The organism is Ketobacter sp., from assembly GCF_003671495.1.
Taxonomy (GTDB): domain Bacteria; phylum Pseudomonadota; class Gammaproteobacteria; order Pseudomonadales; family Ketobacteraceae; genus Ketobacter.
The window spans coordinates 229,089-286,759 of the sequence record NZ_RCHN01000046.1; the positions used below are offsets into that span (position 1 = coordinate 229,089).

At 59.1% G+C, this 57,671-nt stretch carries 40 protein-coding genes (1 of these 40 only partly in view); 17 read left to right on the top strand and 23 right to left on the bottom strand.

What is annotated here, in order from left to right; translation table 11 throughout:
- Positions 1–4 precede the first annotated feature (4 nt).
- On the bottom strand, positions 5–652 hold the full coding sequence (locus tag D9N14_RS22385; RefSeq protein ID WP_290584050.1) for a methyltransferase family protein: 648 nt from the start codon (positions 650–652) through the stop codon (positions 5–7).
- Between the two features lie 17 nt (positions 653–669).
- Entirely contained in the window at positions 670–8,328 is a 7,659-nt protein-coding gene (locus D9N14_RS22390) for a type I polyketide synthase (RefSeq protein ID WP_290584052.1), read from the bottom strand.
- Between the two features lie 552 nt (positions 8,329–8,880).
- Here D9N14_RS22390 and D9N14_RS22395 point away from each other — a divergent pair.
- Both D9N14_RS22395 and D9N14_RS22400 read left to right on the top strand, forming a co-directional pair.
- The gene (locus tag D9N14_RS22395; protein WP_290584054.1) at positions 8,881–9,525 is read left to right on the top strand and encodes a TIGR02281 family clan AA aspartic protease; all 645 of its coding nucleotides are present in this window, start codon (positions 8,881–8,883) and stop codon (positions 9,523–9,525) included.
- Between the two features lie 38 nt (positions 9,526–9,563).
- Positions 9,564–12,863 (top strand): acetyl-CoA carboxylase family protein, encoded by a 3,300-nt coding sequence (locus D9N14_RS22400; RefSeq protein ID WP_290584056.1) that lies wholly within the window; start codon positions 9,564–9,566, stop codon positions 12,861–12,863.
- Between the two features lie 22 nt (positions 12,864–12,885).
- On the opposite strand, the gene D9N14_RS22405 is transcribed toward D9N14_RS22400, so the two are convergent.
- Positions 12,886–13,758 carry a DUF3014 domain-containing protein gene (locus D9N14_RS22405; RefSeq protein ID WP_290584058.1) on the bottom strand — a complete coding sequence of 291 codons (873 nt, stop codon included), beginning with the start codon at positions 13,756–13,758 and terminating at the stop codon, positions 12,886–12,888.
- A 185-nt stretch (positions 13,759–13,943) separates the two neighbouring features.
- Here D9N14_RS22405 and ahpC point away from each other — a divergent pair, with 185 nt between their 5' ends.
- The 4 genes from ahpC to D9N14_RS22425 all read left to right on the top strand — a co-directional run bounded on the left by ahpC (position 13,944) and on the right by D9N14_RS22425 (position 21,720).
- Positions 13,944–14,507 (top strand): alkyl hydroperoxide reductase subunit C, encoded by a 564-nt coding sequence (gene ahpC / locus D9N14_RS22410; protein ID WP_290584060.1) that lies wholly within the window; start codon positions 13,944–13,946, stop codon positions 14,505–14,507.
- A 121-nt stretch (positions 14,508–14,628) separates the two neighbouring features.
- Positions 14,629–16,203: an alkyl hydroperoxide reductase subunit F gene (gene ahpF, locus D9N14_RS22415; RefSeq protein ID WP_290584062.1), complete on the top strand. Its 1,575-nt coding sequence runs from the start codon at positions 14,629–14,631 to the stop codon at positions 16,201–16,203.
- 229 nt (positions 16,204–16,432) lie between these two features.
- Positions 16,433–17,389 (top strand): diguanylate cyclase domain-containing protein, encoded by a 957-nt coding sequence (locus D9N14_RS22420; protein ID WP_290584064.1) that lies wholly within the window; start codon positions 16,433–16,435, stop codon positions 17,387–17,389.
- A 56-nt stretch (positions 17,390–17,445) separates the two neighbouring features.
- Positions 17,446–21,720, top strand: coding sequence for a PAS domain S-box protein (locus D9N14_RS22425; RefSeq protein ID WP_290584066.1), 4,275 nt, complete (start codon positions 17,446–17,448; stop codon positions 21,718–21,720).
- A gap of 30 nt (positions 21,721–21,750) precedes the next feature.
- On the opposite strand, the gene dxs is transcribed toward D9N14_RS22425, so the two are convergent.
- The 3 genes from dxs to D9N14_RS22440 all read right to left on the bottom strand — a co-directional run bounded on the left by dxs (position 21,751) and on the right by D9N14_RS22440 (position 24,915).
- Positions 21,751–23,664 carry a 1-deoxy-D-xylulose-5-phosphate synthase gene (gene dxs, locus D9N14_RS22430; protein ID WP_290584068.1) on the bottom strand — a complete coding sequence of 638 codons (1,914 nt, stop codon included), beginning with the start codon at positions 23,662–23,664 and terminating at the stop codon, positions 21,751–21,753.
- Between the two features lie 99 nt (positions 23,665–23,763).
- The gene (gene ispA, locus D9N14_RS22435) at positions 23,764–24,660 is read right to left on the bottom strand and encodes a (2E,6E)-farnesyl diphosphate synthase (RefSeq protein WP_290584070.1); all 897 of its coding nucleotides are present in this window, start codon (positions 24,658–24,660) and stop codon (positions 23,764–23,766) included.
- Positions 24,661–24,915: an exodeoxyribonuclease VII small subunit gene (locus D9N14_RS22440; RefSeq protein WP_290584072.1), complete on the bottom strand. Its 255-nt coding sequence runs from the start codon at positions 24,913–24,915 to the stop codon at positions 24,661–24,663. It abuts the gene before it with no gap.
- 201 nt (positions 24,916–25,116) lie between these two features.
- Here D9N14_RS22440 and pomA point away from each other — a divergent pair, with 201 nt between their 5' ends.
- The 5 genes from pomA to D9N14_RS22465 all read left to right on the top strand — a co-directional run bounded on the left by pomA (position 25,117) and on the right by D9N14_RS22465 (position 30,326).
- Positions 25,117–25,878: a flagellar motor protein PomA gene (gene pomA, locus D9N14_RS22445; RefSeq protein ID WP_290584074.1), complete on the top strand. Its 762-nt coding sequence runs from the start codon at positions 25,117–25,119 to the stop codon at positions 25,876–25,878.
- A gap of 13 nt (positions 25,879–25,891) precedes the next feature.
- On the top strand, positions 25,892–27,073 hold the full coding sequence (locus tag D9N14_RS22450; RefSeq protein ID WP_290584076.1) for a flagellar motor protein MotB: 1,182 nt from the start codon (positions 25,892–25,894) through the stop codon (positions 27,071–27,073).
- Between the two features lie 92 nt (positions 27,074–27,165).
- Positions 27,166–28,248: an AraC family transcriptional regulator gene (locus tag D9N14_RS22455; protein ID WP_290584078.1), complete on the top strand. Its 1,083-nt coding sequence runs from the start codon at positions 27,166–27,168 to the stop codon at positions 28,246–28,248.
- Entirely contained in the window at positions 28,248–29,270 is a 1,023-nt protein-coding gene (locus D9N14_RS22460; protein WP_290584080.1) for a hypothetical protein, read from the top strand. The genes D9N14_RS22455 and D9N14_RS22460 overlap by 1 nt, the downstream gene beginning before the upstream one ends.
- A gap of 285 nt (positions 29,271–29,555) precedes the next feature.
- A complete protein-coding gene (locus D9N14_RS22465) occupies positions 29,556–30,326 on the top strand; it encodes a flagellar brake protein (protein ID WP_290584082.1) in 771 nt (256 codons plus the stop codon).
- A 93-nt stretch (positions 30,327–30,419) separates the two neighbouring features.
- Here D9N14_RS22465 and minE read toward each other — a convergent pair whose 3' ends face one another.
- From minE to coq7, 5 genes are all read right to left on the bottom strand, one after another.
- The gene (gene minE / locus D9N14_RS22470) at positions 30,420–30,683 is read right to left on the bottom strand and encodes a cell division topological specificity factor MinE (RefSeq protein ID WP_290584084.1); all 264 of its coding nucleotides are present in this window, start codon (positions 30,681–30,683) and stop codon (positions 30,420–30,422) included.
- Positions 30,683–31,495, bottom strand: a complete 813-nt coding sequence (minD, locus tag D9N14_RS22475) for a septum site-determining protein MinD (RefSeq protein ID WP_290584086.1) — start codon at positions 31,493–31,495, stop codon at positions 30,683–30,685. Before minD ends, minE begins: the two co-directional genes overlap by 1 nt.
- Before the next feature lie 32 nt (positions 31,496–31,527).
- On the bottom strand, positions 31,528–32,319 hold the full coding sequence (gene minC, locus D9N14_RS22480; protein WP_290584088.1) for a septum site-determining protein MinC: 792 nt from the start codon (positions 32,317–32,319) through the stop codon (positions 31,528–31,530).
- Between the two features lie 189 nt (positions 32,320–32,508).
- Entirely contained in the window at positions 32,509–35,313 is a 2,805-nt protein-coding gene (locus D9N14_RS22485; RefSeq protein WP_290584090.1) for a hybrid sensor histidine kinase/response regulator, read from the bottom strand.
- A gap of 40 nt (positions 35,314–35,353) precedes the next feature.
- Entirely contained in the window at positions 35,354–36,007 is a 654-nt protein-coding gene (gene coq7 / locus D9N14_RS22490) for a 2-polyprenyl-3-methyl-6-methoxy-1,4-benzoquinone monooxygenase (RefSeq protein WP_290584092.1), read from the bottom strand.
- A gap of 132 nt (positions 36,008–36,139) precedes the next feature.
- Between coq7 and D9N14_RS22495 the strand changes: the two genes are divergently transcribed.
- Together D9N14_RS22495 and D9N14_RS22500 are read left to right on the top strand one after the other, a co-directional pair.
- Positions 36,140–36,487 (top strand): hypothetical protein, encoded by a 348-nt coding sequence (locus D9N14_RS22495; protein ID WP_290584094.1) that lies wholly within the window; start codon positions 36,140–36,142, stop codon positions 36,485–36,487.
- A 19-nt stretch (positions 36,488–36,506) separates the two neighbouring features.
- Positions 36,507–37,985 (top strand): AAA family ATPase, encoded by a 1,479-nt coding sequence (locus tag D9N14_RS22500; RefSeq protein ID WP_290584096.1) that lies wholly within the window; start codon positions 36,507–36,509, stop codon positions 37,983–37,985.
- A 12-nt stretch (positions 37,986–37,997) separates the two neighbouring features.
- Here D9N14_RS22500 and D9N14_RS22505 read toward each other — a convergent pair whose 3' ends face one another.
- Together D9N14_RS22505 and D9N14_RS22510 are read right to left on the bottom strand one after the other, a co-directional pair.
- Positions 37,998–40,817 carry a hybrid sensor histidine kinase/response regulator gene (locus D9N14_RS22505; protein ID WP_290584098.1) on the bottom strand — a complete coding sequence of 940 codons (2,820 nt, stop codon included), beginning with the start codon at positions 40,815–40,817 and terminating at the stop codon, positions 37,998–38,000.
- Between the two features lie 132 nt (positions 40,818–40,949).
- Positions 40,950–41,987: a cyclic nucleotide-binding domain-containing protein gene (locus D9N14_RS22510; protein WP_290584100.1), complete on the bottom strand. Its 1,038-nt coding sequence runs from the start codon at positions 41,985–41,987 to the stop codon at positions 40,950–40,952.
- 233 nt (positions 41,988–42,220) lie between these two features.
- On the opposite strand from D9N14_RS22510, the gene rimK reads away from it, so the two are divergent.
- Complete coding sequence (gene rimK, locus D9N14_RS22515; RefSeq protein ID WP_290584102.1) at positions 42,221–43,132, top strand: 30S ribosomal protein S6--L-glutamate ligase; 912 nt, start codon at positions 42,221–42,223, stop codon at positions 43,130–43,132.
- A gap of 6 nt (positions 43,133–43,138) precedes the next feature.
- Complete coding sequence (locus D9N14_RS22520; RefSeq protein ID WP_290584104.1) at positions 43,139–44,161, top strand: succinylglutamate desuccinylase/aspartoacylase family protein; 1,023 nt, start codon at positions 43,139–43,141, stop codon at positions 44,159–44,161.
- Between the two features lie 68 nt (positions 44,162–44,229).
- Here D9N14_RS22520 and purD read toward each other — a convergent pair whose 3' ends face one another.
- The 10 genes from purD to dsbD all read right to left on the bottom strand — a co-directional run bounded on the left by purD (position 44,230) and on the right by dsbD (position 56,049).
- Positions 44,230–45,525 carry a phosphoribosylamine--glycine ligase gene (purD, locus tag D9N14_RS22525; RefSeq protein WP_290584106.1) on the bottom strand — a complete coding sequence of 432 codons (1,296 nt, stop codon included), beginning with the start codon at positions 45,523–45,525 and terminating at the stop codon, positions 44,230–44,232.
- A 173-nt stretch (positions 45,526–45,698) separates the two neighbouring features.
- Complete coding sequence (gene purH / locus D9N14_RS22530; protein WP_290584108.1) at positions 45,699–47,264, bottom strand: bifunctional phosphoribosylaminoimidazolecarboxamide formyltransferase/IMP cyclohydrolase; 1,566 nt, start codon at positions 47,262–47,264, stop codon at positions 45,699–45,701.
- A 220-nt stretch (positions 47,265–47,484) separates the two neighbouring features.
- Positions 47,485–47,817 (bottom strand): DNA-binding transcriptional regulator Fis, encoded by a 333-nt coding sequence (gene fis, locus D9N14_RS22535; protein ID WP_290584110.1) that lies wholly within the window; start codon positions 47,815–47,817, stop codon positions 47,485–47,487.
- Positions 47,814–48,806, bottom strand: coding sequence for a tRNA dihydrouridine synthase DusB (gene dusB / locus D9N14_RS22540; RefSeq protein WP_290584112.1), 993 nt, complete (start codon positions 48,804–48,806; stop codon positions 47,814–47,816). Before dusB ends, fis begins: the two co-directional genes overlap by 4 nt.
- Before the next feature lie 181 nt (positions 48,807–48,987).
- The gene (locus tag D9N14_RS22545; protein WP_290584114.1) at positions 48,988–50,589 is read right to left on the bottom strand and encodes a DUF3426 domain-containing protein; all 1,602 of its coding nucleotides are present in this window, start codon (positions 50,587–50,589) and stop codon (positions 48,988–48,990) included.
- A 97-nt stretch (positions 50,590–50,686) separates the two neighbouring features.
- Positions 50,687–51,562 carry a 50S ribosomal protein L11 methyltransferase gene (gene prmA / locus D9N14_RS22550; protein WP_290584116.1) on the bottom strand — a complete coding sequence of 292 codons (876 nt, stop codon included), beginning with the start codon at positions 51,560–51,562 and terminating at the stop codon, positions 50,687–50,689.
- Positions 51,563–51,692: 130 nt separating this feature from the next.
- Positions 51,693–53,039: an acetyl-CoA carboxylase biotin carboxylase subunit gene (accC, locus tag D9N14_RS22555; protein ID WP_290584118.1), complete on the bottom strand. Its 1,347-nt coding sequence runs from the start codon at positions 53,037–53,039 to the stop codon at positions 51,693–51,695.
- A 13-nt stretch (positions 53,040–53,052) separates the two neighbouring features.
- Positions 53,053–53,520 (bottom strand): acetyl-CoA carboxylase biotin carboxyl carrier protein, encoded by a 468-nt coding sequence (gene accB / locus D9N14_RS22560; protein WP_290584120.1) that lies wholly within the window; start codon positions 53,518–53,520, stop codon positions 53,053–53,055.
- 43 nt (positions 53,521–53,563) lie between these two features.
- Positions 53,564–54,007, bottom strand: coding sequence for a type II 3-dehydroquinate dehydratase (gene aroQ / locus D9N14_RS22565; RefSeq protein WP_290584122.1), 444 nt, complete (start codon positions 54,005–54,007; stop codon positions 53,564–53,566).
- Between the two features lie 164 nt (positions 54,008–54,171).
- On the bottom strand, positions 54,172–56,049 hold the full coding sequence (gene dsbD / locus D9N14_RS22570; protein ID WP_290584124.1) for a protein-disulfide reductase DsbD: 1,878 nt from the start codon (positions 56,047–56,049) through the stop codon (positions 54,172–54,174).
- 172 nt (positions 56,050–56,221) lie between these two features.
- Between dsbD and D9N14_RS22575 the strand changes: the two genes are divergently transcribed.
- Positions 56,222–56,863, top strand: a complete 642-nt coding sequence (locus tag D9N14_RS22575; protein ID WP_290584126.1) for a transglutaminase-like cysteine peptidase — start codon at positions 56,222–56,224, stop codon at positions 56,861–56,863.
- Between the two features lie 85 nt (positions 56,864–56,948).
- Positions 56,949–57,671, top strand: partial view of an EAL domain-containing protein gene (locus D9N14_RS22580; protein WP_290584128.1) — the beginning only. Its footprint extends 1,251 nt past the window's final position; the window shows 723 of its 1,974 coding nt (coding positions 1–723); its start codon is at positions 56,949–56,951; its stop codon lies off the right edge, out of view.

Sequence of the window (57,671 nt, forward strand, 5' to 3'; positions counted from 1 at the left end):
TTCATTACCAGACCCCGGGCAGCAGGCGTTTGTGACTTTCAGCGTAGTGGGGGTAACCAGGCAATTCATAGAGTGCGGTTTCCTCCACCCGGATGCGTTTAACGATCGCAGGCAACAGCACCAGGCACAGAGCCAGCAGCGCATAGAGATTGAAGAAGATCAGTACAAAACCCAGATGCGCCACCAGCATACCAGTGTAGGCGGGATGACGTACCCATTGATAAGGTCCGCTGTCCACTACGCTGTGCGCCTCCACCAGGCGCACCCGATGGGAATAGAAGTTGCCCAGGGTCTCGATGGCGTTGAGACGAAAGGCAATGCCGCCGGCCAACAACACCAAGCCCAGTATCATGCTGAGGTTGAGTGTCTGCCATTGGGTTTCCAGAATGATGGCACTGAACATCGTCAGGAAGCGGCCGAACACATACAGCTCGCAGGTGCCACGGTCTTTTTGGGTTTCCCCCTTGCCAGGTTCGGTAATGGACACATTGGCCTCGGCCATCAGCCACAGCAGGTAACCCAACGCTGCTACCACACCGAGCAACCACATCATGCCATTCCAATATTGTAGTTTGAGGGTGGCAAAGTGGGTAAACAGCACAATGGCGGCCAGCATGGTGTAGAGGGGAATTCGGTTGCGGATGTTGTTCATAGATGACGGCCTTCTGGTTAACGTGCACGTTGTTGGGAATAGGTTTCCAGGCGGGTGACCTGGGCGGTGATCTGGCTGCTGACGACGGTGCGCCCGTTCTGCTGCCAGAGTACGGTAATGGTTTGAAACGTATCCTGTTCCACGATGTCGGCCTGAGGTGTCAACACCATTTGCACATCGGCGTTGAAATCAATGGCATCCTTGAAGAGCAAAGAAATATCGATGAGGTTGACGTGGGTGCCCAGTGCCACACCGTATTGCTCGTGGGACAGGTACGTGAGGAATTGCCGGGTGGCTTCCAATACATAAATCGGATTGAGGCTGCCGTAGGCCAGGGTGGTGTGGCTCAGGTAATGGCCGGCTTCCGGCATCTGCGGTCGACACTGCCAGCGGGTATCGGATTGCTCCGGCTCACTGATCAGAACATTGGACTCCATCTGCTTGTGCAGTAGATCATGGCTGCCCCGCAGAATATCCCGTTGTGCGGGTAACATCAGGGCCGGTTTGCGCTGTCGGTACTGCAACGTCAGGTAAAGCGTACCGATGCGCTGCGCACTTTGGGTGACAATGCATTCCAGCTCGACGCTGTGGGCATCACCGCCTTTCGTGTCCACTTCAAAGTGCAGGGGAAGATGCTTCTCGGCAAAGCGGTTGAACTGCAGGGAGCATTGCCCCACCTGGCGTGACAGTAACGGATTCAGGGGATCGCATTCCAGGGTGGAGCGGCAGATCAGTTCCCAGGCCCCCGCCATGATCAGAATCCCGGGAATGTGATCCAGCGCGTGATCGAAAAAGTAGGGATGCTCCTCGTCCAGATGCAGCGTGCCACAGGGGTGGTTACGCTCGTTATGTGTGGGTGCGCCCAGCAACAGGGATTGCGTGAGGAGCGCACGGTCCAGGGTGGACTGCAGAAAACGGTTGCGGGTGCCACTGGTATTGCGCACCAGCTGGCGCAGGAACGACGCCAGGGTTTCCACGTTGCCGGATTTGAACAGGCTGAGATGATCACCGGGGATGGTCTTGGAGTGCAGCTTGCGGTTGGTCAACCGGCTCCACTCCGCAGTCGTGCTGTTGGCAACCAGATTGCCGTGGGTGGGGCCGGTCTGAAAATGCCGCAGTTCGTACCCCAGTTGGCCTGGCTTGGATTTCAGAGCCTGGGCGTACAGGTCAAACAATTCTGCTTTGTAACGCAGCAAACGCTCGGAGCACATGATGTTCTGGTGAACGCTGAGTTGCTCGATGCAGTATTGCAGTGATTGGGCGCTGATCCCCGAACCCAGGATGCAGGGCGCGTCGATCACGCTCACGAATTTGATTTCCTCACCGGCCTGGCTCAGTTGGTTTGCCACCAACAGGGCCAGGGTCGCCCCCAAAGACCAGCCCGCCAGCAGGTAGGGGCCGTGGGGCTGTTGCCTGCGGATGTCGCTGACCAGGTGCTCAACCACACTGCCCAGCGAACGGGGCTGATGCCCGTCTTTCATCTCCGGCAGCATGACGTAGAGGGGGACGTCCTCGCCGAACGCATTGGCCAGGTCCAGGTATTGCAGGGCACCCTCGTTACCCGGGTGGATGAATATCAGTGGCAGCACCCCGGGCAGACCTTGACGCATTACCGCGCAACTGCCTTGCAGGGTGGTACCGGTTTCCAGGGTGGCGGTGTTGGGCGTCAGCTTAGCCGCCAGGATGGTGATGAAGTCCTCGATGGAGCGCGCCCGATTGATTTCCCCGGCCTTGATGTCCAGATCCAGTTCCTGTTTCAGTCGCGACAGCGTGGTCAGCACAGCGATGGAATCCACACCCAGTTCTGCCAGTGACCGGCTCAGATCAATGTCCATGGCCTGCCCACCCAGGCTGGATGCCAGGCTGTCGGCGACCAGGGTGCCGATGATGCTCACGCGCTCATCCATGCTGACCTGGCGCACCCGCTCCGACAGGGTTTGTATCGAACGCAGACGGGAACGCATCAGCAGGCCTTCGATGCGCAGTGTGCAGTGACCGTCGTCATCGAAAACGGCCAGGTCCAGCTCCGTGTGTTCCGCATCTTCCGACCAGGAACCCACATGGGTGATCTCTACGCTGCCGATGGCAGGCAGGTGTTCGGTCCAGCTGACACTGCGAGCACTGTAGGGCGTGTATTCCACACCCGGTCGCACTGCGTCGTTGTGGCGCAGAGATTCGCAGAAGAAACCCACCACCTGATACAACCCCTGTGCCACTTCCGGTTTGATCCAGAGGCGGGCGCTGCTGTTGGCCATCAGCTCACTGAAATCCACAGCGCAGGAAAGTTGGTTCTCCTGCAACCGGGTAGAGCACACCACGTTTTTGTCATTGGTGCAGTAAACGGTGCGGGCTGATTTGTTGTCGGCAAAGAAGCTCGACATTTGGCTGGAAGCCGTCCCGGTTTCCGCGGTTGCGGTGGCCTCCTGTCGTGCGACCTGCGAACGGCCCTTGATGCTGGGGGTAAGGCTGGCAGAGCACAGTAGTACCCACTGGTTGCTGCTTTGACTGTCCTCTTCTTCCGCCGTGTAGAAATGCACCCGCAACTCGTTGTGGGCCCGCGCTTCCGCAATGGTATGAATGCTGCGCTGATCGCCGCGCTCGAGGTGCATGCGTTTGTGCAGCTCCAGATCCTGCACGGTCAGTTTACTGGTGCCAAAGGCCTCGTTGCCTACTTCGATGGCCATTTCCAGAAAGTGGCTGAGGTGGAAATGAATGGTCTCGGCTTGCTTGAACGTGCAGGCCCAGTGGGCCGCATCCAGCCCTGGATAGGCAATAAAGTGCAGCTCTCCATTTTTCAGGTAAGGGGAACGTTGGCGCTTACCCAGCAGCGGATGGAATGCCTGCGCGCTGCTGGCATCGGTTGTCGCGCCCGCGCCCGGCTGCGTGCCGCCAGCGTTCAACCAGAAATATTTGCGTTGGAACGGATACAGGGGCAGTGTCTGCGTGGTACGGGGATGCGGCGTCATCCATTGATCCCAGCAAATATCCAGGCCACTGGTGTAGCATTGGGCGATGCCGTCCAACAGACTGTCGTATTCCGCTGCAACAGGATGTGCGTTAATAAGTGGCACTTTTGTAAGAGGCGCTTTTATAAGTGGAACAATGCGCACGCTGTCCCGGTCAAGGCTGCGCTGGGCAATGGCGCTGAGGATGGGTTTGGGGCCCAACTCAATCAGAATGGCGTTGCCCGGATTACCCGCCGCGGTCCCGGTTGCGGTAGAGGCGATCTGTTGCAGTCCACCATGAAAGTCCACCGTGGCCGTCACATGGCGGCACCAGTATTCTGCCGTGGTCAGCTCTGCCCCTGCCTGCGCCGCGGTGACATTGGAGATCAGGCGGTAACGGGGGGGATGCATGGGAATGGTATGCAGGAAATCCCGGAACGGTGGCAGCATGGGCGCCATCAGTGGGGAGTGAAAACCGTGGGACACCTCCAGCATGCGGGTGTCGATGTCCTGTTCCCCAAGCAACTCACACAGGCGGTGCAAGCTGTCGACGCAGCCGGACAACACCACCTGGCCGGGGCCGTTGCGGGCGCCGATGGACACCCGCGGGAAAGCCTGCAGCAGGGGTTGTACATCTTCCGGGTGGGCAAACACGGCCATCATACCGCCGCTCACGTCCAGGGATTGCATCAGTCGTCCCCGTTCACTGGCCAGCCGGATGCCATCTTCCAGCGAGAACACACCGGCAACAGTTGCCGCCACGATTTCCCCCAGGCTGTGACCGATCAGGTTGTCCGGCTCGATGCCCAGGCTGAACAGTACCTGGGCCAAGGCATATTCATAACAGAACAGCACCGGCTGGGCGCAGTCCGTGTGCTGAATCCGCCGGCAACTGTCATCGGCTGACTGCGCCAGAATAAACCGGCGCAACTCGATGCTGGTGTGTTGCAACAGCAGGTCGTGGCAGTGGTCGATGGTCTGCCTGAAAACCGGGCTGTGGTGGTACAAATCACGTCCCATGCCGGCGGCTTGGGAACCCTGGCCGGTGAACATCCAGGTGACACTGGGGCGGGCTTGGCTGCGGCGTCGGCGGCTGGAAAAAACATTTTCCTCCAGGTTGGCCCAGTTCAAATTGCGCAGGCTGGAATGCAGTTGTTCAACGCTGTGGCATTTTACTGCCAGGCGTTCCTCGAAATGGGTACGGCCGGCATTCTGATTGGCACACAGTGCTTCAATGGGCTGCATGGTGTGGGGCAGGTGCTGCAGGTAATTTTGAATCTGGGCCTGCAGGGCGGTGCGGTCCCGGGCGGATAAACAAAACAGTTGGGCTGCGCGGGCCGCGGGCGCAACAGGCTGCGCCTGTTCAGCACTGACCTGGCCATCACCCTCTGGCAGCGGGGGGGCTTCTTCCAGAATCACATGAGCGTTGGTGCCGCCAAAACCGAACGAGCTGACGCCGGCCCGGCGCAGCGTGCCTACCTCCGCAAGCCAGGGCTGGTTCTGTTTGACTACCTGAATGGCACTGCGCTCCCAGTCAAAACGTCTATTGGGGGTTTGAAAGTGCAGGTTGGCCGGTAACAGTTGCCGCTGCAGGCTCAGCGCGGTCTTGATCACTCCGGCAATGCCGGCGGCGGATTCCAGATGGCCAATATTGGATTTCACCGAGCCCACCAGGAGGGCGCGACGTTGTTGCTGTTGACCATAGGCCTGTTGCAATGCCGTCAGCTCAATGGGGTCTCCCAGGGCAGTACCCGTGCCGTGGCTTTCCACATACTGCACCTCCGCGGCGGTCACACCGGCGTTGCGCAGAGCCCGTTCAATGGTGTTGACCTGGGCCGGGCCATTGGGCGCAGTAATGCCATTGGAGCGGCCATCCTGGGTAATGGCGGAACCTTTCACCACGGCGATGATGTGGTCGCCGTCGGCCTGGGCCTGATGCAGGGGTTTGAGAATAAGTACGCCGCAGCCTTCGGATCGAACATAGCCATCAGCCCGGTCGTCAAAGGATTTGCAGCGGCCGTCGGCGGCCATCATGCCGCTTTTGGAAAAGGTGATGCTTAAGTCCGGGGTGAGGATCAGGTTTACGCCCGCAGCGACGGCCAGGTCACACTCCTGATGTTGCAGGCTGCGACAGGCCTGGTGTAATGCCACCAGGGACGAGGAGCAGGCCGTATCCACGGTGACACTGGGTCCGCGCCAGTCGTAAAAAAACGATAGGCGGTTGGCAGCGATGGAGGCGGCGTTTCCGGTGCCCACATAGGGCTCGCTGCAGGCGCCCCGTTGACTGCAGTGGCGATCATAATCCACGTTGGACAGGCCCACGAAAACCCCGACGCTATGCCCGCTGGTCCGGTGGGCGGGAATGCCCGCGTGTTCCAGTGCATGCCAACTGGTTTCCAGCAAAATGCGTTGCTGTGGGTCCAGCAGGGTGGCTTCCTTTTCCTTGATACCAAAAAAAGCCGCATCGAAATCCCGCACCCGGTGCAGATAACCGCCCCATTTTGTCGTCATCTTGCCGGGGGCCAGTATATCGGGATCGTAATATTCCTGATTGCTCCAGCGGCAGTCCGGCGTCTCAGTGATGGCATCGCGGCCGGATTCCAGCAGTTGCCAGAACGCCTCCGGGGAATCCGCCTGTCCTGGGAAACGGCAGCCAATGCCAATGATGGCAATATCCTGCTGCAGTGGCGCAGCGCCCTGTGCGGTTGCGGCGGCGGGTTGTTGGCCATCCTGGCCCCTCAGGCTCAAGTACGAGGCCAGTTTATGAATGCTGGGATAGTCGAAAAACAATTGCGGCGCCAGCGTCTGCCCCAGGGCCTGTTCCAGGATGCCCGCCAGACCCACCAGGGTTTTGGAGTCCAGACCCAGGTCGGAGAAGCTGGTGTGAGGATTGAGGTGTTCGCTCGCCAAACCCAGTTCCCGGGACAGGGTTTGCAACAGGATCGCCTCATAATGGGGGCATGACAACGTGACGGCGTTGTCAGTTGCGTCGGGGTCGGCGCTGAAAAAATCCCGCGGTTGGAAGCGCGCCACTGCCTTCAGTTTTTCATCCTGGAACAACTGGGCCATGGTGGTACGGCGAATTTTACCGCTGGAGGTTTTCAGCAGGCTGCCCGCCTCGATCAGCACCAATTCCTGCAACGCCAGCTGATGTTGTTCGTTCACATTGCGCAGTGCCGTCCGCGCCAACGCGGCCAGGCGCTCCGGGCTGGCGTCGTAACGCTCAGACAGTTCCTGCACCGCCACCACAGATTCGTCTTCCAGGCTGAACACGGCGCCGCAACCCACGCGGAACAGTGGGTCCACCCCTTGAATGGTTTCCTCGATGTCCTGGGGATACAGATTGCGGCCATCCACAATCATCATTTCTTTGAGGCGCCCGGTGATGTACAGCCTACCGTCGCGCAAAAAACCAAGATCACCGGTGCGCAGGTAGGGGCCGTCCCCGGCGACTGTGGTGCAGGCCGCAAACGTCGCGGCAGTGGCGTCCGGGTTTTTCCAGTAACCTCGGGCCACGCTGTCCCCCTGCACCCAGACTTCCCCCACTTCCTGTTCGGCGCAGGGGGCCATCGACTCCGGGTTGACGATTTTCAGGGTCTGTCCGATTACCTGGCCGCTGGCCACCAGCGTTTTGCTCGGACCGGTATCGGTTGCCGCCCTGGGCTGGCCGCTGTGCAGACTGGGCGTGTCCACGGCAAACAGGTCCAGAGGTGCGCGCCGCGGGTGATGGGTGACCATCAACGTGGATTCCGCCAATCCGTACAGTGGCGTGAATGCGGCCGCATCAAAACCGCAGCGGCCAAAGGTGTTGGCGAAGCGTTCCAGGGTGCTGGCGCGAATGGGCTCGGCCCCGTTATAGGCCAGTTCCCAGCTACTCAGGTCCAGGGTGTCGAGTTGTGCCTCGGTAATGCGTTTCACGCACAGCTCGTAAGAAAAGTTGGGGCCGCCACTGTGCGTACCGCGAAATTCACTGATGGCCTGCAGCCAGCGGTACGGACTTTTCAGGAAGCTGAGGGGTGACATCAACACCACTGTCATGCCGTTGAACAGGCAGCCTAACAGATTGCCGATCAGGCCCATGTCATGATATTGCGGCAGCCAGCATACGACGACGCTGTCCTCATCACAGTGCAGTGCCTCCCGGATCAGGGACTCGTTGTGGTGCAGATTGCCATGGCTCAGCACGACGCCCTTGGGGTGGCCGGTGGAACCGGAGGTGTACTGCAGAAACGCAATCGCATTTTCATCAGCAATGCACTCCACATACGGGGCGCTGCTCCTGTTCAGGGTGTCCGTGGTGATCAGGTTCAGGTTGGCCAGCTGCGGGGTCATGGCGATACCCATGCGCGCCATCTGCGCCAGCGGCTCGGTGGTGCACACCGTGTTGGCGTCACAGTTCTCTACGATTTTGACGAAACGGGGCCAGTCTTTCGGTGAGCTGGGTGGGTATACGGGCACCGCGATCAGGCCGGCCTGTACGCAGCCCAGAAACGCGGTAATGAATTCCAAGCCCGGCGCATAGGTGAGGATGACCCGGTCACCCGGCACTGCCGTTTGCAGCAGGCAGGCGGCGATATTCTGGGCCTGCTCCTGCAGTTCTTTAAAGGTGATGGCGCTGCGCTCCTGGTCCGACTCCCCCAGAAAATGAAACGCGGTTTTGCCAGGATTATGGCCGGCCCAGTGCTCCAGCCAATGGCCGATGTTTCGAAAGTGAGCCAGGTGGGTCAGCATGGCAATGGCCCCAGATCATGGTGCGGGTTGCCGGCGCGGGCACGCATCTTGCGTACAAATCTGTACACAGCAGCGGAAGCTTCAGTGGTCGTGCCGACCTTAAGAAATGAAAGGTGGTGGCCAATGCACGGTATGCCGCTTGTACAGCACCCTGGGGTGTGAGCCATCTGCGGGACGCTCCTGTTCGTTGGGTTCAAATAAAAACACGATCAGGTGCAACAGAGCCGCGTGGCCATCAGCCTGCGGTTGGCGCTGGAATGATTGTTTTGATTATTATTTTGGGGTGTTGTTGTGGGTGTAGACAGACTTCGTCCACCGGATCGATTTGCAAATTATATTCGAATGGCGCGTCTTAGAAAGTAAAAAATTGTATATTTAGGCCAAACGAAAATTAACGAAAACATTTGGTAATTTTTGACTTCTCAGTCATCAGTATCAAGCTTTATACGGAAGGTTACAGAACCTGCCGTGTTTCACCATTACAATGAGGGCGGGGTCAGGCTGACCGCCTGAGACAATGATGGATCACGACATTGGGGTTTGGGATTGGATATGCGGAAACGGATGATGGGCGCTGCACTGGCGTGGTGCCTGACGGGCCAGTTGGTGGCGGCGCCAGAGGTGCGGGTGGAGGGCCTGTTCAAGGGTGCGGCCGTGCTGCAAATTGATGGTCAGCAGGTGATGCTGAAGAACGGGCGTGCCCATGCAAGCGGCGTCACACTGGTGGATGCCAACGCCCGGCGGGCCATTGTGGAAATCGACGGTCAGCAGCACGAGCTGGCCCTGCACACCGCCATCGGTGGCACTTACCAGCAGACCGACATCACCCAGGTGGTGATTCGTAAGAACGACATGAACCAGTATCGGGTGAGCGGCAGCATCAATGGTCAAACGGTTCAGTTTCTGGTGGACACCGGCGCCAACACCGTGGCCATGAATGAAATCCAGGCCCGCAACCTGGGGTTGCTGTACAAGGTTAACGGCCGCGAATCCCAGGCGGTCACCGCCAGCGGTGTGGTGGCCACCTGGGTGGTGACGCTGGATTCCGTCAAGGTGGGGGAAATCAGTGTGCCGAACGTCAGGGCCATTGTCATTGAAGGGGCCTATCCCCAGGATGTGCTACTTGGAATGTCCTATTTGGAGTATGTTCGGATCCAGGAGCACAACAGCGTTTTGATGTTGGAGAAGAAATTCTGATTTAATAGCGGCTTCCTGAATTGACCTGGGAGTCGCCAATGAGCCACACCGCCAAGACCATCCTGATCGCCAACCGGGGTGAAATAGCCGTCCGCATTATTCGAACACTGGCGGATCTGGGGTGGCGTTCCGTGGCGGTGTATGCACAAGACGACGCCCACTCCCTCCATGTATTGAAAGCCGATGTGGCCGTGCCCTTGACCGGACAGGGGGCGGCAGCGTATCTCGATCAGCAGCAACTGTTGACCATTGCCCGCGAGCAGCGCTGCGATGGTATCCACCCCGGTTATGGCTTCCTCAGTGAGAACAGTACCTTCGCCCGCGCCTGTGACGAGGCCGGACTGGTTTTTGTCGGGCCAGGAGCGAGCACCCTGGAACAGTTTGGGGACAAGGCCCGCGCCCGGGCCCTGGCGGCCGAGTGCAATGTGCCGGTGTTGAGTGGGTTGGACCAGGCCGTCAGTCTTGCCGAAGCCGAAACGTTCTTCGATCGCTTGCCGGAGGGGGCCGCCATGGTGATCAAGGCGGTGTCCGGTGGGGGAGGCCGGGGCCTGCGGGTGGTGCGCAAACGGGATGAAATCGCCGACGCCTATGCCCGCTGCGGCTCTGAAGCACAATCGGCGTTCGGGGACGGTGCTGTCTATGTGGAGCAGTGGGCGCCCGCTGCCCGTCACATTGAAGTCCAGATCCTGGGGGATGGGGAAAACTGCGTCCACCTCTACGAACGGGAATGCACCCTGCAACGCCGCCACCAGAAAGTCATCGAGATGGCGCCCAGTCCCGGACTCGAACCAACCCTCAAACAACAGCTCTTTGCCGCGGCGCTGGCCATGGCCAGGCAATCTGCGTATTGCGGTCTGGGCACCTTTGAGTTCTTGGTCTTCGAACAGCAGGGTGCCACCGGTTTCGCGTTCATCGAGGCCAACCCCCGCATCCAGGTGGAACACACCGTGACGGAAACGGTTCTGGGTCTGGATCTGGTGGCGCTGCAATTGGCCGTGGTGTTTGGCACCCGCATCTCCGACCTCAACCTGCACGGGTTGGCGCCGGTGGGATTTGCCCTGCAGGCGCGCATCAACCTGGAATCCCTCACCGAAGACGGCCAGGTCAAGCCCGCGTCTGGGCGCATAACCAGCTGGGATGTGCCCGGCGGCCAGGGCGTACGCATCGACAGCTATGTTTACAGCGGGTATCAAACCAGCCCCCGCTACGATTCCATGGTGGCCAAGCTCATTGTCCACAGCCTTTGGGGCGATTTCCCGGCGGCGTTGCGCAAGCTGGGGCAAGCCTTGAAGGAATTCCGCATAGAAGGCGTGGCGTCCAACTTGTCATTGTTGCGGCGTTTGGTGGCGCATCCGGCCGTGCGGGAGGACCGTGTGCACACCGGCTTCATTGACGCCCATCTGGTGGAACTGAGCGCTGCGGACGCCAGTCTGTTGCCGTCCAGCGCGATGGTGGACACTCTCTCAGCGGATGATACCCCAGGCACCAGTCCGGGCCAGTGGGTGGTTACCGAACACAGCCTGCTGGCGCCCATGCAGGGCTCGGTGGTGGAGTTGGCGGTGGCACCGGGGCAGCCTGTGGCGAAGGGCGCGACCCTGATGATCCTGGATGCCATGAAAATGGAACATGTGATTCAGGCCCCGGCCTCCGGGGTGGTGGAGGCGTTGCTGGTGGACCCAGGGGAGGCGGTAATGGAAGGCCAACCCCTGCTGAGCTTTGTGGCTGGCACTGAAGAAGATGCCGAAGCAATCCAAAGCGTTGTCGTGGACCCGGATGCCATCCGTGCGGATCTGCAGGAAAGCATCACACGCCACGGCTACGGCCTGGATCAAAATCGTCCCGAGGCGGTGGCCAAACGACGCCGCAACGGGCAGCGCACCGCGCGTGAAAACATTGCGGATCTGTGCGATGACGGCAGCTTCGTGGAGTACGGCCCCCTGGTGATTGCCGCGCAACGCCGCCGCCGAGCGCTGCAGGATCTGATGGAGAATACGCCGGGGGACGGCATGGTCACCGGTCTGGGGCGGGTCAACGGCGAGCTGTTCGGTGATGAGGCCTCCCGCTGTGTGGTGATGACCTACGATTACACCGTGTTGGCCGGCACCCAGGGTATTCAGAACCATCATAAAAAGGATCGCATGTTTGAGCTGGCCGAGCGGCTGCGGGTGCCGGTGGTCCTGTTCAGTGAAGGCGGCGGCGGACGCCCCGGCGATACGGATGGCCTGGGCTCTTCTGCCAGTCTGGATTGCCTGGCGTTTCTGTATTTCGCCCGCCTGTCTGCCCTGGTGCCCCTGGTGGGTATTGCATCGGGCCGCAACTTTGCCGGGAATGCGGCTCTGTTAGGTTGCTGTGATGTGGTGATCGCCACCCGCAATGCCAACATCGGCATGGGGGGGCCGGCCATGATCGAAGGTGGTGGACTGGGTGTGTATCGGCCGGAGCAGGTGGGGCCGGTGTCCGTGCAGGCCAACAACGGCGTTATTGATATTCTGGTGGAGGACGAAGCGGAAGCCACCCGGGTGGCGAAGCAATACCTGTCCTATTTTCAGGGTTCGGTCACCCATTGGACGATGCCGGATCAGCGCCTGTTGCGCGCTGTGATCCCGGAAAACCGCTTGCGGGTGTACGACGTGCGCGCCGTGCTGCAGGGATTGTTCGATGTGGATTCCGTGCTGGAACTGCGCAGTGGCTTTGGCAAGGGCATGATCACCGCGCTGGCGCGCATAGAGGGGCGGCCGGTGGGGGTGATTGCCAATAATCCCCAGCATCTGGCGGGAGCGGTGGACGGCGATGGTGCCGACAAGGCCACCCGCTTCATGCAGCTGTGCGATGCGTTCGACCTGCCCCTGGTGTTCCTCTGCGATACGCCGGGGATTATGGTGGGGCCGGAAGTGGAAAAAACCGCCCTGGTGCGTCACGCCGCACGGATGTTCGTCAACGCCGCCAGCCTCACCGTACCGTTTTTCACCATCGTGTTGCGCAAGGCTTACGGGCTGGGGGCTATGACCATGGCGGGTGGTTCCCTCAAGGCGCCTCTGTTTACGGTGTCCTGGCCCACCGGCGAATTCGGTGCCATGGGCCTGGAAGGGGCAGTGAAGCTGGGCTTTCGAAAAGAACTGGCTGCCATCACCGATCCTGAGCAGCAAAAAGCCCGCTTTGAAGCCATGGTGGCGGAGATGTATGAGCGCGGCAAAGCGGTCAACACCGCCACCTTCTTCGAGTTTGACGATGTCATCGACCCCGCGGATACCCGGCGCTGGATTCTGGCCGGGCTGCAGTCAGCCCCGGCCCCCGCGCCCCGTTGCGGTAAAAAGCGGCCCTGCGTCGATACCTGGTAATCGCGTTGCTTCAGATCACCGTTTACTGTAATTGCGTCAGGGCCAGGCGCACGTCGCGTAAATGACTTTGAATGCGCACACAGTTGCGGGGCCCCATGCGCCACAGCAGTTTTTCCAGGTCACTGGCGGCTTCCCGTTCCGGATCAGCAAAACGGTAGTACACGGAAGGGCGCTGCAACGCAATGGACGAGGCTTCCAGCGGTTTTACCTCCAACACCCGGTCAATGGCTTCCAGCAGTCGATCCCGGAAAGCACCCGGTTGCCCCAGTTCGCTGAAAGCCTCCTGCAGCAAGGGTGACCACGCTCTGTAATAGCGGGCCAGTACCTCCGGGTCCAGCGACACGAACGCATCCACCAGTGGGTTCAAACGATTGAAATTGGATTCCGCCAGGACCGGTTGTTGTTCTGTGCCGGCTACGGCGAATGCGGCGATGGAAAATTCCAGTGGCCGGTTCTTCAGTGGCACTTTGCCCATGGCCACGTTGTCCACCAGCAATACCCACTTGCGAATCTGCTCTTTGGGTGTCAGCCATTGCAATAAATCCTGTGCAGCGGGCTTTGCCTCAGCCGTGCCCATGCTGAGTTGGGACAGATCCTTCACCGCGGCGCGGGTTTGTTCATCGCTTTGACCAAGGTCAGTAGGCGCAGCCACCAATTGCGGTAATCTGGTGGCAGTCGGGGGCGCGGGCTGGTCAGCGGTGGGCTTGGGTGTGGCCCCGGTGGGTGGCAGCTCTCTTAATATAGGGTGCAGTTGCTTGTCGGGGGCAGGATCTGCTGTCTGGTTTGCGACAACCGGGGCCGCAGCAGGCTCAAGGGGTTGTTGCGAATACCACAGCCAGCCCAGTCCGGCGCAGACCAGCAATGTCATCAAGATGCCAAAAACAACCGGTTTCATGTGCAAACACTCCCAAATTGGTATACTCAGGCCACCACTATACCTGATTGTTTTGATTATTATTCAGTCAGAAATGGTGATTTGGAAATTTTATCAATCATATAGTAACAATCAATTTTGTATATGATCGATGAAACTTTATTATACCACCACATGATCGACAACAGACCTAACTAGGAGCAAACATGGCCCAGATCAATACTGAAATTAAACCGTTCACCACTATGGCTTTCAAAGACGGCGAGTTCGTTCAGGTTTCCGATACCGACGTGAAAGGCAAGTGGGCTATCTTCTTCTTCTATCCTGCCGACTTCACCTTTGTTTGCCCCACCGAGCTGGGTGACGTTGCAGACAAATACGAAGAACTGCAGAAGCTGGGTGTGGAAGTTTACTCTGTGTCTACTGACACTCACTTCGTACACAAAGCCTGGCACGATGCTTCTGAAACCATCGCCAAGATCAAGTACTACATGCTGGGCGACCAGAGCGGCACCATCACCAACAACTTTGGTGTAATGCGCGAAGGTCAGGGCCTGGCAGACCGAGCCACTTTCCTGGTGGATCCGGAAGGCATCATCCAGGCCATGGAAATCACCGCAGAAGGTATCGGCCGTGACGCCGACGACCTGATGCGTAAAGTGAAAGCAGCTCAGTATGTTGCTTCTCACCCCGGCGAAGTTTGCCCCGCCAAGTGGAAAGAAGGTGAAGCAACTCTGGCACCTTCCCTGGACCTGGTTGGCAAAATCTAAGCTGTCCCTGGTCAGACCTGCCGGAAGGGAGTTCGCTCCCTCCGGCAAGTACCACGGTAACTACTTTTCAAGTAAAACCGTTATACCCGTTCAATAGCAAGACGCGCAGTCAGGTGGACCCATGTTAGACGCAAACCTCAAAGAGCAACTCAAAACGTATCTCACCAATCTGAAAAAAGATATCGAGCTGGTGGCATCGCTGGACGACTCGGACAAGTCCATCGAGATGCAGGGATTGCTGAACGACGTGGCCGCCCTGAGCGACAAGATTACCCTGAAGGAAGTGCGCAACGATGCAGAGCGCAAGCCTTCGTTTCGAGTGAACCGTCCGGGAGAAGACATCTCCGTCCGGTTTGCCGGATTGCCCATGGGGCATGAATTTACTTCGCTGGTGCTGGCCCTTTTGCACGTGGGCGGTCACCCGCCTAAAGAAGATGTGAAACTGCTGGAGCAGGCTGCGCAGCTGGAAGGTGAGTTCGAGTTTGAAACCTTTATCTCCTTGTCCTGCCATAACTGCCCGGTGGTGGTTCAGGCACTGAACCTGATGGCGGCATTGAACCCCAACGTCAAGCACACCATGATCGATGGCGGCCTGTTCCAGGATGAAGTGGAAAGTCGCGGTGTGATGGCAGTGCCCACGGTGTTCCTCAACGGTGAGGAATTCGGTGCCGGCCGCATGACGCTGGAAGAGATTCTGAACAAGGCGGACACCGGTGCCGCCAAGCGCCAGGCCGCGGAACTGAGCAAGAAAGACATGTTCGACTTGCTGGTGGTGGGTGGCGGCCCGTCCGGTGCGTCTGCCGCCATCTATGCAGCCCGCAAAGGTATCCGTACTGGCATCGTCGCCGATCGTTTCGGCGGTCAGGTGATGGATACACTGGCCATCGAGAACTTCATCTCGGTGAAAGAGACCCAGGGTCCACAGTTGGTGGCGCAGTTGGAAGAACACGTGCGCAGCTACGAAGTGGACATCATGACCAATCAGCGGGCGGTGGGCCTGAGTGCTGACGGCATCGCGGAAGTAACGCTGGAAAACGGGGCCAAGCTTAAGAGTAAGGCGCTGTTGATTGCCACCGGTGCCAGCTGGCGGGAAATGAACGTGCCTGGCGAGAAAGAATACCGGGGCAAAGGTGTGGCGTACTGCCCCCACTGTGACGGCCCCCTGTTCAAAGGTAAGCGGGTGGCGGTCATCGGCGGTGGCAACTCCGGTGTGGAAGCCGCTATCGACCTGGCCGGTATTGTGTCCCATGTCACCCTGATCGAGTTCGACAGCAAGTTGCGCGCTGATGCTGTACTGCAGAAAAAGCTCAACAGTCTGCCCAACGTAACCGTGATTGTGTCGGCGCTGACCAAAGAAGTGCATGGCGACGGCAGCAAGGTGGTGGGCCTGGATTACGAAGACCGCACCACTGGCGAAATGCACAAGGTGGAGCTGGAAGGTATCTTTGTCCAGATCGGTCTGGTGCCCAATAGTGCCTGGGCCAAAGGCGCCATCGAATTGTCACCTCGCGGTGAAGTGGTGGTGGACGAGCGGGGCCAGACATCCGCACCCTGCGTGTTTGCCGCCGGTGATGTGACCACCGTGCCCTACAAGCAGATTATCATTGCCATGGGCGAAGGTGCCAAGGCGTCTCTGGGCGCATTTGATTACCTGATTCGCTCCTCCGTAGCAGACGAGCAGACCAGCGCTGCTTAACCCGGGTTGGATCCCCGGTGCATGGGTCATTTTGAGCGGGGTGACCCATGCACCGGTGCGATTCCTCATATTTTTCATTCAAATCAGCAAAAGCCTGTCAGCACTGGGTGATCGATCACCTCGGCTGATTACCTTAAAGGGTTCGGTGTTTTTTGATTCATTTGCTATCCTTAATCGGGTACAGCGGACGCAAAACACCATCACCCACTGAGGGAACAGGGCGAACCCCATGCAAGCCGACAGCCTTCCATCCTATTCCAAGCCGTCGCTTGCCCCTGCCGCCAGTGTCATTCTGATCATTGACGATAATCCCAAAAGTATCAAAGCGTTGAGCTTGCTGGTGCGTGACTTCGGAGAGGTGCTCTTTGCCACCTCCGGCGCAGCCGGCATTGCCATGGCCATGAAAAGCAAACCCGACCTGATCTTGCTGGACGTGGAGATGCCCGGAATGAACGGATACGAGGTGTGCCGTCAACTGAAGGCGGATCTGTCCACCCGGGGCAGTGGCATCATCATCGTGACGTCCCACAGCTCAGTGGAGCATGAGGTGGAAGCACTGGAGGCCGGTGCCGCAGACTTCATCACCAAACCCCTCAACGCGCCCCTGGTGCGGGCACGGGTCAAAACCCAACTCCTGGTTAAAAAACAAGCTGACGCGCTTCAGCGCCTGGCGGAGCAGGATGGGCTGACGGGTATCTATAACCGCCGTTATTTTGATGAGCAGGTGGCCCAGGAGTGGCGGCGTCACCAACGTCAGCGCAGCCCGTTGGGGCTGGCCCTGGTAGACGTCGATTATTTTAAGGCTTATAACGACGAGTATGGTCATCAGGACGGTGATGAATGCCTGCGCTCGGTGGCCCAGTGCCTGACCCTGGCCCTGCGTCGGCCCGGCGAGCAGGTGGCCCGTTACGGGGGGGAGGAGTTTGTCATCATCCTGCCTTACACCGATAATGTTGAGTTGCTGAAAATCGGCCCCTGGCTCTGTGAACAGGTGCGGAACCTGAAGATTCCGCATGCCAAATCCGCGGTCGCGCAGTGGGTCACCATCAGTGCCGGGCTCGCCAGTGGTATCCCCAGTATTCAATCCGGTCCTGATCATCTGCTGGGTCTGGCAGACAAGGCGCTCTACCAGGCCAAGGCCAACGGACGAAACCAGTTTGTGGTGGCCGAAAAAAATCTGGAATAAGGAGCCTGCCCTGTGGTTGGTGGTGTGACGGATCGACTCGTAAGGTTGTTGTCCGAGTGAATCAGATCAAAACCAGTGGATTTCTGAATGCAATCGCGTTGGCCGCTATCTACGCGTTGCTGGCGGCGTTTTGTTATGGTGTGGCCAGCACCAGCGACTGTGTGGCCATCGTCTGGCTGCCGGCCAGTGTGGCGATCGCCTGGGTGTTGCGGGCGCCCCTCACGGAGCGCCGTTCCCTTTATTTCGCGATCTTCCTCGCCAACAGTGCGGTGGCCTGGCTTTATGGTGGCACCTGGTGGTGCATGCTGGGGTGCTCCCTGGCCCGGGTGATCGGCGTGATGGTGGCGGTGAGGTTGGTGCAGACCCTGGTGCGGGATCATCTTACCGTGCGCGATGCGGCCTTTATTCTGGGCGGCTATGTGTTTGTCGCTGCGCCGGTTTCGGCGTTGCTGGGGGCTGCCGTGGTGTGGCTTGCCCAGGGCGTGCAATGGAGCCCTGTGCTGTGGGACTGGTGGTTGGGTGAGGTCATCGGCGCCGCCCTCTTACTACTGCCTTCATTGCGCCTGGCCGAGGATGGCTTTGGTCGTATCGTCAAACCCCGGTTGCTGATTGCGCTGGGTCTGCAGTTACTGGGGTTGTTCGCCCTGAGCTTTTTTGTGCTGGAATTCATGGCGCATCCCTATGCGTATCTTGCGCTTCCCCTGATGGCCATCGCCCTGGTCTACGGCATGCTGCGGGTGGCGGTGTTCGCCAACCTGGTCTTCCTCGCCCTGGGGGCCGGCATCGCCTGGGGCTGGTGGTCGTTTCCGGTGTTGCTGGCGGATGGCAACGCCAACTCCCTGTGGGCGGCCAGTGCCGCGGTGGTGTTCGGTCCCATGATACTGGGTCTGGCCATTGATGAAATCCGACGCCGGCAGACTGAACTCACCACGTTGGGGGAGCGCCTGGAACTGGCTTCCAAATCCGTGGACCTGGCGCTGTGGGACTGGAACGTCAGCAGTGGGGAGATCTATTGGGATGCCCGCATGCGCCAGCTGTATGAAATTGGCGATCAGGATCCACCGCTGCCGGTGGAGGAGTGGCGCCAGCGTTTGCACCCTGACGATGTGGCGCATGCGGAAGGCGCCCTGCAGAATGCGTTGGCGGGCACGGCGGATTACAAAACAGAATACCGCCTGGTACGCAGTGATGGCACGTATCGCTCGCTGCAGGCAGCCGGGATTGTCATTCGCAATGAGCTGGGTGAGCCGGTTCGGATGGTGGGTCTGAATTGGGATGTGAGCGAGCTGGTCAGCGCTCAGCGGGCGGTCAAGACCGCAGAAGCGAAACTGGATTCGGTGATAGAAGCGGCCAGTGAGTTCTCTATCATCGCCACCGACACCGAAGGCCTGATCGAGGTATTCAGTGCCGGTGCCGAACGCCTGCTGGGCTACAGCCGGGAAGAAATGGTAGGCAAACACTCGCCGGCGGTTTTCCACGTCGAGGACGAGGTGGTGCAAGAAGGCCTGTTGCTGACAGACAAGCTGGGCTATACCGTGGCAGGCTTTGAAGTGTTTATTGCCCAGGCCCGGGCCGGCAAGGCGGTGTCCAAAGAATGGACTTATGTGCGTAAGGATGGAAAGCAGGTGCCGGTCAACCTGACGGTGACCATCATGCACAACGATAAAGGGGAAGTGACAGGATACCTGGGGGTGGCGCGGAACATTACGCAGCAGAAAGTTGCCGAGCGGGAGATCCGGGCAGCCCATGATGTACTGGAACAGCAGATCAAGCTGGCGCAACAGATGCGCGATGAGTTTGAATCCCTGTTTGAATTGGCCCCCGGGGCGATGCTGGTGCTGGATGGGGTGGGCTCCGTAGTGAATGCCAACAGCCGGGCGCACCAGATGTTTGCCTGCGATCAAACCATGTTGGGGCGCAGTGTCACCCGTTACCTCCCCGGTTTCACCCATTATCAACCCAGCGATCATGGGGCCCGAGGCCACAACGAACAGGATTGGCTGGCGGTGCGCGTGGATGGCTCCCGCTTTGAAGCCCTGTTGGAATACAGCCCTCTGTTGCTGAACGGCATTGTGCACACCATCGTCAACGTCTACGACATATCCGAGCAGAAAGAAGCAGAGCGTTCCCTGCAGCGCTCCAAAGATGTGGCGGAGAGTGCCAACCGCGCCAAAACCGAATTCCTGGCCAACATGAGCCATGAGATCCGCACGCCCCTGAACGCGGTACTGGGGGCCGCCCAGTTGTTGAGCCTCACCCAGTTGGACAAGAACCAAAGCAATCACGTGGGCATGATCTCGGCTGCTGGTAAGGCACTGCTGGCGTTGCTCAATGACGTGCTGGATGTGTCCAAGATCGAAGCCGGAAAAATGGAGCTGAGCCACGCGCCTTTCAGCCTGGGGGATGTGGTGGAACCCCTGGCCACCATCATGTCCGGCACCTCCGCCAAGAAAGACCTGGAGCTGGTGATCGATGTGGACCCGGCCATTCCCGCCAACTTGATGGGCGATGCCCTGCGCCTGCAGCAGGTGCTGGTGAATCTCACCGGCAACGCCATCAAGTTCACGGAGCAGGGTGAAGTGGTGGTGCGTTTTCGCTTGTTGGAACGCCATGAGGACAGCGTGGCGATTCTGGTGTCGGTGAAAGACACCGGCATCGGAATGGATCAGGAGCAACAGGCGCGCCTGTTCAATGCGTTTTCCCAGGCGGATACCTCCATTACCCGTCGTTTCGGCGGTACCGGCCTGGGGCTCACCATCTGCAAAAAACTGGTGGAGTTGATGCACGGGCAGATCAGTGTGCACAGTGCACCAGAGTCAGGGTCGGAGTTCCGATGCCAGTTGCTGCTGGAGCTTGACCCCAATGCCACAGCAGCGGCAGCGCCGTTGGCGGGCAAGCGTATCCTGCTGGCGGACAGCAATGCCGCCTCGGTGGCGGCGCTGACTTCCTGGTGTGAACACTGGGGTTGGCCGTGCGACAGTGTCGGGTCGCTGGTGGAGTTGGAAACCAGGCTCGCCGAACGGGCCGGGGATTATGATGTGCTGGTTTCGAACCAGAATCTGGCCGGTGCAGATGGTACGGAGCGGCTGCAGGTGGCGCTGCCCCATGTGAAATTGGTGGGCAACCTGAGCCGCGAAGAGTTACGCAGAATCAGTATGCGCAGCAATAAAGTGGTGGCGTTGTCCAAACCGGTGACCACCGCCACCTTTCTGGATGCGGTGGATGAAGCCTGTCAGCGCTATACCGATCAGGCCGACCAACGCAAACCCGTGGCGAGCAAGGCGCTGACCCGGCTGGATGGCGCCCGCCTGTTGCTGGTGGAGGATACTCCCTCAAACCAGACCATCATCGTCGGCGTGCTGGAGCAGGTGGGTGCCATTGTGGAGGTGGTGAACAACGGCGCGGAGGCGGTGGAGCGCCTGCAGACCTGCGGTGATCCCGCACTCTATGATGCGGTGTTGATGGATGTGCAAATGCCGGTGATGGACGGCTTTACCGCCACCCAGAAAATTCGCGGTGATCTGCAGTTATCGGTCCCGATTATCGCCATGACGGCAGGTGTGCTGGCGTTCGAACGCAAACAGTGCATCGACAGTGGCATGAACGATTTCGTCGACAAGCCACTGGATATTCCCCGCATGCTGGAGACCATCGCCCGTTATGTGCCGCAACGCGCCGCTATGCCGCTGTTGCAGGAGAAACCGCCGACCGCCGCTGCGGAAGATTCACCTGCCACCATTGCGGGGGTGTTTAATCCGGAACGCATCATGTCGTTTGTGCGAGGCAAGCCGGCCCGGGAGCAGGAAATCCTGGCCATGATCGAGCGCATTGTGACGGAAGGGCTGCAGCCTCTTGAGGAGGGGCGGCATATGCTGGAGGAAGAGGATTTCGAAGGGGCGACCCGCCACTTCCATACCCTGAAAGGCACCATGGGCAACTTCGGTGCCGATCGGGTGATGAACGCTGCCCAGGCTCTGGAGCAGGCCATCAAGCAACAGCAGATGGACCGTTGGGGGACGTTGTTATCCGAGTTTCAGAAGGCCCTGGCGGAAATGGTCCAGGTGGCTGCCCACTGGTTGGTATCGTATCGTGCCGAAAAGCCCGCCCCTGCGCCTGCGGCGCTGGATCAGCATGCCTTTGGTGTGGCCCTGGAGAAATTAAGGGATAAACTCAATCACTCCAATATCGAAGCGGTGGAACTGTTCGCGGACCTGAACACCGAGCTGGCGCAGCGGCTGGGGGCTGAGCGGGTGGCGGTGTTGGCGGATGCGGTGGAAGACCTGAGGTTTGCCGATGCGGTGGCGGTGCTGGACGAGCTGCAGGCGGGGTAGTCGTGACCGCCTGCGGTAAACGGCGGCGGACTAGACCGCATCCTGTTTGATCTTGCGGGCGGCCAGTTGCTGCAGGCGTGTGCGCACTGCGCGTTCGATGCCCTCCGCATCCAGTCCGCACTCAGCGATCATTTCTGCCGGTTTGGCCTGTTCGATGTAATAGTCCGGAATGCCCAGGTTCAATACCGGAACAGTAATGCCCTGTCTGGCCAGTACCTCATGTACGGCAGAACCGGCTCCCCCCTGCACCGCGTTTTCCTCCACGGTCACCAGCAGTTCATGGCGCTCCGCCAGTTCCAGGATCAGGGCCTCGTCCAGCGGTTTTACAAAGCGCATGTCCGCCAGGGAAGCCGCCAGGTTGTCGGCCACGGTGCGGCAGGCGGTGAGCACGCTGCCGAAAGACAGAATCGCCACCTTGCTGCCGTCCCGAATCATGCGACCCTTGCCCAGGGGCAGGCAGGCCATGGTGGTTTCGATGGCCGCGCCGGGTCCAGTGCCCCGAGGGTAGCGAACGGCTGCCGGGCCCGGGTGCTGGTAGCCGGTGTAGAGCATCTGGCGACACTCGTTTTCATCGGCGGGGGCCATGATCACCATGTTGGGTACGCAGCGCATGTAGCTAAGGTCGTAGGCACCGGCGTGGGTGGGGCCGTCTTCGCCCACCAGGCCGGCGCGGTCGATGCCGAAGGTCACGTCCAGATTCTGCAGCGCCACGTCGTGAATCAGCTGGTCGTAGGCCCGTTGCAGGAAGGTGGAGTAGATGGCCACCACCGGCTTTTGTCCTTCGCAGGCCAGGCCCGCTGCCAGGGTCACCGCGTGTTGCTCGGCGATGGCCACATCCTCATACTGGTCCGGAAAACGGCGGGAAAACTCCACCATGCCGGAACCTTCCCGCATGGCGGGGGTGATGCCCACCAGGCGTTTATCCTGCTCTGCCATATCGCACAGCCACTGGCCGAACACGTCGCTGTACTTGGGCAGCTTGGGTTTGGGGTCCGCGGTTTTCACCGCCGGTTTCGGCTCAATCTTGGACAGGGCGTGATAGCCGATGGGGTCCTGCTCTGCCGCCTGGAAACCGCGCCCCTTGCGGGTGAACACGTGCAGCAGGTGAGGGCCGGGAATCTCCTTGAGTTTCCCCAGGTAGGTCACCAGTTTGTCCAGGTTATGACCGTCGATGGGGCCAATGTAGTTGAACCCCAATTCTTCGAACAAGGTGCCGGGGGACACCAGGCCTTTCATGTGCTCCTCGGTGCGGCGCACGAATTCCATGGCGCTGGGCATGTTCTCCAGGACTTTTTTGCCGCCTTCCCGTAACGCGTTGTAGGTACGGCTGGCCCAGACCCGGGACAGATAGTTGGAGAGCCCGCCCACGTTCTCCGAGATCGACATTTCGTTGTCATTAAGAATGACAATCATGTTGGCTTTGGTGTGGCTGGCGTGGTTCAAGGCCTCGAAGGCCATGCCGGCGGTGAGGGCGCCGTCGCCGATGATGGCGATATTGTGGTTGCTGCGCCCCTGGGCCCGACTGGCCAGGGCCATCCCCAATGCGGCGCTGATGGAGGTGCTGGAATGGCCAACGCCGAAGGTGTCGTATTCGCTCTCACTGCGCTTGGGGAATCCGGAGATACCGTCCCGTTGCCGCAGGCTCAGCATGGCGTCGCGGCGTCCGGTGAGGATTTTATGGGGATAGGTCTGGTGGCCCACGTCCCACACCAGTTTGTCCTCAGGGGTGTTGAAGACGAAGTGCAGGGCGATGGTCAGCTCCACCACCCCCAGGCCTGCGCCGAAGTGCCCACCGGTTTTGCCCACGGCGTACATCATGTAATGACGCAGCTCTTCCGCCAACTGAGGCAGCAGGTCCGGGTCCAGTTGTCGCAGCTGGGCCGGGCTGTCAATCAGATCCAGCAATGGCGTACTGGGGCGTTTGAGCGGTATTTCGGTAAACATCAATAGCTTGCCTGTGTGCCAATCCGGTGGGAATTGGGTTAATCCGACATTATACGGTCCCGGGCGTCAAAAATAACGTCCAGGGGTAAATTCTTGGGCTCAATGGCTGCGGGAGACGATGTAGTGGGCCAGTTGTCGCAGCGGCTCGGCCCGCTGATCAAAGTCCGCCAGGGCCGCCACGGCATTGTTGCACAGGTCCCGGGCTTTTTGCCGAGCCGGCTCCAATCCCAGCAGGCTGGGGTAGGTGACTTTCTCCAGGGCCTGGTCTGCGCCTTGCTGTTTACCCAGTTGTTGGGTGTCCCCCACCACGTCCAGGATGTCGTCCTGCACCTGAAATGCCAGTCCTATGGCCTGGGCGTAATGATCCAGGGCGCTCAATTGGGCTTCACTCACCTGGGGCCAGGTCAGGGCACCCATGGCCACACTGGCCCGAATCAGGCAGCCGGTCTTGTGGCGATGGATGGTTTCCAGGGCTTCCAGGGTCAGCGTCTGCCCTTCGGCCGCCAAATCCAGGGCCTGCCCCCCGGCCATGCCGCGGGTGCCACTGTTGGTGGCCAGTAAGCGGATCAACCGCAGCCGCACCTCCGCACCGAGCTCCACCGGAGAGCACGCCAGCACTTCAAAGGCCAGACATTGCAGGGCATCCCCGGCCAGGATGGCGGTGGCTTCGTCAAAGGCGATGTGGCAGGTGGGCTTGCCGCGGCGCAGGTCATCGTTGTCCATGGAGGGCAGATCATCGTGAACCAGGGAATAGGAATGCACCATTTCCAGTGCAGCCGCCACATCGTCCGCTTGCAGGGGATCTCCCCCCACCGCGGCCGCCGCGGCGTAGGCCAGTACCGGCCGCACCCGTTTGCCGCCATTGAAGGTGGCGTAGTTCATGGCCTCCACCAACCGGGGCGCCAGGCCGTTCTGCTGCTCCAGCCAGAAGGCCAGACGTGTATTGACCTGGCGTTGGCACTGTTCCAGATAGCGGTTTAGGTCGAACGCGCTCATTTACTCGGCGTCATCCCCGGGCTGTTCCTCCGCAAACGGCGCCAGTTGTTCCTCACCGTTCTGGTTGAGCAGGATCTCTACTTTCTGCTCCGCCTCCCGCAGGGCCTGCTGGCACTCCTTGGTGAGTTTGATGCCCTGCTCAAACGCTTCCAGAGACTTCTCCAGGGTCAGGTCGCCCCCTTCCATGGATTCCACCAGCTGCTCCAGGGTCTGCAAGGATTGCTCAAAGTCGATAGCGGATTTTTTCTTCGCCATGGGGTCTCCTGGTTGCGGAAAACGGTGGTTGCCGGGTGAGGGCGCAAGTTTCGGCGATCATGCAGTGGAGGTCAATGCGATGCCACAATTAATCACAATCTGCCTGGATTGCGGAATTTCTCCAATTCCTGTCTAGACTTACTCATGTAGGCCGCTCTCAGTCAAATTTTTGGATAACTTTTAGTCAGGTGGAGTAGGGGTGTGGATCTAGCGACCCTCATAGGATTAATCGGAGCGTTGGTGATCGTGGTGATGGCCATGGTAACTGGCGGCGATGTCATGATCTTCGTGAACATACCGTCGATCCTGATCGTGGTGGGGGGAACGGTGTTCGCCGTGATGGCGAAGTACTCCCTCGGCCAGTTCCTGGGTGCCATGAAAATCATGGGTAAATCCTTCAAGTTCAAGCTGTCGTCGCCGGAAGAAATCATCGTGGAAGTGGTGGAGCTGGCGGACGTGGCCCGCAAAGGGGGACTGTTGTCCCTGGAAGGCAAGGAAGTCTCCAACGATTTCCTGCAGAAGGGCATCCAGCTGCTGGTGGACGGCCATGACCCGGAGGTGGTGAAGAGCATCCTCAGCAAAGACATGCGTGAGGGGGTTGCCCGCCACGCGATCGGCAAAGCGATTTTCGTGAACATTGGCGACACCGCCCCCGCCATGGGCATGATCGGGACCCTGATCGGCCTGGTGCAGATGCTGTCCGCCATGGATGACCCCAAAGCCATCGGCCCGGCCATGGCGGTGGCCCTGCTCACCACCCTCTACGGTGCCATGATCGCCAACATGTGGGCCCTGCCGGTGGCGGATAAGGTGGCCCTGCGTTCCGACGATGAAGCCCGCATCCAGGCCATGATCATCGACGCCCTGTTGGCCATCCAGGCCGGCCAGAACCCCCGTGTGATCCAGGGGCTGCTGAAAACCTACCTGCCTGCCTCCAAGCGCGCCAGTGAAGGCGAGGAGTAGTTAGGAGAGAGCCATGGCTGACGAAGACGAATGCGAATGCCCTGAATGCCCGAAAGGGCTCCCCGCGTACCTGGCCACCTTTGCCGACCTGATGTCGCTGCTGATGTGTTTCTTCGTGCTGTTGTTGGCGTTCTCCGAAATGGACGTGCAGAAATACAAGCAGGTGGCGGGCTCCATGAAGGATGCCTTCGGGGTGCAGGACAAAATCAAAATGAAAGAGATTCCCAAGGGCACCTCTATCATCGCCCAGGAGTTTTCCCCCGGTCGACCTCAGCCCACGCCCCTGAATGAGGTGCGCCAATCCACCACCGAGACCATGAACAATACCCTGGAGGTGCTCTGTTCCCCCGGCCGCAGTGAGCAACGGGAGGATGCCCAGGAGCAGTCCACCGACCATTCCGCGGAAATCCTGGAACGGCTCATCGCCATGACCCAGGCGGATGCGGTGGAGGTGGCCTCCATGATGAAGGAAGACATTCAGAACGGCGCCGTGGAGGTGGAAACCCGCAACCGCCGCATCGTCATCCGGGTGAAGGAGCAGGGCTCTTTCCCCAGTGGCTCCGCCACCCTGCGGCCGGATTTCGTTCCCATCATGGACAAGATCCGCACCGCCATTAAAGACATCGACGGCATTTACTCGGTGGAAGGCCATACCGACGACCTGCCCATTTCCACCGCCCGTTTCCGCTCCAACTGGGAGCTGTCCTCGGCCCGGGCGGTGTCGGTGGCCCATGAATTGATGAAGGACGGCGATATGGACCCCACTAATTTCACCGTCAAGGGTTTCGCCGACACCAAACCCATGGCGCCCAACGACAGCGACGACAACCGTTCCCGCAACCGGCGGGTGGAGATCGTTATTGAACAGGGGGCGGAAGACGAAAAGTACCTGTCCGGGGAAGAAGAGCTGCCGGAAGACCCGGAATTCAACACCGCACTGCTGAAAGAGGCGGGCATCGAGGACCTGGAAGGGTTTGAGTTGCTGTCGGGGGATGAAGCCGATCAACAGACCGATCAGGCCCAGGGCGTCATCAGTGTGCTGGATAATGAACAACCGGTGGAGGCCAGCCCGGATCAGGCCCCGGTGGACGGCCAGCCTCAATCCGGAGCCAAACCCAGCCCATCACCCTTCGATTTGTCGGTGGACCCTTTCGCTCCCGCCCCCGACGACAAACCGGAGGACGAGTTCTTCTGACACCCGTGATTTCATCCAGTGACCCGCTGCGCTTGCCATGCCCGGTCGGTGCGGGTATGGTTTGGTCATTTGAGGCCAGCCGCGGGTAAACTATGGAGCGTCCCCTGCACAAGGAACCGGGACAGGATCTGGATCGGGAATTGGATAAACTCAGCGCCAACGCGGTGTATGCTGCCCTGTTGGTGGAAATGCTGGTGGGGCAGAAGATTCCCCTGGCGGAAGTGCTGGCCGGCACCGGAATCGAACTGAAAACCCTGAAATCCCTGGATGCGCGTCTGAGTGGTCGTCAATACAAGGCCCTCATCGACAATGCCGTGCGCCTGTCCGATGATCCGGCCCTGGGCTTCAAATTCGGCTTCCAGCTGAAACTGTCCACCCACGGCTTCCTGGGGTTCGCCGCCATGAGTGCCGCCACCCTGGGGGAGGCATTGGAGCTGGCGGTGAAATATTGTCGCACCCGCTTTGATTTCTTTGCCTTGGATCTGTTCGAGCGCGGCGGAGACGTGGTGCTGCAGGTGGATGAACTGCTTAACCTGGGGCGCGCTGGCGCCTTCCTGCTGGAATCGGTGATGGCCAGTTTCGGCACCATGAGCATCAACCTGCTGGGGGAGATTCCAAAAGGGGTGCGCATTCGCCGCACCTGCGACAAGCCGGCTTATTTTGAAGCCATGGAGGAATGGTTTCCCCAGCGCCCGCCGGTGGAATTCAATCAGTCCGCCAACCAGATGATATTCCGTCAGGGGGTGTTGCAACGCCGCCTCAACCTGTCTGACCCCATGGCCCGCCAGTTGGCCGAAGCGCAATGCCAGCGGGAACTGCAGACCATTCAAGTGGAGGATGACCTGCTGTACCGTGTGCATCGCCTGCTGAAAGAGGCGGAGCCCAATTATCCCAAGCTGGATGAGGTGGCCACCCGGCTGCATCTGTCGCCGCGGACGTTCAAGCGCCGGCTGCAGGCAGAGGGCACCACCTTCCAGGCCATTCTCGATAAAGTCCGTATGCACCAGGCCCGGCAGTTGTTGGCGGGGTCCCGCCAGTCGGTGGATGCCATCGCCTCGGCCCTGGGCTACAGTGATGCGTCCAATTTCAGCCGGGCCTTCCGGCGTTGCGAGGGTATGACCCCCGCCCGCTACCGGCGCGCCAGCGCCAACAATAACAATGTTGAGGGAAAATGATGACTGACCAAACTGAATTGACCGGCAAACTGCAGGAAGCCCACGTCCAGTTTTTACTGGGCCGGCTGCGGGGGGAAGGGCTCGACGCCAGCATCGAGCGTGAACTGGCGGCCCTCTGGGCATGGGGTGCCGGCGTGAGCCTGAATGACATCCTGGACCGTGAACTGTTGATCAACACCATCGTCCGCCTGGTGGCGAATGCGCCGTTCAACCAGGAGCTGCGGACCATTGTGGTGAAGAGCGTGATCACCGGCATCCAATCGGAATTTAACGACGGCACCACCATTCAGAATCTGGTACCGAAGCAAGAGTACGACAAGGCGGTTGCCCACTTCGCCCAGTTTGAAAAGTTGCGCATGGATGTGATCCGCATGGTGCTGGAAAGTCCCATTTACAGCGAGCTGATCACCGACGTGTTGTACCACGGCATCAAGGATTACATTACCACCGAGAACGTGGTGGTAAAGAAAGTGCCCGGAGTGGGGGCGCTGATGAAGGCCGGGGCCAAGAGCCTGAACAAGGCCATGCCCAGCCTGGAAAGTGCGGCAGAAGGCACCATCAAAAAATTCATCGCCGGCAACCTGCGCAGCTCCGTGGAACTGAGTGAGAAAATCCTCAACAACGCCTTGTCGGAAGGCAATATCCGAACCATTGCCGACCACTTCTGGAAAACCGTCAGCGAGAAGGATTTCGCCAAGTTCAAGCATTACGTGACCGAGGAAGACATTGATGCCTCGGTGGTGATCGGTGATGACCTGTGGAATGAAGTGCGCAAGGCTGAGTACTTGCACAATATGATCCGTGGCATCGTCAATCATATTCTGGATGAGAATGGGGACAAAACGCTGGCGGATCTGGTGAACGAAATCGGCTATACCCAGGCCTATGTCACCGATGAGCTGAAGCAGATTCTGCCCGGCGCCCTGGGGCGGGAGGCGCTTTGGCAGTTGCTGGAGGCCAGGGTGCGCGCCAACCTGGCGGAATTCTACGCCAGTGAGGCCTGTGCTGAGGCCCTGGCGTGATCCCATGTTGATCCGTTTGGCGGCAAGCGGCGGCCTGGCCCCTGCCGCCAAACGGGCAAGGTTTCGCCACGTTGGACCCTCGTCCCGGGTTGGTTACAGGGATGGGGACAGGAGTGGCATGCCGCAAAGGATGCGGCGATAATCAGAAAACGTTCCAGTCAGTTTGCTTTTTCGGCAATGGAGCACTTGGCAGAAGCTTTGCACCGAAAACCGAATACGGCGTCCAGGCCCGCCCATTAAGCGGGACTGCGTTGTCGGTCAACCAAGGCAAACAGGGAGCGAATCATGGCACGCGTTGCAGCCAAACTGAAAAGCTGGTGGCAGCAGAAAAGCAACACCGACCCTCTTGAACAACGCATTGAACGGCGCAGCGTACCGGAAGAGGTGATGCACCTGTTCCGGTTGCGGCGAGAGCACAGCCTGCTGCAGGCCCGTTTCTCCGGTGTGGACGACGTATTCCAGAGTCTGCTGCTGGAGGTGGATCTGGAACAGAACCGCCTGATCCTGGATGAACCCTTCCCCCATCGTTTTCCCACCCAGTACTGGATCGGTCGCCGCATCAAGGTTGCCACCAGTGAGAATGGCTTGGCCACCCGCTTCGACAGCCGGGTCAGCGGTGCCCTGGCGCTGGAGCAAGGCAACGCCCTGATCGTGGAGCTGCCGCGGGACATCATGGCGGCGCAGCGGCGCAGCAGTTTTCGCCTGGCGGTCAATGCCCGAATGCCGGTGGATGCGGTGGTGCGACTGCCGGAGCAGGGTAATCTGGCGGCCCGAGTGCTGGACCTGTCCGCAGCCGGCATTCGCCTGGCCATACCGGGGGAGTTTGCGGAACTGGGGGAGGAAACCCGGCTGGCACTGCGGTTGGGGGGCGAAGCCCCCATGGTGAGCCAGTTGGCGGTGCGTCACCTGCAAACGGCGGCTGAAGCGGAATCCTGTACCTTGCTGGGCGCGCGCCTCACCGGGCTGAACAACAGCCAGTCGAAAGTCATCGAGCGCTTTCTGGTGCGAATGCAGAGGGTGCAGCGTCAGCGTGAACTGGAAGCCGGGATGGCGTAGCAACTTACGGCTAACAGGTTCGCAACATGGCCGCGCAGGAAGGGTGGAGCGGGAGCCCGACAGGGCTCCCCAAAGACGCCTGAAGCCAGCGGGTCAGGGTACGGTTTCCGGCTCCGGCAGGGTGATGTTCAACTCCAGTACGGCACAGTCGTCATTCTGGTCCAGGGCCACCGACACCATGTCATCGGTGATCGGCACGTATTTGCTGATCACCGCCACCAGATCCCGCTGCAGGGCGGGCAGGTAGTCAGGCTGATCCCGGGCTGAACGCTCATGGGCCACAATGATCTGCAGGCGTTCCTTGGCCACACTGGCCGTGCTTTTCTTTTTGGTTTTGAAGAATTCCAGTAAGCTCATTACCGCCCTCCGAACATTCTCGACAACAGGCCTTTCTTGGCAATATTCAGGAAGCGGTGCTCAACCTGCTCGCCCATCAGTCGGCGTACCGCATCCATATAGGCCTGGCCGGCATCACTCTCTTCGTCCATGATCACCGGCTGACCCTGGTTGGAGGCGGACAGCACCGCTTTGGATTCCGGGATGACCCCCAACAAGGGAATGGACAGAATCTCTTCCACATCTTTCACACTCAGCATTTCTCCCCGTTCCACGCGGTCCGGGCTGTAGCGGGTCAGCAACAGGTGTTCCTCAATGGGGGCTTCGCCTTTTTCCGCCCGCAGGGTTTTGCTTTGCAGGATGCCGAGGATGCGGTCAGAGTCCCGCACCGAGGATACTTCCGGGTTGGTCACCACCACCGCGCGATCGGCGAAGTACATGGCCATGTGGGCGCCCTTCTCGATGCCGGCGGGGGAATCGCAGATGATGTAATCGTAGGTTTTCTTCAGCTCATCCAGAACCTTCTGCACCCCTTCCTGGGTGAGGGCATCTTTGTCGCGGGTCTGTGAGGCCGGCAGGATGCTCAGGTTCTCCACCCGCTTGTCTTTGATCAGGGCCTGGTTGAGGTTGGCTTCGCCGTTGATGACGTTGACGAAGTCGTACACCACGCGCCGCTCACAGCCCATGATCAGGTCCAGGTTACGCAGACCCACGTCAAAATCGATGATAGCGGTTTTGTGGCCTTTCAAGGCCAGTCCTGTGCCGATGGCCGCGCTGGTGGTGGTTTTGCCAACGCCGCCTTTGCCTGAGGTCACCACGATAATCTCTGCCAATGTCGTATCCTCTTAACGTTATACTTGTTGCGTTACAATGGGCTGATGATGAGTTGATCGCCTTCCAGCTCCGCTTTCACCGCTTGTTTCCAGAGTGAGCCTTGCAGGTCTTCGTTCACTTTATAGTTCCCGGAAATGGAAATCAGTTCCGCCTCCAGGCTCTGACAGAAAATGCGGGCGCTGTCATCGCCCTTGACGCCCGCCAACGCGCGACCGCGCAGCGGAGCGTACACATGAATATTACCGTCCGCCAGAATTTCGGCTCCGGCACTTACCGGGGCCAGTACCACCAGGTCGCCGCCGGGGGCATAGATCTGCTGGCCGGAGCGTACCGGTGTGGTGATGACTTTGTTGGCGCTGATGGGCACTTCCACCTCCACTTCGCGGATTTCCACGGTGGTGCCGGCTTTGGCTTCGGTGGGCTCAGGGCCGCGGGCACTGATGCTGGCCGGCGGCAGACTGGGCAGGCCCGCCACATTGGCAGACAGGATCTGTTCTTCACTGCCGCCACGCACGGCAACGGGAATCATGCCGTATTCCCGACACAGCTCACCCAACTCGATGAAGTCGATAAAGTTATCGCCAGGGCATTTCTCCAGGCTCAAAATCACCGGCGTTTGCTGGAAAAAATCCGGAGCGCTGCTGACAGTGGAGGAGAGGGTGGCGTTGAAGCTCTTGTAGTCATAACGGTAGAGCTCCAGAATGGTCATGGTGACCCGGCTGCCTTTCAATTTGAAACAGGCTTCCGAGTCCAGTGCGGCTTCTGTGTCCTGCATAGGTCCCAGTGTTTTTCGTTTTTTTCTGAACAACTCCAATTGGCTCATGGTTTGAGGGCATCCTGTCCAGTGGATTTTTGCGGTGAAGCAGCCATTGCCCTTGTGCTGTGCATGCCTTCTTTGAAAGCCTGCATCAGGGCTAGCATTACTGCTCACTTTTTCAAACCATGACTTGCCCCAATTGTATCAGAACTGGAAAAGATTGAAGGGAAAAGTTTGCGATTTCGTGATCGAAATTTATTTAGGCTGTTCTTTCTGTTGACGGGTGAGTGCCAACTCGGTGGCCAGGGTTTCCACCGCCACCGGTTTGGTGAGAAACGCAACCATGCCGGCAGCGATGGCAGCGTCCCGGTGCTCCTGCATGGCGTGGGCGCTGAGGCCGACGATGCGGGTGTGATGGCATTGCGGCATCTGGGATAAGCGGCGGGTGGCCTGGTAACCGTCCAGGTTGGGCATTTCGCAATCCATCAGAATCAGGTCATAGGGTTTGCTGGTGGATTGAACACACTGAATGGCTTCCATGCCGTCGTTGGCCAGGTCCGGTTCGATGTTGAATTTCTTCAACAGGCCTTTCACCACCAATTGATTCACGTTGTTGTCTTCCGCCACCAGCACATTGAGGGCGCTGAAATCCTGCACCTGATCCTGGTCGTGGCGGGGCTCCCGTTGACCGGTGACCAGTTGCTGCAGGGTCTGCAACAACTGTGAATGGGTGAAAGGGTCCTGAATGTGCAGGGCTTGCTGGTGGTGGGCATCGGCTAACGGCTGCAGCACAATGGTGGGGCAGTGCTGACCGAGCAGGTGTGCCGGCTCCGGCTGGCTGGCGTGGCGAATGACCAGGTCCACCGCGTCTGCGGGGGATTGCTCCACCGCCTCGACGACCTCCATATGGTGCAGCGACAGCAGGGATTTCAGGCCACTCACGGCTTCCGGCAACGGGTCCAGCACCAGTACCCGCTTGCCCGCCAGTTCCGCAATCGGTTCCGGAAACCGCAATGGGCGGCAGGGCAGTTCCAACCAGAACTCACTGCCGATGCCTTCGCGGCTTTTTACGCTGATGCGACCACCCATCATGTGGGTCAGGGATTTGGAAATGGCCAGGCCCAGGCCGGTGCCGCCGAAACGGCGGGTGGTGGAGGAGTCCGCCTGGGAAAATGACTGGAACAGCTTGCGCTGTTGTTGCTCGGTGATGCCGATGCCGGTGTCCTGCACGGTGATGCGCAATTCAGAGGTGGTGTGGTCATAGTCGCTGCACAGTGCCACGTATCCCTGGTCCGTGAACTTGATGGCGTTGCCCAGCAGGTTGATGACGATCTGCTGCAGGCGGGTGGGGTCGCCCTGGATGCTGGCGGGCGTGGTGGGGGAGACGATCAACACCAGGCGGATGTGCTTCTGCGTAATGGCGGTGGAAAACAGTTCGATACATTCGTCCAGCAGGGTGCGCAGATCCACTTCAATGCTTTCCACAGTGAGCTTGCCGGCTTCGATTTTGGAATAGTCCAGAATGTCATTGATGATGGACACCAGGGTGTCGCCGGAATGCTTGATGGTGGTGATCAGGTGACGCTGGTGGTTGTTGAGGGGGGTATCCATCAGCATCTGGGTGATGCCCAGGACGCCATTCATGGGGGTACGAATCTCGTGGCTCATGGTGGCCAGAAACTGGCTTTTGGTTGCCAGCGCCTGCTCCGCCATGGAGCGGGCCCGCTCCGCTTCGTGCTTCTGCGCTTCCAGCTCCTGGGTGCGTTCCTTCACCGCATGGTCCAGTTGCTGATTGAGCTTTTCCTGCTGGCGGATGATGCGTTCCTTGCTGCGTTCGCTCAGGCGCTGCACTTCCCGGAACTGATCGGTGAGGCCCATGTTGAGAATCACCAGGGTGAACAATGAACCGATTTGCGAGCCATAGGTGGAAAGGAAGCTGACGTCGATGATGTCGAAGGCCCGCAGCACGTTCATCACCCCGCCGATGATGAAACCGAGCCAGCCGATAAGGTAATAGATTGCGGCGTTCTTGCCCTGAAAAAGTTGGTAGAACGCCGCCGTCAGCACATAGGGTGTCACCACCACCATGGCCAGCAGCGAGATCTGAATGGCCCAAGTAAATGACAGGGTGAGGGTGGAGACGATGGCCATAACCCCCACACTCAGCACCAGGGGTTCAAGGTTGAGACGGCCGAAGCGGATATGACTCAGGCCGAAATAACTCTTGGTCATCTTCACTGTGAGTATGCTGAGAATGCCGATGGTGATGGGGCGAATCAGTTTGCTGAACTCCGGGTAGTCCTGCCACAGGAACACATTGCCGGTGCCGTTGAGGGACAACTCCACCACCGCGTAGTTGGCCAGCAGGGCCACGTAATAGATCTGGGCCCGCTGGCGCAGAAAAAAGAACAGGAAGGAGTTGATCAGCAGAATGACCACGATGGCCCCGTAATACATGCCGAACAACATCATCGCCGTGCGCTGATTGGATTCCCAGGCCTCCTGGGTGGATACCGTCAGTGGCGCGATCAGGGTGTCCTGGCTGCTCACCCGCCAATAGAGGGTTTTACGCTCCCCGGCCTTCAAGGTGACCGGAAACGAGAAAAAGCGATCCTTGCGCAGGCGGCTGCTGAAGGGCAGCTGGTCGCCGGTGCTGTGTTGTGAGTACTGGCCGTCGGCATCCGGATAGAAGAAATCCACCCGGTCCAGCAGTGGGTATTCCAGACTCAGAATGAAGGTTTGGTCGGGACCACTGTTGTGCAGGCTCAGCCGGAGCCAGAGGTCATCGGTGGTGAAGCCGAAATTGGCGAAACGCTGCTCCATGGGGGACCAGCGACTGGCCTGCCGTGCCTGAGCCAGGGTCAGGCGTTGCTCCGGGTCCAGCAGGTAGTGGGCGTACTGGGCGGCGCTGCCGTAACGGAAATCCGCCCCCAGGGTGAGGGTGTCGGATTTGAGCGTGTGGGCAAGCACCGGCTGGCTGCAAACCAGCAGCAGGGCACAGATCAGCGGAGCGACGCGGGTGCGCAACAGGTGCATACAAGTGAACAAGGCATCAGGCATATACTCAGTATACTCGAGTAGCGCCGGTTGAATATGTGGCTTAGACGCGATATGCGGTCTCGGTCATCACTTTTGCCACTGCCTGCATCAGTTTCTTTACCGGAAAGGGCAGGTCCATGGCGCCGGCCTTGTGAGCGGTGGTGGCGTGCTGGGCTTCATCCGTATGCATCTGCTCCAGGATGCGCAGAGAGCGCTGGTCCTGGGGAGGAAGCTGTGCCATGTGGCTCTCCAGGTGGCGGCAGACCTGTTTCTCTGTCTCTTCCACAAAGCCCAGGCTCCAGCGGTCGCCGATGGCGCCGGCCACAGCACCGATGCCAAAGGACAGGGAATACCAGACCGGGTTCAGCAGGCTGGTGTGGCTGCCCAGCTCCTGCAGGCGCTGCTCGCACCAGTGCAGGTGATCCTCTTCCTCCTGGGCGGATACCTCCATCTGGCGGCGGATGCGGGGCAGTCGTGCCGTCACCGCCTGGCCCTGGTACAGGGCCTGGGCGCAGACTTCACCGGTGTGGTTTACCCGCATCAACCCGGCCACATGGCGCCGTTCCGCCGGGGCCAGCGGCGGGATCTCGGTGCCCGCGGTGGGGTTGGGGCGCTGGGTGCCGGGATGGCCCCCGGCCACGGTGCGCAGGGCGTTGTCCGCCTGGCCGATGAGGCGGTCAAACAGGCTGTAGCGACGTTGGGGGTGAGTGCCCATGACGTTTCCTTTTGTAAAACATTGCGTGGTAAAACATTGTGCGCCAAGTCGGGGTATTATACGGCTTTCGATCCAGCCCTGAATACCGGGTCCATGATTCACAAGCAAACTGCACACATAAGGATGACAGGCATGAACAAGGCAACCACACTGGCGGCACTGATACTGGTCGGGGGGCTGAGCACTGGCTGCACCCAGGAAACCCAGAACTCCATCGGGCGCGCCATTCAGAACTGGACCGGCACCAACGGGGTGCTGGACGTTTACGCCGGTGACAAACTGGTGAAGCGCTTCATCGGCATCGACAAGCTGTCCACCGCGGCGGCCACCAGTGGCGAAGGGGCTCGCCCCTACCGGTTCGGCTATGGGGTGCTGGATATGAACCAGAATTACCAGAAAGACCCGGGCGAGAAGAAGGTGTATTTCGAAGTCAGTGACTATTCTACTAATTATGTGTTTTACGAAAATCCCTACGAATAATCATTAGAAGGAGATTTCCATGCCGGATCTGGTCGACCTGGAAATCATGATGTTGTCGCGGGTGCCCATCATCGTCATCGAAACGTTTGAAGAGCCCCGCGCATTGGAGTTGATCAACAAAGCCGGCGTGAAACAGCAAAAGCCGGTATTCACCTGGTCGGTGACCGAAGGCATTCAGCGCATTGATCTGGCCCACAGCGTGACGGAGCACCTCACGAACGAACCGGATTCTGCCCTGGCTCACATCAAGCAGAGCGGTCGCGCCGGTATCTATGTGTTTTGTGATTTTCATCCGTTTCTGGTGGACGCCCCGAAAAACGTGCGCCTGCTGAAGGAAATCGCCATGGCCCACGAACAGCATCACCACACGTTGATTCTGCTCAGTCATGCCCTGGAGATTCCCCCGGAGCTCAGACGCTATTGCGCGCGGATGGACCTGTCGTTACCCAACGATGAGCAGTTGATGCACCTGGTGAAGGAGGAGGCCAGCCACTGGTCCAGCCAGAATCGGGGCGCCAAGGTGAAGACCGATACCCCCACCCTCACCAAACTGGTGGCCAACCTGCGCGGGCTCACCTATTCCGATGCCCGCCGCCTGGCGCGGGGGGCCATTTTTGATGACGGCGCCATCACCGCCTCGGATCTGCCGGAGCTGAACCGGGCCAAATTCGAATTGCTGGGCATGGATGGGGTCATGAGCTTTGAATACGACACTTCCAGCTTCGCCGATGTGGGCGGGCTCAATGCCTTGAAGGAATGGTTATCCAAGCGCCGGGATCATTTTCTCCATCCGCAGGAGGGGGTGGACAGCCCGAAAGGCGTGCTGCTCCTGGGGGTACAGGGCGGTGGCAAGAGTCTGGCGGCCAAGGCGGTGGCCGGTATGTGGGGGGTGCCCCTGTTGCGGTTGGATTTCTCCGCGCTCTATAACAAATACATCGGGGAAACGGAAAAGAACCTGCGGGAATCCCTGGCCATGGCAGACACCCTGTCCCCCTGCGTGCTGTGGCTGGACGAGATTGAGAAAGCGCTGTCGGTGGACGCCAGTGACAACGGCACCTCCAAGCGTTTGCTGGGGGTCTTGCTCACCTGGATGGCGGAGCGCAAGCGTCCGGTGTTTGTGGTGGCCACCTCCAACGACATTTCCCGGATGCCCCCTGAGCTGGTGCGCAAAGGGCGGCTGGACGAAATCTTCTTTGTGGACCTGCCGCAGGAATCGGTGCGGCGGGATATATTCAGCATTCATCTGCGCAAGCGTTTCCAGAACCCGGAGCATCTGGACCTGGATACCCTGGCCCGGGCCAGCGAGGGGTTTTCCGGTGCGGAAATCGAGCAGGCGGTGGTGTCCGGTCTGTATCGCTGTCAGGCGGAATCCACGGAGCTGGATACGCAGCACGTGCTGGAGGAAATCGCCAGCACCCGGCCACTTTCGGTTGTGATGGGGGAGCAGCTGGCGCAACTGCGGGCCTGGGCTGAGGGCCGTACGGTGGCGGCAGACTGACGGCGGCCCAACTCAGAGCAGGCTTTTCAAGCGTTCCTGGTCAGAATCGGCGTGATCCCGGGCATCCTGCCACTGGATCAGCACATCACGCAGTTCACTCAGTTCAATGGGCTTGGCCAGGTAGGCATTCATGCCGCATTCCAGGCTGCGTTCCTTGTGTTCGTCCATGATGTGGGCGGTCAGGGCAATGATGGGAATCGGGCTGCGCCCGGTCTCCTGCTCCCATTCACGGATGGCGCGGGTGGCATCGAAGCCGTTCAGCTGGGGCATTTCACAGTCCATCAGGATGATGTCGAAATCCTGCTCTTTGGCCAGCTTCACCGCGTCCACCCCATTGTCCACCGTCACTGCCTGCATGCCCAGGCGGGACAGCATACCGCGCACCACCTTCTGTGACAGGTGATGATCCTCCGCCACCAGAATGCGCATGGGGGAAAGGGTTTCCAGCTTCTGGTCATCCTGGGGGTGGTCGGCATGAATGCGGCGGATGTGGGCCAGCTCTTCCAGCAGCGTTACCTTCAGGGTGCGCCCGGTGACCGGCTTGCTGATGACCCGGCGTATGCCGGCGTTGCGGGCGGCGGTGGCACTGGGGGCCATGCCCAGGCCGGTGAGCATCAAAACCAGGGGGTCGTTGTTGATCAGAGTGTCTTCCTTGATGCGGGCGGCCAGTTCCATGCCGGTCATGCCGGGCATCTCATGGTCCAGAATCACCACATCAAAGGGCTCGTGAATGGTGGCCTGGTTGTGCAGCATCGCCAGGGCCTGGCGTCCGTTGATGGCGGTGGACACTTTCATGCCCCAGCTGGTGGCCTGTTGTTGCAACACCAGGCGGCAGGACGCATTGTCGTCCACCACCAGCAGTTGCAGGCCCTGCAGCTGGTCGGCAAACAGCGGCACGTCCTGTCCGTCCGGGTCCGGCTCCAGGGGAATGCTGAACCAGAAGGTGCTGCCCCGGCTGGCCTGACTCTCTGCTCCCATCTCCCCCAGCATGATGTACACCAGCTGCTGGGAAATCGGCAGCCCGAGTCCGTGGTGGCTCAGGTTTTCCAGGTGGTCCTTGCGCTGGCTGAACAGCTCCTGCAGCTGGTCCCGCCCCATGCCTATGCCGGTGTCGGTGATGGCGAAACGGATGTGGTGCTGGCCTTTTTCCCGGTCCGGACTCACCTCGATGATGACTTCCCCGTGATCGGTGAATTTGATGGCGTTGGACAACAGGTTGGCAATCACCTGGCGGATGCGGGTGGGGTCGCCTTTCACCTGGAACGGGATGTCGTTATGAATGTGGGTGATCAGCTCGATGCCTTTTTCCTCTGCCCGTTGGCGATACACGTCGATGCATTCCGCCAGCATGATGCCGATGTCAAAGGAGGTGATATCCAGGGTCATTTTGCCGGTTTCAATCTTGGAGTAATCCAGAATGTCGTCCAGGATTTTCAACAGATTGTTGCCGGAGGCGCTGATGGTGCGTACGTAGTCCTCCTGGGAAGGGGAGAGGGGGGAATCCTCCAGCAGCTCCGCCATGCCCAGGATGCCGTTCATGGGGGTGCGGATTTCGTGGCTGAGCTGGGCCAGGAATTCGGTCTTGGCCCGCCGTTCTGCCTCCAGCACCGCCACATGCTGGCGTTGCTGTTCTTCCAGCAGTCTGACTTTGCGTTGGCGTACGTTCAGGGCCACCACCGCGGCGAAGCAGTCGACGAACAGGCTGGTCACCAGAATGTGCAGGGTTTCCATGCCCACCGCCAGCATGCCGAATACGGTCTGTGCCGTCATCAGGCCGATGAACAGGATGATCAGCCGCGGGGCCACCATGATGCGGGCCGGATTGAACCCGTCCAGGGCCCGGATCGCCGCATTGAAAAAGTTCAAGGGTACCGCCAGCAACGCCAGGATCACCGAAATGCGCGAACCGGTCTGGATGTCCATGAAAAACACCGCCACCAGCGCGATCAGCATCACCAGAATCAGCAGCCGGTTGACCCGGTCCAGGTGGCGGCGGCTGCGGTGCAACTCGAACAACTTGCGGCTGAATTGCAGGGAGGCGGCAAACATCAGGATCAGGGCTGAGGTTTCCAGCTGGCTGTGAAGGTTGGTGTAGGGGAACCAGTAGTAGCCCACGTAACCGAAGGCGCAGGCACAGTAATAGATGATCGCCAGGGCATAGAGGGCAAAGTAGCCGTAACTGCTGTCCCGGGTTTTGATCACGCCAAAACCGCCGTACAGGCTGAGCATCAGCAGTGAGCCCAGGGCCAGGCCCATCACCAGTTGCTGTTTGAACTGGCTCTGGTAAAAGGTGGCGGGGTCGGACACGCTCAGCACCATGGACATGTACTGGCGGGAACGCACCTCGATCAGATAGTCCGAACGTTGTCCCGGCATCATGAACAGGCGCAGTACCGGTGCCCGGTGTTTGACGAAGCCGTGGATGTTGTCGGTCATGCTGCCCACCCGTTCCACTTCCTGGGTGCCGTCCCGGGTCAGTTCATGGACCGCGAGAAACCCGATGTTGGGTTGGCTCACATACACCAGGGCATTGACGGGGTGAGTGAGGTGGCTCTCAATCTGTACTTTCAGCCACAGGGTGGAATCGGTGTAACCCAGTCGCAGTACCGGTGTGCGGGCGGGGGTGAACTGTTGCAGCAGGCGTTCGTCGGTGAAGTCTTCGGGGCGATACTGGTTTTCGGTGTCTTCGAAGTAGCTGATATTCTGGGTGATGAGGAAATGAAAATTGGGTGATTCCAATACCACCGCCGCCCGACCGAGGGATACGGTCAGCAGCAGGCAGAGCAACAGGGCGCTCCGACTGGCCAGGCTAAGGCGGTGGTTCGGCTTCATGGGGTGGTGGCATCCTGCTCAACTGGTTAATTTTGTTTCAAGTATATTCAGTGTGACTGCCAAATCCCACCGTTGCAGGTGGAAATAACCCATATTTCTGGCGTTAAACCTCAGAAAAATAAGGGTAAGTGCTCACCCTGCATCGGTCTCGGACTGCAACAGATACGCCTGCAGCCCCGCCTTGATCAACAGGTATACGCCCAGTTCTGCCCGCGGACCGGCGTTGTCCACCACCACATAACAGGCATCCGGCTTCAAGGACTGGCTGCGCTGGCGTAATTTGTTGAGGGGAATGTTGACGGAGTTCTTCCGGTGAAAATGCTTGAACTCGCCACTCAGCCGCACATCCAGCAGCACCAGCTCCGTGCTGTCCGCCTGCATGGCCTCCACGTCCTGTTCGGTCACCTGATTCAGAACCGGGCGTTCCAGCAGGCTCTTGAACTCTTCCTTTTCCAGGTACATGAGCGCGCCGTCGGTTTCCATGGTCACCGTGGCATTGCGGGTGGTTTCGCCGATCAGCGCCTCTTCACCGAAGAACTGGCCAGGCCCCAGCCTGGCCACCTGTTCCATACCGTGTTCCGCCCGTTTGCTGATCAGGACACTGCCGTGTTCGATGACGTAAAAGCGCTCCCCCTGGTCGCCCTCTGCCACAATCACATCCCCCAGGCTGCGTTCTTCATTCTTGAACGAGGCAAACAGGCGCTGGATGTTGGCCGGGGGCACTTTGGCGAACACTTCGGATTCCAGCAGGGCGGACATCCAGTCCACCTCGTTTTCATCGTCAGAGTCCTCCACCCCGTATTCACCGGCCTGCTCCCAGGTGATGGCCAGGTCCAGGCGTGCCTTGTCCACCTTCAGAATCTGGCAGTCACCGGTGGTGATGGCGGAAAACCGGTGTGGGGGTCTATTATCCAAAGCACGGCGGCATTCCGGGTCTTCGGCGCTGAAACTGGTGATGTTGAATTCCTCGTCCAGCAGGTCCACCGAGCCGTCCAGCAGGTAGTACCAGAAAGCATCCTGTTCCCCGCGTTTGAATAGCTTTTTGCGGGGTGGTAACGTGAGCAACTCACAGCATTTGAGGGCTTCCTGGAATTGATGACGCAGCAATTCGTTGAACGGCACCAGTTGTTTGATGGCGGCTTCGTCCAGAGAGGGGGCAGGCTGAGACATGGCGATTCCTTTGCGGTCAGATGAGTAGGAAAAGTATAGTTCAGACTGGAGGGATGATCAGGTGGATGCTGTGTTCGAAAAGTGTTCTTGTGCCGCCGGCTCATGGACTGATCAGGCCGCGAATTTACGAAAAATAATCAGGTGAAGGGGGGCAGGATCTGGTATAAACGCCACCTGACCGGGCTGGCGCCAGCCGATCCCCGCTTCTCCGCTCAATGTGAAATGGATCTAAGATGAAAGTAGCAATTCTGTCACGGAACTCAAAGTTGTACTCCACTCAACGCCTGGTGCAGGCGGGTGAGGCCCGTGGCCACGAGGTGCAGGTGATCGATACTCTGCGTTGTTATATGAACATGGCCACTCACAAACCCACCATCCACTATAAAGGCAAAGCCCTGGAAGGGTTCGACGCGGTGATTCCCCGCATCGGTGCCTCCATTACTTTTTATGGCACCGCTGTGGTCCGTCAGTTCGAAATGATGGGGGTGTTCGCGGTCAACGAGTCCGTTGCCATTTCCCGATCCCGGGACAAATTGCGCTCCCTGCAACTGTTGTCCCGTAAGGGCGTGGGTATGCCGGTCACCGGTTTTGCCCATTCCCCGGATGAGATTCCCGATTTGATCGATATGGTGGGCGGTGCGCCCCTGGTGATCAAGCTGCTGGAAGGCACCCAGGGCATCGGCGTGGTGTTGGCGGACACCCGTAAAGTGGCTGAAAGCGTGATTGAAGCTTTTCTGGGATTGAAAGCCAATATTCTGATTCAGGAATACATTGCGGAATCCTCCGGCGCGGACATCCGCTGTCTGGTTATTGGCGACAAAGTGGTGGCGGCCATGAAACGCCAGGCCAAACCCGGCGAGTTCCGCTCCAACCTGCATCGGGGCGGCAGTGCCACCCTGATTAAAATCACTCCGGAAGAACGGGCCACCGCTGTGCGGGCTGCCCGCATCATGGGGCTGAATATCGCCGGGGTGGACCTGATCCGCTCCAACCACGGGCCACTGGTGATGGAGGTGAATTCCTCGCCGGGCCTGGAAGGCATTGAAAGCGCCACCGGCAAGGATGTGGCGGGGATGATCTACAGCTTTATGGAAAAACGCATCATGGAAGGTAAGGCCAGCAACCGAACCGTCGGCAAAGGGTAATCTTTTATGGCGCGCCGTTCCCAGGCAATCGAAATATTCGGGCAGTCCATTGCGCCATCGTCGCAGCAAACGTTCAATATTCCCATTGGCCAGCTGTATACCCACACCGACATCCATATCCCGGTGCAGGTGGTCAACGGCAAGACGTCCGGACCGGTATTGATGATCTGCGCGGCCATCCACGGGGATGAACTGAACGGCATCGAAGTGGTGCGGCGGGTGTTGAAAGCACCCTGGCTCAAGAACCTGCGGGGCACGTTGATCGCCGTGCCCATGGTGAATGTGCTGGGCATTATTCACCGCTCCCGTTACCTGCCGGATCGCCGTGACCTGAACCGGTGTTTTCCCGGCTCGGAAAAAGGCTCCCTCGGCGGACGCATCGCTAACCTGTTTGTGCAGGAAATCCTCAGCAAGTGCCAATATGCCATCGACCTGCACACCGGCGCGGCCCACCGCTCCAACATGCCGCAAATACGGGTGCACCTGGAGAATCAACAAGCCGCCGATCTGGCGCAGGCCTTTGGCGTGCCCTTGGTGATTGATGCTCCCATTCGGGACGGTTCACTGCGTGGGGCGGGGGACGACCTGGGTATTCCCATCATCACCTACGAAGCCGGTGAGGCGTTGCGCTTCGATGAGCCGGCGATTCGTGCCGGCGTGAAAGGTGTGCGCAACGTGATGATGCACCTGAAAATGCTGCCGCCCCGCAAAGCGTCAGTGCCCACGGCGCCCAGCTTTATTGCCAAATCCTCCTCCTGGGTGCGTGCTCCCGCCGATGGTCTGTTCCGCAGCAAGTTGCAGCTGGGTGACCGGGTGGCGCGCGGGGAAGTGATGGGCATCATCGACGGCCCGCTGGGGGGCAGTGAAACCCCGGTGTTGGCGCCTTTTGCCGGCATTGTCATTGGCAACACCAATTTGCCGCTGGTGAACGAAGGGGAAGCGCTGCTCCATCTGGGGCGCTTTGACGATATTGATGATGTGGAGTCGGTGGTGGAAGAGTTCCGTCAGGAGTTTGATGGGGGGCTGTAATCCGCTTTCAGTGGTCATTCAGCTCTGAGGCCTGTCCGAGCAACAGAGCTGAATGATCCAGCGGCGCGTTAACCCTGGTTTTCCCGCTCCCGAGCTACGGCCCGATAACCGATGTCATCCCGGTAATACACATTATTCCAATTGATCTGCTTCACCAGGTCGTAGGCTTTGGCCTGGGCTTCGGCCACGGTTGCACCCAACGCAGCGGCACACAGCACCCGGCCTCCGTTGGTTCTGACCCGCTCCCCATCGAGGCTGGTTCCGGCGTGGAAGACTTTGCTGTCATCCTGCTCGACTTCCGGCAGGCCGAAAATCTGGTCCCCTTTCTGGTAGCTTTCCGGATAACCGCCGGCGGCCAATACCACGCCCAGCGACGCCCGCTCATCCCATTGCGCCTCCACCTGGTCCAGCTTGCCTTCCAGCGCCATGTCGCAGAGGAACACCAGATCTGATTTCAGGCGCATCATGATGGGCTGGGTTTCCGGATCACCGAAGCGGCAATTGTATTCCAGCACTTTGGGGGTGCCATCCGGTCCGATCATCAGGCCGGCATAGAGGAAACCGGTGTATACATTGCCTTCAGCGGCCATGCCGTTCACCGTGGGATAAATCACTTCCTGCATCACCCGCTCCTGGATTTCAGGAGTCACCACCGGGGCGGGGGAATAGGCGCCCATGCCACCGGTGTTGGGGCCCAGGTCGCCGTTGTCCCGGGCTTTGTGATCCTGGGAGGTGGCCATGGGCAGCACGTTTTTACCGTCCACCATGCAGATGAAACTGGCTTCCTCGCCCACCAGGAATTCTTCGATCACCACACGGCTGCCGGCGTCACCGAATTTGTTGCCCGCCAACATATCTTCGATGGCGGCGATGGCTTCTTCTTCCGTTTGCGCCAGGATCACGCCTTTGCCGGCGGCCAGGCCGTCGGCTTTCACCACGATGGGGGCGCCTTGCTGTTTGACATAGGCCACTGCTTTATCAATTTCGGTGAAGTTGCCATAGGCGGCGGTGGGGATGTTATGGCGGGCCAGGAAATCTTTGGTGAAGGCCTTGGAGCCTTCCAGTTGTGCGGCACCCTGGGTGGGGCCGAAACATTTCAGGCCCTGGGCGCGGAAGGCATCCACCACGCCGGCCACCAGGGGCGCTTCGGGGCCCACGATGGTGAGGAAAATATCATTGCGCTTGGCAAACTGCACCAGCGCGTCCGTGGCCAGGACATCGATATCAACGTTTTCGACCTTGGACTCCAGCGCGGTGCCGGCGTTACCCGGAGCCACGAAGACTTTGCTCACGGTGGGGGATTGGGCGGCTTTCCAGGCCAGTGCGTGCTCGCGACCACCATTTCCAATAATCAAAACGTTCATTGTCTACCCTCAGAATGTAATTACTGCTTAAAGTCTATCGGGGGGATGACGGGGCTGACAAGACAGGAATCGCTACAAGCACATCCCTGTGCGTTTGGCAGCGGCCGTCCCTGGCCGCTGACGTTCCTGTCTTGTCAGCCCCGTCATCTCAGCAAAGTGTGCTTCGTCGCAGATCAATGACGGAAGTGACGCATCCCCGTAAAGACCATGGCGATATCCGCTTCATCAGCAGCGGCGATCACTTCTTCGTCGCGAATGGAGCCGCCGGGTTGAATCACTGCACGAATGCCTGCAGCTGCCGCGGCGTCAATGCCGTCCCGGAAGGGGAAGAACGCGTCGGAAGCCATGACCGAGCCGGGTACGGTCAGGCCTTCATCGGCGGCTTTGATGCCGGCAATTTTGGCGCTGTACACCCGGCTCATCTGACCGGCACCGATGCCGATGGTCTGCAGACCCTTGGCATACACAATGGCATTGGACTTCACAAACTTGGCCACCTGCCAGCAGAACATCAGATCCTGCATTTCATCTGCGGTTGGGGCGCGCTTGGTCACCACTTTCAGATCCTGCTGGGTGATCATGCCGTTGTCACGGTCCTGAACCAGCAGGCCACCGTTGACGCGCTTGTAGTCAAAGCCGGGCACGCGCTCACCCCATTGTTCGCAGGTCAGCAGGCGCACGTTTTTCTTCTCACCCACAATGGCCACGGCGGTGTCGCTGGCACCGGGGGCGATGATCACTTCCACAAACTGCTTGCCGATGATGTTGCGGGCGGTGACGTCGTCCAGGGGCTGGTTGAAGGCAATGATGCCACCAAAGGCCGAAGTGGGATCAGTCTGGAAGGCGCGCTCGTATGCGTCGTTGATGGTGGCGCCCACCGCCACACCGCAGGGGTTGGCGTGCTTGACGATGACGCAGGCGGGTTCCTTAAAGGATTTCACACACTCCAGCGCGGCATCCGTATCGGCCACGTTATTAAAGGACAATTCTTTGCCCTGTAATTGCACGGCGGTGCTCACGGACGGTTCTGCCGGATTGGCCTCCTTATAGAACGCGGCCTGTTGATGCGGGTTCTCACCGTAGCGCATCTCCTGCACTTTCAGGAACTGGGTATTGAAGGTGCGGGGGAACGGGGTCTTTTCACCATCGGCTTTCAGGCTGCCCAGGTAATTGGCGATGGCGCCATCGTAGCTGGCGGTGTGTTCGAACGCGGCCAGTGCCAGTTCAAAACGGGTCTGATCGCTGACGACGTTGTCGCCCGCTTTCATTTCTTCCAGCACGCGGCCATAGTCGCTGGCGTTCACCACGATGGTAACCCACTTGTGATTCTTGGCCGAAGAACGAACCATGGTGGGGCCACCGATGTCGATGTTTTCAATGGCGGTGGGCAGGTCGCAATCGGGGTTGGCAACCGTCTGCTCAAAGGGGTACAGGTTGACCGCCACCAGGTCGATGGGGGTGATGCCGTGTTCCTGCATGGCGTCGTCGTCGGTGCCGCGTCGGCCCAGAATGCCACCATGGACCTTGGGGTGCAGGGTTTTCACCCGGCCGTCCATCATTTCCGGGAAGCCGGTGTAGTCGGACACCTCGGTGGCGGCCACGCCGTTTTCCCGCAGCAGTTTGTAGGTGCCGCCGGTGGAGAGAATCTCAACCCCCAGGGCGGAGAGGGCTTGGGCGAAGTCAACGATACCGGTTTTGTCAGATACACTGATCAGTGCACGTTTGATGGGCTTGCTCATGATGGACGTCTGTACTGTATGCGTGAAAGTGAGTGGACAGGGGGGGCTGGCTCCCCGGAAAGGGGCGCATTGTAGTCGGAAACCGCCCGGGATTTAAGACTTGGGGGCTAAAAAACACACCTCCCGGACCCGGTGAGGGTAGGGAAAATCAGGCAAACAGCTCTCTCTCAACCCCTAATACGGCTAGGGGTTGAGGGTAACGTCATGAAAACGTTAAAGATCAGATCAAGCCGTAGGTCTTCAGCTTTTTCCGCAGCGTGCCGCGGTTCAAGCCAAGGAGCACTGACGCTTTGGTCTGGTTGCCTCGGGTGTATTCCATTACGGTTTCCAGCAGCGGTGCTTCAACCTCGGACAGCACCATCTGGTACACGTCGGTGACGGGCTGGCCATCCAGATGCGCGAAATAATTGCGCAGTGCACGGTGCACGTTGTCACGTAGTGTATGGCTGTCCTGGTCTGCTGCAGTGACCAGATGTTGCTTCAAATCGGTACTGCTGGCCGAAGTGGAGCCGCTGGAAAATGGAGTTTCGTCGTTGTAGTTTGTATCGTTCATGCCGCCATTACCTCTCCCTCGATTAGATGCGCAAAGTATTCCTGAGCACTGGCGAGTTGTTCCGACGCTAAGTCAAGCTGGTTAAAACGTGATTTAAATTGTGCTCCCATTGGAAGGTGTTGTACATACCACCCGAGGTGTTTCCGGGCGATACGCACCCCCAAATAGTCGCCATAAAATTCATGCAAACGGCACAAATGCTCAACAATAACCGTCGATATGTCCTTATATGACGTCTTTGGAAGCGTTTCCCCGGTATCGAGATAATGCTGGATTTCCCGAAATAACCAGGGGTTCCCCTGTGCTGCCCGGCCAATCATGACCCCGTCCGCTCGGGTGTGTTCCAGTACCTGTCGAGCTTGCTCGGGTGTTGTGATGTCGCCATTGGCCAGGATCGGGATGCCAACGGCTTCCTTGATTCCGGCTATGGTGTCGTATTCCACCTCACCTTTGTAAGCGCAGGCCCGGGTGCGACCGTGGACCGCCAACGCCTGAATGCCACAGTCCTCGGCAATTTCTGCAATGGTGATGCCATTGCGTTGGTCTGGCGACCAGCCGGTCCGGATCTTCAGGGTAACGGGCACATCCACCGCAGCCACCACCGCTTTCAGGATGGATTGAACCAGTACTTCATCTTTAAGCAGTGCTGAGCCTGCTGCTTTCTTGCACACTTTTTTGGCAGGGCATCCCATATTGATGTCCACAATCTGGGCACCGCGCTCTACACAAAGTTGTGCAGCCTTCGCCATCTGGTCCGGTTCGGTTCCTGCGATCTGAACGGATCGGGGTTCCGGCTCGTCCTGATGGATCAAGCGCAACTGCGACTTGCGGGTGTTCCACAACCGGGTGTCACTGGTCAGCATCTCCGCGACCACCATACCTGCGCCGAGGCGCTTGCACAGTAATCTGAAAGGTTGATCTGTCACGCCCGCCATGGGTGCAAGTACCACTTGGCTTTGCAGGGTGAAGGGCCCGATGGTTAAGGACACGCCGAACTCCTGTTTAAATTAACGCCTAATGGTTTTCAGTCATGCTTAAAGATCGAGCTATGATAGCCGGAAGAACCGCGGGAATAAATATGGTTTTGCCAGGTTTTGTAAAATAATTCGACTATTAGCCGGTTGGGACCATTATTTCGGATAAATGGCCCTTTCTGCTGCTCAGTGCCCCTTAGGATGCACTGGTGTGAGGCAAAAACAGCAGCTCGTAGTTCACGGCTTCGCGGCCGGGATCTTCGATTTCCAGGGTGAGATGAATAGGGGTGTCGCTGGGCATGTTGTCCAGGGCAATGGTTTTGTCGCTGATGTATTCAGACGGAGCAAAGCGCCGGCTCGCCACCGGTTCGCCATTGATGTCTTCAAAGTTCAACTGCACCACCGGATAAGGTTGGTCAAACTGGGCCTGGTTTTTGATGATGACGTCGATCACCAGGGCGTTTTTTTCGAAGGGGTGGGAGCGCACCACCAGGTTGGTTCCCACAATGCTGGCAACATCGCTTTGTGGCGCAGGCTCGCATCCCAGCAAGGGGCAATACTGCTCGATGTAAGGGCGTAATGTGCTGATGCGGGACAGCGAATCGAAGTTGAAATACGCATACTGCCCCGCCAGGGTCAGCAGCAGAAGTACCATCAGGCCGGCCCAGAGGCCATTGCGTGGCGCTGAACTTTGTTCTTCGCGGCCGTATTCCAGTGCGCTCAGGCGGATCTGCTGGTTGATGACTTCGTCGCTGTCGGCAAACAGGTTCTCGGGTGTGATGGCTTCGTCGTCGACGTCTTCCAGTTCGTCGTAATCTTTCAGCTCTGGCTCAATGCGCTTGGACGGTTTGGTCGTTTGGGCAGGGGGCTGGTCTTCTTCCAGCAGTTTGAAGAATTCCTCGGTCTCGTCGTTGCGCAGGGTGTCTTTTGATTTCTTGATGCTCTTGGACAGGGATTTCTGCTTGGCTTTGTCCTGCTTGGCCCGTTCGATGATTTCGCGTTTGTCCTTGGACAGCTCGCGGGCGGCGAAAGGGCTTTTGTCTTCTTCGGGTTTTTCTTCGGTTTGCAAAGCCAGGCCGGTCGGTGCCGCTTTTTTGGGAGTCTCTTCTTCCTCCAGCTCATCGAGCATGGCTTTGGCCCAGGATTCGTCATCGGAGGCAGGTTCACCGCCAAACTCTTCGTCTTCGATGTCGCTGATGGCGAACGGGTCTTCGCTGGAGAAGTTACCCAGGCTGGCGAACGTGTCGCTCAGCTCGTTGCCCCGGCGCGGTTTTTTCTTTTTGGCGGCGGGTTCGTCATCCATGGAAAAGGCGTGGTCTCCGCTGACGATTTTGGCGGGTTTGTCCTCTTCTTCATCCTCGTGAACCAGTTCTTCGGCTTCGTCCTCACCCAGTTCCTTGAGTAATTCTTCAGCCCAGGATTCATCGTTTTTGTCTTTCTTTTTTGGTTTGGGTTCCTGGTAGCCGAACTCTTCCAGGGTGGATTCCTTATCCAGCCCCGCGCGGTATTCTTCGCTGAACACTTCTTCGGATGGTTCATCCAGGTTGAGGTCATCGGAATCGTAGGGGTCCATGCCTTCATCGGATTTCATGTCGAAGGCTTCTTCCACCGGGTCGGGGGATTTGGTGACCGTGCGGCGCTCTTCCACCACCGAGGTTTTGACAATGTGCTCGGCGGCATGGAAAACCTGGTAGCAGGCACCACAACGCACGGCCCCTCCGGCGATGTCCAGTTGTGCCTGGGTCAAGCGGAAGGTGGTGCCGCAATGGGGGCATTTTGTAAGCAGGTTGTCCGCCATGGTCTGAATGAAATCCCTGACTGATTTTTCTTCTGATTCTACACAGTTTAGCGCCTAACGCTGTGATCTGCTGGCTATTTTGGTGCCGGCAGAGGGGTTAGTTTGCTTTTTTACCCGTCAGACGTACCCAGTCGCCGTCGATGGCTGCCGGGTCCATGTTGAACCATTGCTGGTAAGTGGTGCTGACGTCGTTGGCCTGGTCCTGCAGGATTCCCGACAGTACCAGCCGGCCTGCGGGGGCGGTCAGTCCGGCCAGATGTTCCGACAGGCTCATCAGGGGGCCGGCCAGGATGTTGGCCAACATGACGTCCGCCTGGATCTCTGGCATGGCACCGGGGGGAAAGACTTCGATGCGATCGCTTACCTGGTTGCGTTGGGCGTTGTCCCGGGTGGCAGTGAGGGCCTGGGGGTCATTGTCGACGCAGTACACGGTTTTGGCACCCAGCAGAGCCGCCGCGATGGCCAGGATGCCGGAGCCGCAACCGTAATCCACGACGATCTTGTCCTGCAGGTCGGCGCCGTCCAGCCAACGCAGGCAGAGCGCGGTGGTTTCGTGGGTGCCGGTGCCGAAGGCCAGGCCCGGGTCCAGCATCATGTTCACGGCGTTCGGGTCCACCGGCGTTTTCCAGCTGGGGCACACCCACAGCCGTTTACCAAAGGCAATGGGCTCAAAGCTGTCCATCCATTCCCGTATCCAGTCTTTGTCTTCCAGTGCCTCCACCTTGATCGGCAGGTGGCTGCCCAGGTCGCTGTGGATGGCGGCGCAGATCAGGTCGGTGTCCACGTCCGCTTCAAACAGTCCGGTGACGGTGGTGTCGTCCCAGATGGGGGTGGCACCCGGTGGTGGTTCCAGCAGTGGTTGATCCTTGCTGTCTTCCAGGGTGACGGACACAGAGCCCAGTCCCATTAACAGGTCTTCCACATGGCCGGCCTGTTCACCGGTGGTTTGCAGTTTGATTTGAATCCAGGGCATGGAGGCGCTCTTAATCGGTGGTCGGAATCGATTGTGGCGCGCTGGGAACGGTGCGCGCAAAACCCTATGTTACCTGAAAAGTGTTCCGTTTCAGAATCGGGTTTTGCGCGTGGCCGCAGGGGAACCCGGGTCAGTGCTGACCCAGGATTTTCTCCAGATAGTGAATGTCGACGCCGCCTTTGTTGAAGCCGCTGTCCTGCATGATCACATCCTGGTGCAGGGGGATGTTGGTCTGGATGCCTTCCACCAGAATCTCGTCCAGTGCATTGCGCATCCGCTGCAGGGCGATGCTGCGGTCTTCCCCATAGGTGATCAGTTTGCCGATCAGGGAGTCGTAGTTGGGTGGCACTTTGTAGCCGGAATAAATATGGGTGTCCATGCGGACGCCGTTACCGCCGGGTGCATGCCAGTAGTTGATGGTGCCAGGGCTGGGAATGAACGTCTTCGGGTTTTCCGCATTGATGCGGCACTCGATGGCGTGCCCGGTGATGGTGACGTCTTCCTGCCGGATGGAAAGCTTCTGGCCGCTGGCAATGCGCAGCTGCTCCTTGATGATGTCCACGCCGGTGACCATCTCAGTGACCGGGTGTTCCACCTGCACGCGAGTGTTCATTTCGATGAAATAGAACGCTTCGTTTTCATACAGGAATTCGAAGGTGCCGGCGCCGCGGTAGTTGATGTCGATGCAGGCCTGGCGGCAACGCTCGCCCACTTCCTGGCGCAGTTTTTCGGGAATACCGGGGGCCGGGGCCTCTTCCACCACTTTCTGGTGACGGCGTTGCAGGGAGCAGTCGCGATCCCCCAAATAAATAGCGTTACCCTGACCGTCCGCCAGCACCTGGATTTCCACGTGTCGGGGTGTGGTGAGGAATTTTTCCATGTAGACGGTATCGTCACCAAACGCGGCGCGGGCTTCGGCGCGGGTCAGGGACACTGATTTGATCAGGTCCTTTTCGCTGTGCACCACGCGCATGCCGCGACCACCACCACCGGCGGCGGCTTTGATGATCACCGGGAAGCCGATGCTGCGGCCCATCTTCAGGATTTCGTTGTTGTCGTCGGTGAGGGGGCCGTCGGAGCCTGGTACGCAGGGTACGCCGGCTTTCTTCATGGCCTCGATGGCCGAGACCTTGTTGCCCATCAGGCGAATGGTGTCGGCTTCGGGGCCGATGAAGATGAAGCCGCTGTCGGTGACGCGCTCGGCGAAGTCTGCGTTTTCCGCCAGGAATCCGTAACCGGGATGGATGGCGGTGGCGCCACTGATCTCCGCCGCCGCGATGATGGCCGGGATGTTCAGGTAGCTTTCCGAGGCAGACGCGGGGCCGATACACACGGCTTCGTCCGCCAGGCGAATGTGCATCAGTTCCTTGTCGGCGGTGGAATACACCGCCACGGTGGGTATGCCGAGCTCCTTACAGGCGCGCAACACCCGCAGAGCGATTTCGCCACGGTTGGCGATAAGCACTTTTTCGAGCATGGTGAGGGCCTTCTTAGTTGATGACGAATAGGGGTTGGTCAAACTCAACTGGTTCAGCGTTGTCCACCAGGATCGCGACGACGGTACCGGACTTGTCCGCTTCGATCTGGTTCATCATCTTCATGGCTTCGACGATGCAAAGCGGGTCACCGGCCTTCACGGACTGGCCCACTTCCACAAAGGGTTTGGAATCCGGTGAGGAGGCGCGATAGAAAGTGCCCACCATGGGAGATTTCACTTTGTGGCCAGCGGGTTCGTTGCTGGCCGCAGCTGTCGGGGCGTCCTGGCTGGGGGCTGCAGCAGGAGCTGCTGCCACCGGGGCGGGTGCGGGTGCCGGGGCGTAGTGTTGAGGTGCCATGACCATGCCACGATTCAGGTTGCGGCTGATGCGTACCGATTCTTCACCCTCTTTGATCTCAATTTCGTCGATGCCGGATTCTTCCAGAAGCTCGATCAGTTTTTTTACTTTGCGAATGTCCATGTGAAATTCTCTTTATTATGTTTGAAAAGTTGGTCTAAACCCGTTATTTGGCAGCCAGTTTTTGCAGTGCCGCCTGCAGTGCCAGTTCGTAGCCCTGGGGGCCCAAACCGGCGATCACGCCCACCGCGATATCCGACAGGTAGGAGTGCTGCCGAAACGCCTCACGGGCGTGAACGTTGGAAAGGTGAACTTCGATAAACGGAATACCGACCCCGAGCAGGGCGTCACGCAGGGCGATGCTGGTGTGGGTGAAGGCAGCCGGATTGATGATGATGAAGTCGGTGCCGTCTTTGCCGGCGGCATGGATGCGCTCGATCAATTCATATTCGCGATTGCTCTGCAGGCATTCGCATTCATGGCCCTGGCTCTGAGTCAGTGTGATCAGGTTCTGGTGGATCTGGTCCAGGGTCTGGGTGCCGTAGATCCCGGGCTCCCGTGTGCCCAGCAGATTCAGGTTTGGCCCATTGAGTACCAGCAGCTTTGCCATGATGGAGAGTATTCCTTCCCGGATTGATCAGCGGATTGCTCCGGATTATAACGAGTGCCCGCAGCGCATTCCTGTGCTTTGTGGCACTTCTTACAATTGCTTACAAGTTATCTGCGGTTGCTCGCAAGTTCAACGAAGTTAGCCTTTTTTCGCCTTATAAATTGTTACTGAATTTGATGTTGGTCCAAATGGGCGAGGAATTGACTTTTACTTTTGTAGGCATAAATGCGGGCGCTGCTGACCTCGTCACCGCGGGCGTCAAAGAACAGAATGGCCGGTGGGCCGGGCAGGTTGTAGCGTTGCAGGAGAGCGTTGTCCTCCGGGTTGTTGGTCAGGTCAATCTGCAGCCAGCGGTGGTTGCCCAGGCGCCCCTGGACGTCGTTCTGGCTGAAGGTTTCGTGCTCCATTTCGAAACAGGCGGTGCACCAGTCGGCAAAATAATCAATCATCACCGGCTGCCCGTTGGCGCGGGCCTGGGCCAATGCCTGATCCAGCGCCTGTTCACTGCGGATGCGCTGAAACGGGACGCTGGATGCGGTACTGGCGCTGGCGTTACCCGGCGTTGCTGCCGGGCTGGCCAGGAACTGAGACAGAATCAGGGCCACGCCACAGGCCAGCACACTCAGGCCGATGCCCCGGAACAATTTGCCTTTGGGGGTGGTGAATGGATCCAGGGCGCCCAGATACAGGCCGGCCAGGATGCACAGGCCGCCGGCGATTACCCAGGCCAGAAGATCCGGCATCAGGTGTTTCACCAGCCACAGGGCCACCGCCAGCAGCATCACCCCGAACAGGCCTTTCACATTATCCATCCAGCCGCCGGCTTTGGGCAGAATGTTGGCACCGGTCACGCCGATGGCAATCAGCGGAGCACCCATGCCCAGACCCAGGGCCAGCAGGGCCAGGCCTCCCATGGCCCAGTCACCGGATTGCCCGATGTACAGGAGCGCCCCGGCCAGCGGTGCCGATACGCAGGGGGAGACCACCAGCGCCGACAGGATGCCGATGATGGCCACCCCGATGTAGGTGCCACCCTGCTGTTGCTGGCTGATGTTGTTGAGTTTGTTCTGCAGACCGCTGGGCAGCTGCAGTTCATAAAAGCCGAACATGGAGAACGAGAGCACCACAAACACCGCCGCAAAGCTGAACAGCACCGTGGGGTTCTGCATGGCCACCTGCAACTTGGCGCCGGTGAGGCCCGCCACCACACCAAGGGCCGCGTAGGTGACCGCCATGCCCAGCACATAGGTCACCGACAGTGCGGCGGCCTTGCGGCGCGACAAGTCCGTGCCCTGGCCGACGATGATGCCGCTGAGTATGGGCACCATGGGCAATACGCATGGGGTAAAGGTCAGACCGATTCCGATTAAGAAGAACACGCCAAGAATGCTGAACAGGCCGGCTTCTGAGAGAAAGTTCTCCAGGCTGAGGGCATCGTTCGCGTCCAGATCTGTACTATTGGCGGATGCGGTCAGCCCGGCGTCAGGCTTTTTTGCCGGGGTGGCGCTCTCCTTCAGGCCGGCAGAAGGGGGCTCATTGTCCACATCTGTACTGGTGGTGGCCGGGCGGGGCAGAGGCGTCTCCGGTTGGATGTCCGGCTTGGCTGCATTGACATCAATCTGGAACATATCTGTATAGGTCTGGGGGATGTAGCACAGGCCTTTGTCGGCGCAGCCCTGATAGCGGGCATCCACTTCGATGAAGCCGTCGCCCGCCTCCAGTACCGGTACATATATGTCTACCTTTGAATAAAAAACTTCCACCTGACCGAAAATGGGGTCTTCCTTCCACTTGCCAGCCTGCAGATAGACGGGCTCACCCAGGACACCGGGAGTGCCTGCCGTGGGTTCGAATCCGAAACGGTGTTTATAAAGGTAGTAGCCCTCGGCCACGGTAAAGCGGAAATGGATGTGGTTGCCGGCTGTTTCGGCGGTCACCTGGAAGGCCTGGTTGACGGGCAGGAACTCGCCCTCATCGCTGGCGAAGGTCAGGGCGGACAGCCAGCTCAATAGCACGGCCAGAATCAGGTTTCGGTAGGGCATGTCGCTCGGTGCCTAAATCATTTTTTAAGGGGGGCTCAGTGTAACGTTAGACGCATATCCGGCAAAAGGGTTTCACCGGAGGGGGCTGAAAGCCAGGAATGTGAACCCTTTCATGGGTTAAGCGGAAGCGCTGCTATAGTTAAATTTATCCCAACCAACTACTGAGCGATCCGTGGGTAAGCGAACAAGACCGGCAGTCCTGGTTCTTTTATGGGTGGTCTGTACCGCTGCGACGGCGGGAGCACTCCCACTGGAGATCAAGGGCAAAGTACATGATCAATATGGCCCTGTGGGGGTGGAACGGGTGGAACGCTGGGAAAAGCTGGTGTGGGACATTACCTATCACAACACGGCCGACCAGCTGCGGGCGGTGAACCAGTTCTTCAACCAGCTTCGTTTCCGCAGTGACCGCGAGCATTGGCAACAGGAAGACTACTGGGCCACACCCATTGAGACCCTGGCCAGTAATGGCGGTGATTGTGAGGATTTCGCCATCGCCAAATATTTCACTCTGCGCCAGTTGGGGGTGCCCGCCAAGCGCATGCGCATTACCTATGTAAAGGCCCTGCGCCTGAACGAGCCCCACATGGTGCTGACCTATTACCCCGATCAGGGGGAACCCCTGGTGCTGGACATACTCGTGCCGGATATGTTGCCTGCGTCAATGCGGCCGGACCTGGAACCGGTTTACAGTTTCAATGCGGAAGGGTTGTGGAAGGCGCGGACCCGGGGTGAGGACACCCGCCTGGGGGATGCGGACGACATCAGTATGTGGCGGGATTTAAGAGTGCGTTTGGGCTTGGGCAGCCTTTAGCGATACACTCGCGGAATAAACAAAATAAACTAGGCTTTCAGCCTGGACAGCGTGGTGCCTCCCGGGCACGGCAGAGGAGATCGGAGTGAGCTTACATCGTCAAATGGTGCTGTTGATTACCGGATTGTTGTTGGTGTTGTTGGCGGGGATTTGCTACCTGAGTGTGCGCAACAGCCGGGATTATCTGGAGATGCAGATGCACAGCCATGCCCAGGATACGGCCACCTCGCTGGGGTTGTCCTTGTCCCGGCCCCTGGGGCAGGACGATCTGGCAATGGTGCAGACCATGGTGGACGCCATCTTTGATCGGGGGGATTTTTCCGAGATCGTGCTGCGCAATCCGGATGGCGACGTGATTACCCGGCGCAGTGCCGAGGCGCCCCCGCATCTGGTGCCGGAATGGTTTGTGGCATGGCTGGAAATCAACCCCATGCCCGGCATCAGCGAAATCACCGAAGGCTGGCGCCGGGTGGGCGAGGTGCGGGTTTATGCCGACAAGGATGCCGCCAACCGCAATCTGTGGGTGGCCGCCAAGCAGGCCTTCTGGCTGTTCCTGTTTGTGGGCGGGGTCAGCTGGGTGGTGATCCTGATGATCGTGCGGGCGGTGTTGACCCCGTTACGGACCTTGGAAAAGCAGGCGGAGTTGATCTGCAACAAGGACTTCACCGGACAACAGCCGTTGCCCAAGACCCGGGAGCTGAAACGGGTGGTGCAGGCCATCAACCGCATGACCCGCCAATTGAAAGTGCTGTTCGACGAGCAGGTGGCCCAGATCGAGCAGGTGCGCAACCAGGCTTATGTGGATTCC

Bases quoted from the DNA above. Each gene is read 5' to 3' on its own strand.
- purD (WP_290584106.1), bottom strand. From the start codon at position 45,525: ATGAACGTTTTGATTATTGGAAATGGTGGTCGCGAGCACGCACTGGCC.
- D9N14_RS22465 (WP_290584082.1), top strand. From the start codon at position 29,556: ATGGCACGCGTTGCAGCCAAACTGAAAAGCTGGTGGCAGCAGAAAAGC.
- D9N14_RS22500 (WP_290584096.1), top strand. From the start codon at position 36,507: ATGCCGGATCTGGTCGACCTGGAAATCATGATGTTGTCGCGGGTGCCC.
- D9N14_RS22545 (WP_290584114.1), bottom strand. From the start codon at position 50,589: ATGGCGGACAACCTGCTTACAAAATGCCCCCATTGCGGCACCACCTTC.
- D9N14_RS22450 (WP_290584076.1), top strand. From the start codon at position 25,892: ATGGCTGACGAAGACGAATGCGAATGCCCTGAATGCCCGAAAGGGCTC.
- D9N14_RS22460 (WP_290584080.1), top strand. From the start codon at position 28,248: ATGACTGACCAAACTGAATTGACCGGCAAACTGCAGGAAGCCCACGTC.
- D9N14_RS22390 (WP_290584052.1), bottom strand. From the start codon at position 8,328: ATGCTGACCCACCTGGCTCACTTTCGAAACATCGGCCATTGGCTGGAG.
- coq7 (WP_290584092.1), bottom strand. From the start codon at position 36,007: ATGGGCACTCACCCCCAACGTCGCTACAGCCTGTTTGACCGCCTCATC.
- aroQ (WP_290584122.1), bottom strand. From the start codon at position 54,007: ATGGCAAAGCTGCTGGTACTCAATGGGCCAAACCTGAATCTGCTGGGC.
- ahpF (WP_290584062.1), top strand. From the start codon at position 14,629: ATGTTAGACGCAAACCTCAAAGAGCAACTCAAAACGTATCTCACCAAT.
- accC (WP_290584118.1), bottom strand. From the start codon at position 53,039: ATGCTCGAAAAAGTGCTTATCGCCAACCGTGGCGAAATCGCTCTGCGG.
- accB (WP_290584120.1), bottom strand. From the start codon at position 53,520: ATGGACATTCGCAAAGTAAAAAAACTGATCGAGCTTCTGGAAGAATCC.
- rimK (WP_290584102.1), top strand. From the start codon at position 42,221: ATGAAAGTAGCAATTCTGTCACGGAACTCAAAGTTGTACTCCACTCAA.
- D9N14_RS22510 (WP_290584100.1), bottom strand. From the start codon at position 41,987: ATGTCTCAGCCTGCCCCCTCTCTGGACGAAGCCGCCATCAAACAACTG.
- dsbD (WP_290584124.1), bottom strand. From the start codon at position 56,049: ATGCCCTACCGAAACCTGATTCTGGCCGTGCTATTGAGCTGGCTGTCC.
- D9N14_RS22485 (WP_290584090.1), bottom strand. From the start codon at position 35,313: ATGCCTGATGCCTTGTTCACTTGTATGCACCTGTTGCGCACCCGCGTC.
- D9N14_RS22520 (WP_290584104.1), top strand. From the start codon at position 43,139: ATGGCGCGCCGTTCCCAGGCAATCGAAATATTCGGGCAGTCCATTGCG.
- minC (WP_290584088.1), bottom strand. From the start codon at position 32,319: ATGAGCCAATTGGAGTTGTTCAGAAAAAAACGAAAAACACTGGGACCT.
- dxs (WP_290584068.1), bottom strand. From the start codon at position 23,664: ATGTTTACCGAAATACCGCTCAAACGCCCCAGTACGCCATTGCTGGAT.
- D9N14_RS22440 (WP_290584072.1), bottom strand. From the start codon at position 24,915: ATGGCGAAGAAAAAATCCGCTATCGACTTTGAGCAATCCTTGCAGACC.
- D9N14_RS22420 (WP_290584064.1), top strand. From the start codon at position 16,433: ATGCAAGCCGACAGCCTTCCATCCTATTCCAAGCCGTCGCTTGCCCCT.
- ispA (WP_290584070.1), bottom strand. From the start codon at position 24,660: ATGAGCGCGTTCGACCTAAACCGCTATCTGGAACAGTGCCAACGCCAG.
- D9N14_RS22385 (WP_290584050.1), bottom strand. From the start codon at position 652: ATGAACAACATCCGCAACCGAATTCCCCTCTACACCATGCTGGCCGCC.
- D9N14_RS22505 (WP_290584098.1), bottom strand. From the start codon at position 40,817: ATGAAGCCGAACCACCGCCTTAGCCTGGCCAGTCGGAGCGCCCTGTTG.
- D9N14_RS22395 (WP_290584054.1), top strand. From the start codon at position 8,881: ATGCGGAAACGGATGATGGGCGCTGCACTGGCGTGGTGCCTGACGGGC.
- D9N14_RS22405 (WP_290584058.1), bottom strand. From the start codon at position 13,758: ATGAAACCGGTTGTTTTTGGCATCTTGATGACATTGCTGGTCTGCGCC.
- minE (WP_290584084.1), bottom strand. From the start codon at position 30,683: ATGAGCTTACTGGAATTCTTCAAAACCAAAAAGAAAAGCACGGCCAGT.
- D9N14_RS22400 (WP_290584056.1), top strand. From the start codon at position 9,564: ATGAGCCACACCGCCAAGACCATCCTGATCGCCAACCGGGGTGAAATA.
- D9N14_RS22455 (WP_290584078.1), top strand. From the start codon at position 27,166: ATGGAGCGTCCCCTGCACAAGGAACCGGGACAGGATCTGGATCGGGAA.
- ahpC (WP_290584060.1), top strand. From the start codon at position 13,944: ATGGCCCAGATCAATACTGAAATTAAACCGTTCACCACTATGGCTTTC.
- fis (WP_290584110.1), bottom strand. From the start codon at position 47,817: ATGAACGATACAAACTACAACGACGAAACTCCATTTTCCAGCGGCTCC.
- prmA (WP_290584116.1), bottom strand. From the start codon at position 51,562: ATGCCCTGGATTCAAATCAAACTGCAAACCACCGGTGAACAGGCCGGC.
- D9N14_RS22495 (WP_290584094.1), top strand. From the start codon at position 36,140: ATGAACAAGGCAACCACACTGGCGGCACTGATACTGGTCGGGGGGCTG.
- purH (WP_290584108.1), bottom strand. From the start codon at position 47,264: ATGAGCAAGCCCATCAAACGTGCACTGATCAGTGTATCTGACAAAACC.